A 57,671-nucleotide genomic window follows, 5' to 3' on the forward strand; every position below is an offset into this window, starting at 1 on the left:
CGAGATGCGTCAGATGAACTATGACGTGAACGTAGATGGAGCGAATCCTGAGCAGGTGGCAGCAGAATACCTTAAACAGGCTGGTTTGCTGTAACGTCGTGTATCCCTACAATAGATGTACCAAGAGGAAGAGGAGGAACCATGATGACACAAGAAACTTATGACTTGATTGCGATTGGAACAGGAAGCGCGGCAAGTTCTGTAATCACCCGTTGCGCTGAAGCTGGATGGAAAATCGCTGTAATTGATGAACGTGAGTTCGGCGGAACGTGTGCACTGCGCGGCTGTGATCCCAAGAAAGTGCTGGCTGGAGCGGCTGAGCTGATCGACTGGAATGAACGGATGCAAGGCAAAGGAATTCAGGGACAGGCGACCATTAACTGGTCTGAACTTATGGCATTTAAGCGTACCTTTACCGAGAGCATACCCAGAGCAAGCGAGGATAAATTCAAACAGGCCGGAATGGATACGTTTCATGGTAAAGCCTCATTCGTCGATGAAGACCATATTCAAGTTGGAGAAGAAGTGCTTCATGGCAAACACATTCTGATTGCTACAGGTGCAAGACCTGCACCACTTCAGATTGAGGGTTCAGAGCATCTCATATACAGTGATGACTTTCTGGATCTGGAACAGCTGCCGGATCGATTAGTTCTGGTAGGCGGTGGCTACATTGCATTTGAGTTTGCTCATATTGCCGCCAGAGCCGGGACGGAAGTTCACATACTACATCGGAGTGAACAGCCGTTGAAATCATTTGACGCGGAGCTGGTGGAAGCTTTGTTGCAAAAATCGAAAGAGATCGGCATTCATGTTCACTTGAACGCGGAGGTGAAATCCATACGGCAAGAGGGGAACGCCTATGTCGTACATGGTACACGCAATGGTGCAGATCACCAGTGGCAGTGCGGACTAGTCGTGCACGGAGCCGGGCGCATTCCCAATGTCGATGGCCTGGAATTGGAGAATGGCAACGTCAGCTACAGCAAAAAGGGGATTACGGTGAACGAGTATTTGCAAAGTGAAAGCAATCCACGAGTGTATGCTGCTGGCGATGTGACCGACACAAAAGGACTGCCTTTGACCCCGCTAGCTGGACAGGAATCCCGCGCGGTATCGTTTAATTTGTTGGAGGGAAATCAACACAAACCATATTATAAAGTCATGCCTACCATTGTGTTTACTGTCCCTGCACTTGGATCTGTAGGCATGAGTACGGAACAAGCCGAGAAAGAAGGCTACGAGGTACAGAACAATGATACGTCGAAATGGTATACTTACAAGCGAACGCATGAAAAAGTTGCCATGGCCAAAGTGGTGATCGATAAATCAACCGGCCGTATTCTGGGTGCGCATGTGCTCGGTAGCAAAACAGAAGAATTGATTAACCTTTTTGCAATGGCGATTCAATTCAATCTAACGACTGATCAGCTAAACACCATGAATTTTGCATATCCTACTGCTGCATCGGACTTGGGTTCGCTATTGTAGAAGTGATGATGTCCCCTCTTTGGGACGGAAGGAAGGATGAGAATAGCGATGTCAACGGATTTTATAGGGCTGCATGAAGGCAAGTGGACCACGGAACCTGTTGCTGCGCGGATGGATAGGGATCGTTTCGTCGTGGAAGCTCAGGAAGGTAGTGACTTCTGGGAAAAAACATTCTATGGGTTCTGTCATCGGAATGGACACGCCATGCTTGCACCATGGGATGGAACGGAAGCCATTGAAGTATCTTTCGATCTGAGTTCATTTACCGAATTGTATGATCAGGCGGGATTAATGTTATGGTACGGAGAAGATCAATGGATCAAGGCTGGGGTTGAAGTCAATGATGGTGTCGCTCATGTTGGAGCCGTTGTGACGGATACGTATTCCGATTGGTCACTGTCTCCTGTGCCAGAGTGGGGCGGACGAATCGTAACGATTAGAGCCTCCTACAGTAACGAGGCCGTTGTCATACGTGCTCGGACAGATGAGCATGCCTGGCGAACGATTCGAGTTGCGCGGTTTGCCCATCCGATGAACAAAAAAGCCGGTCCGTTTCTATGTTCACCGAAGCGTGCAGGGTTCGAGGTAGCTTTTACGAAGTGGAGATCCACGGCACCGGATGAAGACTTGCATACAGATCCGCCAATTACGGATTAAAACAAGTTAAGCCAAGCATATCTAACTTAAAAAGTAATAGAACACGAATAGGCAAGTCTTCCATCAACGGAGGACTTGCCTATTCGTGTTTAAACATCGGACTATGGAGAGTACTTGAGAGAGTACTCCAGGTACTCGTATCATACTACACCGTGTGCATCGAGCTCTTTTGCTTCCTACAACGAAGATCTTTGCGAACCTTGGTGAATTTAATGTTTATTTACTCGTATCCGTATCCAGGGACTGGGTTTCGGTCTCTTTTTCATCCTCATCACCATTGGACTTATTGAATTCCAGCATACGCTCCTCGTAATCGTCCAGGAACCATAGTGGATCCATACTGTCTTCCTCACCGTTGTAATTGATCACGATTTCTTCGCCAGCCTTGATATCTGTATACGCGTAGAAGTCAAAGGTGTGGTTATCAAAATTGATATCATAAGTAGCGTTAGGTTCATAAGAGTGGTTGATCAGACTGCCGTAGCCGAGCAGAATGGCGGTATGATTCGCCCCATATTCGAACACGTAATCTTCCAAAATCGTTTTTTCGACATGCTCATGATCTTCATTCGAGTAAGGCACGACGGGTGCCTGATGGATAAGCGTTCCTTTGGCAATATCAACGGTAGCAAATACCCCGCGGTTAAATTCACCACCATCACCTAACTTGGATTGTTTCACTTCAATCATAATCTTCACCTGATGCTCTTCGAAGAGCTCCGTTCTGTATAGTAGTAAATCATTAAGGCAAAATTTTAACCTATACTTTCATATAAGGCAAATTTCCGCCAAAAAGGTGGAATAATTTTTAATATGGCGTTGAGTTGTGCAGGATATAACGCTTATAATATACAAAGGAGCTTTTTGCATAAATCCCCTGAACGTCTTCCAATCAGCAAGATATAGATCGAAATGATTTTATTCGTCTATATCTTGTACCCGTGAGCGGTAGGATTCGAATTTATGCAAAATGCTGAAGAATTAAGTCTATATAGAAAAGGTGTCATGAATGAGCATATTAAATGTAGAAAAATTAAGTCACGGTTTTGGTGACCGTGCTATCTTTAACGACGTTTCATTCCGCCTCTTGAAGGGCGAACATATTGGTCTGATCGGGGCCAATGGTGAAGGTAAATCCACCTTCATGAACATTATTACAGGCAAGCTTCAGCCGGATGAAGGCAAGGTAGAGTGGTCCAAACGGATGCGTGTTGGTTATCTGGACCAGCATGCTGTATTGAACAAAGGCCAATCGATCCGTGACGTACTTCGCGGCGCGTTCCAGTATTTGTTCGACATGGAACAGGAAATGAATGATATGTATGGCAAAATGGGCGATGTGACTCCAGGGGAGCTTGAACAACTTCTTGAAGACGTAGGTACGATTCAGGATACACTGACGAACCAGGACTTTTACATGATCGACGCGAAAGTGGATGAAACCGCACGTGGTCTGGGTCTGACAGATATCGGTCTGGATAAAGACGTCAATGACCTGAGTGGTGGACAGCGTACCAAAGTACTGCTTGCCAAGCTGCTGCTTGAAAAACCGGATATTTTGCTCCTGGATGAGCCTACGAACTATCTGGATGAATTGCATATCGAATGGTTGAAACGTTATTTGCAGGAATATGAGAATGCTTTTATTCTGATCTCTCACGATATTCCGTTCCTGAACAGTGTTATCAACTTGATCTATCACATGGAGAACCAGAATCTAACTCGCTATGTGGGCGATTATGATCATTTCCAGGAAGTGCATGAGATGAGAAAACAGCAGCTGGAGTCGGCGTACAAGCGCCAACAACAAGAGATTGCTGACCTCAAGGATTTTGTAGCGCGTAACAAAGCAAGCGTAGCTACACGCAATATGGCGATGTCCAGACAGAAGAAGCTTGATAAGATGGATGTCATCGAGATCGCCAAGGAGAAACCGAAACCGCAGTTCAACTTCCGTGATGCAAGAACATCCGGCAAGCTCATTTTCGAAACCAAAGGTCTTGTGATTGGTTACAACGAACCGTTGTCCAGACCACTGGATCTGCGTATGGAGCGCGGACAGAAGATTGCCCTCGTTGGTGCGAACGGAATCGGTAAAACAACCCTGATGCGCAGTATTTTGGGTGAAATTCAAGCTCTGGAAGGAACCGTTCAACGCGGTGAACATCTGGAGATTGGTTACTTCCAGCAAGAGATGAAGGATGCCAACTACAATACGTGTATTGAAGAGATCTGGCAGGAGTTCCCTTCGTATACCCAGTTCGAGGTGCGTGCTGCACTTGCGAAATGTGGTTTGACTACAAAACACATTGAGAGCAAGGTAGCTGTACTAAGTGGTGGGGAGAAAGCCAAAGTGCGTCTCTGTAAGCTGATCAATAACGAAACCAACCTGCTTGTGCTCGATGAGCCGACGAACCATCTGGACGTTGATGCCAAGGAAGAGTTGAAACGTGCGCTCAAGGCTTACAAAGGCAGCATTCTGTTGATTTCCCACGAACCGGAATTCTATCGTGATGTGGTTACGGAGACTTGGAACTGTGAGTCGTGGACGACGAAAGTATTTTAAGGTCATACTAGCGAGCTTGCGAACAAGCTCGAAGGGTGAAAAAAGGCGCGAATTTTGCTTGCAAAACAGGCAGAACTCGCGCCTTTTTTGCATGGTTTTAACGAAAAATGTTTGAGTCGAATTCATAGTTGACAGCTTGAATAAGGCAATAATATAATTCAGGAAAGCGATTACATTTATATATTAGAAACCTGTTTCACTGCATAGGGGCAAGGAAGATACGGTATTCCAAATGGGTATCATTGCACTTAGAAGGGAAGACGGGTCTTTTTTTGCTCTTTAATGAAACCGGTTTCATTGAAATAAGGAGGTGGACCTAGCTCGTTACTGACCGCTGGCTGCTGAGGACAGGCCGGACAACAACACCGCGCCTTCAAGAACCATGCTTTCATCTTCCAAGCCAAAGGAGAGAATGAACATTGGATAAACTCAGGAAACCCATGATATTCATGTTATCTGCTACACTTGCGCTATCCTCCGGACCGCTGATGCTGCCGAGTAAGGCATATGCTGATCTGAACAGTATACCCGCCACGTTGTTGCAGGACGATTTTTCGGATGGGGATTTCACGGCATCACCAGCATGGAACGTAAGCTCAGGCAATTGGGAAGTGATTGCGGACCCGACAGATGCATCCAACTCGACGCTTTTCCAGAGCGATACCAATGAAGGCATTATCTCTACTGGAGACTCCATGTCGGACATGACCGTGTCCATGCGCTTTTTCACGGGAGCCGGTCAGGGGTATCCGGGAATATTGCCGCGGTTTCAGGATAAGAGCAACTTTTACTATTTTCAAATGCAAGTTCCTAACAATAAACTCGTTTTCTCGAAAAGGGTAAACGGGACAGATTCACCACTGAAAACAGTGGACTATGCGTTTGTCAAAAATACGTGGTACACGCTCAAAGTGGTGCTTTCGGGTACCTCCATTCGAGGGTATATCTCGGAAAACGGCTCCGATCGGTTGGTATTCGATCTGGTCGATCCTACATACGGGTCAGGTACCGTTGGCATTCGAAATAAGTGGCAGTCGGTACATATCGATGACGTCACAATCGCGGAGCAGCCGCCAGGGAACGATATTCAGCTATCCATTGCAGAGCAGACGGCATCTTCGGTTTCCCTGCAATGGTCTGAAATCTCAGGTGCATCAACCTACCGCCTCTATCGTTCCTCCACGCCTGAAGGCGGCTATTCCCTGGTAACCAACACCGGAACTTTGGGACACACAGATGAAGGATTAAGCGGGGATACGGTGTATTATTACAAGCTCGCTTATGAATACGGAGGCCTAACCGAGTCATTATGGACTGCTCCGCTGGAAGTTCGGACGACAGCGGCGGCACCACAGGCTCCTGGCGAATTAAAAGCGGTAGCACTCAATGCCACGAGCGTGAAGCTATCTTGGCCCGCCGTGGACAAATCAACTGGCTATCGTGTGGTTCGATCTGAAGCTGGCAGTGACCAATATGAGCAGGTTTACGAAGGGAAGGGGCTTGTTTTCACAGATGAGGGACTTGAGCCCGGCAACAGCTACAGCTATCGCGTGACGGCCTACAACGCAGCTGGGGAGTCAACGTTCACTGTTGCAGAAGCCACGACGTATTCCATTGACTCTCCTGCAGAGTTTGCTGCAACAGCTGTGACGGATACATCAATCTCTCTCGGATGGAATGTCCTGCCTGGATCTGATGTAACGTATACAGTGTCCCGTGCAACCAGTACTACGGGAACGTATCAGCAGGTCTATAGTGGTAATGAAAGCACGTTTACAGATAGTGGTCTGACGATGGGCACAGGATATTTTTACATCCTCCAGGCGACCGTAGACGGCGTATCTTCTCCCGCATCCGCACCGTTGGGTGTTGCCACAGTTCGCACAAGCATTACTCCGGGGCAATTGTGGCCAGATCTGGACGGGAAGCCGATCGATGCGCATGGAGCTGGTTTTTTCTATGATGAACAGACAGAGACCTATTACTGGTATGGCGAATATCATAAGGGCGGCTGGCCAGCGGTTGGTGTGCGTGTGTATTCTTCCAAGGATCTGATGAACTGGACGGATGGAGGCATGGCTTTAACGACGCTCCAATCGATGGATGATTTTGACAATGACCCGTTGATCTCTGAATTGTATGCGGGGCGTGAGGACCGCGTGGATATCTGGGCAGATATTCGCAAAGGACGGATTATTGAACGACCAAAGGTCATCTACAACGACAAAACGAAGAAATACGTAATGTGGGCCCACATGGACGGCGACAAGGACCCTTATAACGATAATGCAAACTACGGTAAAGCGCGGGCTGGTTACGCGATCAGCGACTCTCCGACAGGGCCTTTCGTGTATCAGAAGAGTTACCGAATGGACAGAACCCCCGAAGGAGAGAAAGATTACTTCCCAAGTGATGTGGGGATGGCTCGTGATATGACACTATTTAAGGACGATGACGGCACTGGCTATCTGATCTACTCCAGTGAGGAAAACCTGACGCTGTATATCTCCAAACTGACTGAAGACTACAGTGACGTAACAGGGTGGCATAAGGAAGGACGAACGGATGACAAAGGCAATCCGGTACGTGATTCCACCTATCAGGCGGAATACGGCGTCGATTACGTGCGTGTGTTCCCTGGAGGGCAACGCGAAGCGCCAGCGATGTTCAAGTATCAGGGTAAATACTATATATTAACCTCCGGAGCTTCCGGATGGGCCCCTAACGAAAATAAAGTGACGGTGGCGGACAATATTTTCGGGCCTTGGTCAACGCAGACCAATCCGTTTGTACGTACGTTGCAAAGTGATCCCGATCCAGGCAAAGCATTTGGCACCCAGACCACATCCGTCATTCCGGTTGATCCGGAAAAAGGCAAATTCATTTACGTAGGGGATACGTGGAACGGTGGCAATTTCTCGAATGACGCTGCAAAATACGTGTTCTTGCCAATTGAGTTTGGAATAGGCTCCGACATCGCGATTAAGTGGTATAACAGCTGGACGCCTGACCTGCTGAATTCGATGGGCAAGGTCGATATCGCTGATCCGCTGCCAGAAGCTGTGGCGCTTGGCAAAGTACCCTCCTTGCCTACGACATTGAATGTGCGCGACGGGGATGAACTGGTGTCAACGCCAGCAGTATGGACGATTGATAATCGGGCCATGACGGCGGAAGATTTTGCTAGACCTGGACCGCTCACGTTACAGGTAACGACACCGGAATATAACAACAAAAAACAGGCGGTTCGTGTAAACGTCATTCCAGAGAATACACTATATTTTGTGAATAGCGGAGGTTATGAAACGGCTGATTATAGTCTCATGGGTGCTTATATGAAAGGGACGCTTGCCAATCCGGGAACAGCGGATCAGATGTACGCTCCGGCAGAGGGACGTAATTGGGGGTATGTCAGCCCAGATGCACTGGCATCCGGTTCGAATGGCGGGGATATATTCTCGACCGTACGTTATCTGAACGGTGGCAATGTCAGCAATTCTCCTAAAGGCACGGATTTAACCTATACATTTGATGTGCCGAATGGGACATACGACGTGTACGCCGGATTCAACGATCCGTGGACCAATGCATCACGCAGAGCGAATTTCATCATCAATGGCACCAATACCGGTGCAGTTACTTTTACACCTGCCAGTGTGAGAGCGCACAAAGGCATTAGTGTATCGGACAACAAGCTTGAACTGACCGTGCGCAACACGGCATCGCAGGACCCGATGATTAGTTGGATTATGATCGTTAAACCAGATGCGGCACCACCTGCCAATGACAGTGCTGGCCTCAATGCTGAGGCGCTTGATTCAACGAGCGCAACGCTTCATTGGGATGCACGTCTTGGTGCAGCAAGCTACAAGCTCTACCGCTCAGATCGTGAGCAAGGTGAGTATAGAGTGGTCTATAACGGAAATTTGAGAGAATACAAGGACAGTGAGTTGAACCCCGGCACAGATTACTATTACAAAGTGGAAGCTTTTGATGCGTCTGGGCAATCCGTGAGTGGTTTATCTTCCGCATATCAGGTACTTACGGTCCAGCAGACCGCTGCCGATGTAGCTACAGGCATTACGGAACTGGAACAGCCTTCTACAGGTGCAAAGAAACTGAAGTTACCGGTAGTGCCGCAAGGTTTCACGGTGACGATCGCTTCCAGTTCGGTACCGTCTGTCATTCAAACCGATGGAACGATTGTCCCGCCATCAAAGGAAACAACGGTACTACTTGCGTTGGAAATAACTCGAACTTCTGACGACAGTAAAGCTCTGACTGTGCCTTTGACGGTGAAGGTACCCGCGTATGTTCCTTCCCCCGGAGGTAACCCTGGTTCGGGCGGTAGTCCAGGCGGCAATTCCGGTGGTAGTCCAGGAAATAATTCTGGTTCAGACAACAATGGCGGACAGTCAGGAAGTGGTAGCCCAGGTGAAGAGAATTCTTCACCACAACCTGAGCCACAGAAAGACCGTACTGTTCTGGAGTTGCAGGGACAGTCCGACCAGAAGGGTGTAGTGCAGTTCAAAGTGGATGATTCCACCATCAAAGAGGCTTTCAAATTTGCGCCTAGAACAGAAGCGGGTCAACGCTTGGTTGAACTTCGACTGAAGCCGGTCTCGGGAGCAACTGCATATGAAGTGTCTCTGCCTGCCTCTGCGTTGTTGGATCAAGGTGAATCACATGTGTTCAACATCGTAACTGAGCTGGGGACGTTGGAGCTTCCTGCGACACTGTTAACGAAGGATGCGGTTAGTGACGGTATTGCGTTAATCCGATGGGTCAGAACGGAGCTACCGAAAACAGTCGCAGATCAGCTTGGCACGAAGCATGGGGTTCAACTTGAACTCCAACTGGATGGTCAGGCTTGGCCATCAGGAAGTGAGTTGGTGCTTCGTTTGCCTTATCAATCATCGCCAAATGCTCAGCAGGATCGAATTGTAGCGTTTGCCATTGACAGGAACGGTGTGGCAACCCCGTTGCCGCAAAGTCACTATAATTCTAATAGCGGGCAGATTGTATTTTCCGTAACACCACTTACAGGAAATTATGCTGTTGTCTCTGTAGAGCAGACATTCGCAGATCTTGCAGAAGTGCAGTGGGCCAAGAAAGCGATGGAGGCATTGGCTGTCCGAGGCGTGATTGATGCTGAGGCAAGCGGAGATTCCACTCAGTTGCATCCAAAACAGGAGATGACCCGCGGCCAATACGTACAGTGGCTGATGACAGCACTGGGCTTGAATACGGCTTCCGGAAATGCGTTCTCTGATGTAAACGAAAAGGCTTCTTACTACGAAGCAGTTACAGCTGCGCGTTCGCTCGGCATTACCGGGGGGACTGGTGACGGGCGTTTCTTGCCAGAGTCCACGATCACCCGTCAGGAAATGATGACGTTGACAGTGCGAGCTCTTGCAGCGGCTGGACTGGTTGACTCCGAGATGCCTGCAACAGATAGTCTCACTCGTTTCCGCGACGCTTCCAAGATTCGCTCTTATGCTCGGGATAGTGTGGCATTACTTGTGAATTTGGGCATCGCCAACGGGTACAAAGGTGAGGTGAAACCTCTTGCCGAAGCGACCCGAGCCGAATCGGCTACGTTGCTATATGCGATGATGAGCAAACTCGTATGGAATAAGTGATGATACACCAGAATCGGAGCGTGTGAAAAAAGGCTTACTTTGACCTGAAACCCAGGTTGGAGTAAGTCTTTTTGCGTTACCCTAACAGAGGTGGATTCGCACATATTGTTCCTTTATCAGCGAAACTGATAAATGTCATAAAATCATTGAAATTGACCCTAAACACCCGGTGTGTTAGGTTTTAGATAGAAGAAATTTAATTAATGTGATCATTTTAGTCGGAATTAAAATCGAAGCAATGCGCGAGGTGGCAAACAGTGGAACTTCAAGTGACAAACAGCCCTTTTAATCAAGAACAAGTTGAACTGCTTAATCGTCTTATTCCTACGTTGACCGATGGACAACGGACTTGGTTGAGTGGATATATTGCAGCAATCCAGGCAAGCGCAACAATAGCGGCTCCAGCTAACCTGGTACAGGCTCCGCCAACTACAGGTATTGCGCCTGTCAGTGCTCCGCCAGTGTCTAGGGAAGTGACCGTGCTCTTCGGTTCACAAACCGGGAATTCCAGTGGCCTATCCAAGAAGCTGGCCAAGAAACTTGAAGAGCAAGGTCTTCAGGTAACGTTATCATCGATGGGCGATTTCAAACCGAACGGACTCAAGAAAATTGAAAACCTCCTTATCATCGTTAGTACCCACGGCGAGGGTGAACCACCGGATAATGCGATTCCGCTGCATGAATTCCTGAACAGCAAACGAGCTCCGAAGCTCGAAGGACTCCGTTACTCGGTGTTGGCTCTCGGAGATACCTCCTATGAGTTCTTTTGTCAGACAGGTAAGGACTTCGATAATCGATTGCAGGAATTGGGTGGTACAGCTCTTGTACCGCGCGTGGACTGTGATGTTGATTTTGATGAAGCAGCTGCGGAGTGGATGAATGAAGTACTGGCATCATTAAGCAGCACATCTGGTGCTGCGGGCACAGTAACCACTGAAGCTGTTACAGCTGCGGTGAGCGGCGGGGAATCCGAATATGATCGCACGAATCCATTCAAGAGTGAAGTTTTGGAAAATCTCAATCTGAATGGCAGAGGCTCGGACCGTGAAACACGTCACATTGAGTTGTCTTTGGAAGGGTCCAATCTGGATTACGAGCCTGGTGACAGCCTTGGGGTATTTCCTGAGAATCACCCACGTCTTGTGGATGAATTGATTGCAGCCATGGGATGGAATGCCAATGAGCGCGTGACTGTGAATAAAAACGGGGATCAGGCATCTGTGCATGAAGCGTTGCTGCGTTATTTCGAAATTACAGCCGTAACGAAACCAGTCGTGGAACAACTGGCGAAGCTGAATCCGGGAAGCGGGCTGACAGCGTTGCTCGCAGATGATTCCGAATTCCGTACAGTCATGAATAGCTGTGATCTGCTGGATCTGGTTCAGGATTATAATCTGAAAGGTATTCCTGCTGCAGAATTCGTAGCTGTTCTTCGCAAAATTCCGGCACGTCTGTATTCGATAGCGAGCAGCTCGAAGTCTTTCCCGGACGAGGTTCATCTTACGGTTCGTACGGTACGTTATGAAGCACGTGGCAGAGAGCGTTACGGTGTATGCTCGGTTCATCTGGCTGAACGAATCGAAGCTGGCGACACCCTGCCTGTATATATACAGCATAACCCGAATTTCAAGCTGCCTGAGAACCCGGATACACCGATCATCATGGTTGGCCCAGGTACAGGTGTAGCGCCGTTCAGATCTTTCCTTGGTGAACGTGAAGAAACAGGAGCAGAAGGCAAGACATGGCTGTTTTACGGGGATCAGCATTTCGCCACCGACTTCCTATACCAGACCGAATGGCAGCGCTGGCTCAAAGATGGTGTGCTCACGAAGATGGATGTAGCCTTCTCACGTGATACGGAACAGAAAGTGTATGTACAACATCGCATGCTGGAACACAGCAAAGAGTTGTACCAGTGGCTTCAGGAAGGTGCAAGTGTATATATCTGTGGTGACGAGAAAAAAATGGCACATGATGTGCATGCTGCGCTTACCACGATTCTCGAACAAGAAGGCGGCTTATCGCCTGAGCAGGCATCGGAATATCTAACACGGTTGCAACAGGATAAACGTTATCAGCGGGACGTCTATTAATTACCGGCCCAGCCGGATTGCATTATCCCGCAGAGACGAGAGGAGAAAGCAGCATGGCTTATAATAACTTACTTAACCCACAGCGCACGAATAGCGATGTGGAAGATATAAAGATCAAAAGTGATTACTTGCGCGGAAGTCTGACCGAAACGTTGGCTGATCGTATCACGGGTGCGATTCCCGAGGATGACAACCGTCTGATGAAACACCACGGCAGCTACATGCAGGATGACCGTGACCTGCGTAATGAGCGTCACAAATCCAAACTGGAGCCTGCATACCAATTTATGTTGCGTGTGCGCGCTTCCGGGGGTATTGTAACACCAGAGCAATGGTTAATGATGGACAGTGTTGCACATAAATATGCGAACGAGACGATTCGTCTGACCACACGTCAGTCTTTTCAACTGCATGGCGTACTGAAGTGGGATCTCAAGAACACCATTCGCGAGGTGAACGATTCGTTGCTAAGCACACTTGCTGCATGTGGTGACGTGAACCGTAACGTGATGTGTAACCCGAATCCGAATCAGTCCGATGTTCATGCTGAAGTGTATGAGTGGGCATGTCAGGTGAGCAATCATCTGGATCCTCGCACGCGGGCCTACCATGAACTGTGGCTGGACGGAGAGAAAGTGATTGATTCCCAGGATTCCGACGAAGAAGTTGAACCGATCTATGGCAAAGTATATTTGCCACGTAAGTTCAAAATCGGTATTGCTGTACCGCCATCCAATGATGTAGACGTCTTTTCACAGGATCTTGGCTTTATTGCTATTGTGGAGAACGGCAAGCTGCAAGGCTTCAACGTTTCCGTTGGCGGTGGCATGGGGATGTCTCATGGTGACGCCAAAACCTATCCTCAGGTGTCCAAAGTCATTGGGTTCTGTACGCCAGAGCAAATGATTGATGTTGCAGAGAAAACAGTCATGATTCAGCGTGATCACGGTGATCGTGCGGTTCGTAAACATGCTCGTTTCAAATATACGCTGGATGACCGTGGTGTGGAGTGGTTTATCGAAGAGTTGACTACCCGTCTGGGATGGAAATTGGATGTGGCACGTCCATATCATTTTGAGACGAACGGAGATCGATATGGTTGGGTAAAAGGCAATAATGGCAGATGGCACTACACGCTTTTCATTCAGAATGGTCGTGTAAAGGATGTTGACGGCTATCCGCTCATGACGGGTCTGCGTGAAATTGCCAAAGTGCATACGGGTGATTTCCGTCTGACAGCGAACCAGAATCTGATTATCGGTAATATCAGCAGCCAGAAGAAGAAAAAGATTGAAGCACTCATTCAGCAGTACAACCTGACCGATGGTGCGCATTACTCTGCGCTGCGCAGAAGTTCGATGGCTTGTGTTGCACTTCCGACCTGTGGTCTGGCAATGGCTGAGTCCGAACGTTACTTGCCATCTTTGATCGACAAACTGGAGCCAGTACTGGACGAAGCAGGGCTGAGAGACAAAGAGATAGTCATTCGCATGACGGGCTGCCCGAACGGATGCGCAAGACCGATGCTGGCGGAGATTTCGTTTATTGGTAAAGCACCAGGTAAATACAACATGTATCTCGGAGGCAGCTTCACCGGACATCGCTTGAACAAGCTATACAAAGAAAACATTGGCGAAACCGAGATTCTGGACACGTTGACTCCAATGGTTAATCAATATGCCAAAGAGCGCAATGAAGGTGAACATTTCGGAGACTTTGTCATTCGTGCGGGATATGTTCCAGAAGTGCTGGATGGTCGACAATTTCACGCTTAAATGAGTGGGTAATATGAACGAAAGTTAAGACTGATTTAGCGCGGAAGCATTCCTTATGGAGTGCTTCTTGTTTGTTATATATGATGGGAATAGAGATAACGGTAGTTGTTGCAGAGAGATTTATGAGAGGATAAACTGTGGCTAAACTTTAAACGGAGATGGATAATCACCGGAGTTATTCCCATTTTTTCGTGTGTATTAACTTGTTGAAGTACGCTCAACAAGATATAATGGCATAGTAGAAAGCAGATTACATGTTGAAAGTGAGCGGAAACGATATGGGTCGTAAGTGGAATAATATTAAGGAAAAAAAAGCTTCAAAAGATGCAAACACGAGCCGGGTCTACGCTAAATTCGGCGTTGAGATCTATGTAGCTGCCAAGAAGGGCGAACCAGACCCGGAAGCGAACCGTGCACTGAAAGTCGTGCTGGAGCGTGCCAAAACGTATAATGTACCCAAAGCCATTATTGACCGTGCGATGGAAAAAGCAAAAGGCAGCGGGGATGAGAACTATGAAGAGCTGCGTTATGAAGGCTTCGGACCGAATGGTGCGATGGTCATCGTTGATGCACTCACCAACAACGTAAATCGTACAGCGCCGGAAGTGCGCTCTGCGTTTAACAAAAACGCTGGTAACATGGGCGTCAGTGGTTCTGTTGCTTACATGTTTGATCCAACAGCGGTTATCGGTGTAGAAGGCAAGAATTCCGAAGAAGTACTTGAACTTCTGCTCGAAGCAGATGTGGATGTACGTGATATCGTGGACGAAGACGATGCTGTGATTGTATATGCAGAACCGGATCAATTCCATGCTGTACAAGAAGCATTCAAAGCTGCGGGTATTACTGAGTTCACAGTAGCTGAGCTGACGATGCTTGCGCAAAATCATATTGAACTTCCAGAGGATGCACAAGCTCAGTTCGAGAAACTGATCGATGCGCTTGAAGATCTTGAAGATGTTCAACAGGTTTACCATAACGTAGAGTTCATTTAAGAGAACTAGGCGATATGTGATTTGATTGCATAAAAAAAGAGTGTCTGTCCAATCTCCCGGATTGGACAGACACTCTTTTTTGTTCGTTTATGAGTCAGACTGAAGTGTTCCAGGGGACTGCTCTGATTTTTCCGATTTCCCCCCACCGAACTTGAACAACACAATTCCGCCTACAATGACAAGTACACCGAGCAGTTGATTCCACGAAAAAGGAATTTGCTCCAGACCGAGCCATCCCATGGAATCAAACAATAGAGCAAAGCTCAGTTGGGACGTCAGTACGATTGAGATCGCATATGTGGGGCCAAGCAACTTCATCCCTTGAACGAGACAGAAGACTACACCAACGCCGATGGCTCCACTGAGCCAGTACCAAGGTTGCATATGCTGAAAGCTGAATGTATTTTTGCCTTCCACTAGCAGAGAAATGAGGAATGAAGCAATGAATCCGGTGAAGAGGACCATCGTTGTAGTGGACCATGAACCGGTACGTTCATTGACTTTGCTATTAAAAATCGTTTGCAGACTGACAAGTGCACCTGCCAGTAATGCAAGCGAAATACCTGTGATTAACATGGTTGTCGAACTCCTTATTCATAAATGTTGTGACCTGCTATCTCACGTAGACCCGCCCGATCCTTGATCATAATCAATCCTTGATGTCGTTCAATTAATCCGTCTGCACAGAGCTTCTGGATGACCCGGTTCAGATGTCGGTAACTGGTGCCGATCAGATTCGCGATGTCAGTTAGATTGAACGCGTCCAGCTCTTCGTGAACGACGTTGCCGGCTTCTTCTGTCGAGATGGAGAGCAGGTAGCTGACTAGACGAACCTCAACGGGATACATCAGGTTGAAATTGGAGAAGTTTGAGTCGATGTAGAATTTGTGTGAGATGATTTTGAGCAAAAATTTAAGTAAAGGTGCATAATCGCTGGCAAGCTCAGCGAGCCATTGATAATGAATGCGAAGCATCACCACAGGCGATACGGCCTGAACCGTGTTGACAATATCGCTTTCGCGGACATACTCTATGTCGCCAACGACTTCAAGCGGTGTTTTGAAACAAAGCACCAGCGTTTTATCCTGAGCAGAGGTTGTGAAAATCTTGATTTTGCCCTCGACCAGTACGTATAAATATTCGGAAGCTTCTCCTTCACGACAGATCAGTTCACACTTCTCGAAGTGGCATAATGTCATATGTGGACGCAGGGGCTCGTGAAATACCGTTTCGAGTTGATATTGTTTCAGATAGTGCATTAATTGGTGCTCGTTATGGATCTCTTCCACGCTGTTACTCACCCCCGACTATATTCTCGAAAAGCTACAGTTTCATAATGATAACGCCCGTGATCATCAAGGCAATGCCCAGAAATTGCGGCAGTTTCATCTTTTGTTTCACCACGCCAAACCATCCGTTACTATCCACCAGAAAAGTCAGGAACAGCTGCGCAATCAACAGGGCCGAGATCGTGAATGTAACCCCAATTTGCTGAATGGCCGTTACTTCGCTGAAAATAATGACGGCGCCAAAAGCACCTCCAGCCAGGTACATGGGTTTTACTTGTTTGAGTCCTTGAAGGTTGGTGTCACGAACGAACAACAGGATCAGCGCCGCTAATATGAATCCTGTTAGTTGTGTAATCGTAGCGGCCTGCCATGTGCCCATATCCGTGCTAATCCGAGTATTGGCAACCCCTTGCAGCGTGATACACGCACCACCCAGTAATGCAAAAATAATTCCTCTCATATGTACTCTCCTTATTCAATCACTTCGACTTCTATTTAATGATAAACTCATCCCAAACGCCAAGGACAAATGTCCTAAGCTCTGAAGTCACAGCATTTAGAGTACAATAAAGAACCCCGAAAATCCAGATGGGGCATGAAGAGATGCGAGGCATATGGGCTTAGTAGTCATTTTTCATAATCTCTAATTAACCTGTTGGACCTATGTCAAAAAAGAGTCTGCCGACTCGACCCTGGAGCGTAGAAAGTATGTAAAGCTCCGAGGTACGCTGGGCAATGAGATTAGAAACAATCAGCTAGATACTCTCCGTGCACATTAATCTAGTATTAAATCACAGTATACAAAGGCTTCTCGCCTACAAAACGAACACACAATCCAGGAAAACGTTCTGCCAAACTGTCTGCCAAAAGCTTCATCCCTGAAGCCTCGCTCTCGGCATGTCCCATCATGATCAGTGCCTTGGACTTGCCTTGTTGCACGGCATCACGGATATATTCCGGTGTCTCCCATTCGAATCCTTCTCCAGCGATAATGAGATCCAATTGCTCGTTCTGAATCAAGGGAATCGTTACAGGGCCATTGCCACGAAAACCTACCAATACCGCTGCGCGTCTACAGACTAAATCCGCATTGCCTGCAACGCGTACATACTCGATCCCAAGGCAACTTTTCACATGGTGAGCAATAGCTTCAACGGTTTGTCCTTCGGGAAAAGAAAGGACGTCTGCTTCCGGTAGTCGTTGCTCCACATCAGAGGACCACCCCAAGGCTTTAATCAATCCTTCGGTAATGCCATCCGGTTGAAACCGATGGATGATATCATGACATCGATAGATGGAAATGCCTGCTTCGTCGATCAACATTCTTTTGTCCACATAAACTGAATCATTTGCAAGCCAATCCGTATGGCTGTGATGGCTATAAAACGGAGATTCATGCGCAATGATCAAGTTAGCACCGTGCTGTATGGCTTGTTCAATAACATAATGTGTGGGCATAAAAGCAATGATAATACCTGTGACCTCTCGATCAAGTGATCCCGTAATGAGCTGATCCACCGTGTTTTCCGGCAATTCAATGTTTTCTGTGAGATGAAGTACAATGTCTTGAACAGTAAGGTCCATAGGATGCATTCCTCCAATGACAGGATATAAAGGTAGTGTACCATTTTGACATGTGAAATCTACTGTCTTCCAGATTATAGGGGTCATTTTTACTGTTTGCGGTTAATACTTAAATATACAGTTTATAGTCAGTTACGATAACAACGGAGGAATGTATGGGATGTGTACCGATGTTGGATTCATATAGTTTTCTCTAACAAGAATAAGTATACTTACATAGAGTCTTTGTCTTCATTAATGGAGCTGATTGCAGCGCAAGTAGTTCTACTTTAAGGCCAATAAGATTCAATTGAGGATAAGCATGAATTTGCATATACAGAACAGATTGTGAAAGGGGATAACTACGATGACATCAACAAATATTATGGAACGTCTGAAGAACGAGACAGCTCATTATCACAGACAAGTAGAACAGAACCCTTATGCGAAAGCCATTATGAATCAAACTGTGACTATAGAAGAATATAGAACATATTTAGAGAAATTTTATGGATTCCTGAAACCGCTGGAAGATCAGGCTGTACAGCAGCCTTTCTGGGGAAGCACGGGATTGGATATCGAGATTAGAGGCAAGGCTGGACTGTTGGAAAAAGATTTACGAAATCTGGGTGCAAGTGAAGAGGAGATCAGCCAAATTCCGCTCTGTGAAGAACTGCCGGATATTTCAACACCTGCGCGTTTGTTCGGATATCTGTATGTCATTGAAGGGTCCACGAACGGTGGACAGATTATGACCAAGCGTTTGTCGCAGTTTCTGCCGATTGAAGCTGATCGCGGTTTGGAATATTTCAATGCCTATGGTACAGAGACAAGAACAAGATGGAGCGAGTTTATGGGTTTGCTGCAGCAGTCCATCAGTACTCCAGAAGATCATGACAATATGGTGCACAGTGCATCAGAGACTTTCCGACTGCTGGATCAATGGATTAATACGTAGGGCGGACTTTTTTTTCATATTTTAAAAGGTATCTATATAAGTTGAACTAATCATTTCAACTTATATAACATCATGAGAGGGGATTTTCCTGGCCATGGCCGAACCGAAGTCCAAGAAAGAACAAAATTTGTTAAACCGCACATTGCTTCAACAGGGAACATACACGAATGATCCAATTGATCTGAATAACTGTGATAAAGAACCGATTCATATCCCCGGTTTTATTCAACCTCATGGTGTGCTTTTGGCCATCAATACCAGTCATATGCCAACGATTGTTCAGTGTAGCCAAAATACGGAGGACCATCTGGGTATTGCCTATGAGAACGTTCTGGGCATGCCTTTGGAAAATCTGATCGGCGAGCAAGCTGTACGCAAACTGTTGGGCAGCAGCTTCAATGCAGCTGTAACCTCTGATTTGCATTACATGGATCTGACCATTAACGTATCCGGTGAAGACCGGATATTCTCTTCTGTTCTTCATGAAAGTGAAGGGCTGCTTATTCTGGAGATCGAGCCTTTTTATGATAAAGAGGACATGGAGACCACTGACTTTGAATGGATATCCCGATTCTTCGGTCGGATCAAAAGTACAGATAGTCGCGTGGAAGCAAGTCAAATTGCGGCTGAACAGGTGAAGGAAATGCTCGGTTATGACCGAGTGATGATCTATGAGTTTGACGAGCAATGGAACGGTAAAGTTATTGCTGAAGCGCGTGAACAAGAACTCGAACCCTTCCTGGGACATCACTATCCGGCTTCAGATATTCCAAAACAGGCCCGGGAATTGTATCTTCGCAATTGGTTGCGAACCATTGTGAATGTGAATTATAAACCCGTGGAGATTGTGCCTACGCTACAACCGCTCACAGGCAAACCGCTGAATTTGAGTCTTTCGGTCCTGCGTAGCGTTTCTCCTCTTCACATCGAATATTTGCATAATATGGGTGTAGGTGCGACGGTTACGATCTCGCTCATTCATAATAATCAGCTGTGGGGACTCATTACATGCCATCATTATTCGGCTAGATATGTGCCCCATCGCGTACGGAATCTGTGCAATTTCCTGGGCGCGTTCTTCTCGAATGAATTGTTTCAGCGGCAGCAACTCGATAATTATCAATCGGAGATTCAATCACGTGAAGCCGCTTCACGAATTGCCAACATTTTTATCGGTAACACAAGTCCTGCCCGAGTACTTGAGGAATTACAGGGAGAAGAAGAGACGGTGCTGAATCTGATGGGTGCTGCCGGAGCAGCAATCTGTTACCAGGACAAGTTGTTGTTGTATGGTGAAACGCCAAACAGTGGACAGATTCGTGAACTGGCAGGTTGGCTTGCAGGAAAGTCCGAGGATTATAGTTATCATACGTCGAAACTGAGTGCAGAGTATGAAACATCCAAAGCTTATCAGGATAAGGCTTCCGGGGTTATTTATGTTGCCATTTCCCCTGGACAGCACAACTATATGATCTGGTTCCGACCTGAGGTCGTTCAGGTTGTCGATTGGGCGGGTGACCCCGCGAAGGCAGTGCTAAAGACAGATGATGGCATGCGGTTATCTCCGCGTAAATCATTCGAGAAATGGCGTGAGGTTGTAAAATCAACTTCGTATCCTTGGACATCCAAAGAGCTTAGCGTGTTACCTTTACTCAAAACCATTGTACGTCGGCAGACAGAGAACCAGTTGGTTCAGGCCGAAGAACAGGCGCTTCAGAATGCTCGTATTTTGCGACAAAATGAACAGCGTTATTTGCAGTTGATGGATTACTCGCCTGTGGCATTCTTTACTTTGACTGACGGCCAGATCATCTACTGCAACACGAAGGCTGCTGAGCTGCTCGGATTCGAGAGTTCCAAGAACCTGACAGGTAAGGACTTCAGAGAATTTGTACCTGACAAAACGAGAGTCACGTTGCAACAGAATTTTGAAGAATTACAACACAATAACACAAGTTTGATTACCAGCCAGTCGTATTTTACTACAGCTGCAGGTACCTCATTGTTGCTTGAAATTACACTTGCTTCTGTTACGCATGCGGGCAAGCCATCTGTAATGGTATTACTGCACAGTGGAGCGTCCCACCATGAACAGGACAGCTACTCGGAAACGACAAGCCAGCTGCAGAATTATCTAACGACAGATCCATTAACGGATATGCCGATCCAGACGGTGTTCAGGTCACAGCTTCAGGATGACTGGGATGACTGTTTACAGGAAAAATGCAGTCTGGGACTGCTCATTATAGATATTGATGATTTCCGCTCATATAATGCAGCTTATGGTCTTCAGGGAGGCGACCTGTGTCTGCAATGGATCGGTGAGGTGCTTACGGTCGTTAGCGAACAGCACAATGCTCTGATCTCTCGCCTTCGCGGAGGTACATTTATGTTGAAATTGAAGAGCACAACATCTGAGCATTCAGCGCAACTTGCAGAAGAGATCAGACAACATGTGCTGGCTCTGCAGATTCAGAGGGAATCATCCGGTCCAAGTGGCGTAGTAACGGTCAGTGTGGGCGGTGCAGTTCTGGTGCCTGATGAGCAATCAAATGTAGCCGATCTGATTGAAAATGCGAGTCAGGCGCTGGTGCAAGCCAAAAGTGAAGGTAAAAATCGCGCAATTGTCGTGTGAATACGCCTCTGCAACGTTCGTTTGGCAACCATATAATCATGTTTTGGAAAAGTGAAGTAGACTTGTTGAAAAGAGGGCAGAGATGCCTTCTTTTTTTGATTCAAGGAATGTCTTAATTTCGTCACCGCAGACACAGGACAAGTGTTATAATGATCCCTATGGATACACTTGTTCGTATTCTGTCTTGGAGGAGGGTGAGATAACGTTCTATGAAAGACAATTCAAGACAATTGGAATTTATGGAAATAGATCTGAGCGAAGAGCCTGAAACAGCAGCTGTTCCGGTTCCTGATCGTTCAACCATTGTGCAGCAGTCTGCACATGATACGATGCAGCATCGTGGAGGCATATTGTCCTCGGAGAAACGTTTTGTAGAAGAAGCTACGCAGTGGGCAGAGATGGAGGGGGATGCATCCCCGTGGGTTCCCTTCATGAGTTACTGGCCAACGTATGGCGTGATGAACGAAGCCCAGCGCAAGTGGTATTTGTATTGGAGGAAGGAAGTTCGTCAGGGGAGTTACCCGGATACCGATCTATCCTATCTATTTGTTCATATCTACGAGCTAATTAACGGCATTGGCTGGCAGAATCCTGAGGATGGTTATGATCAATTAAAACAGTTATGGGTGAACTACCGTGAACGGCTCCCTCAATTAAATATATATATGCAAGAATGGATGGTCGATTATGTGCTGGTCCATCAGATGGAGACGTCTTTATCCGAAGTGATGGACCTTTCAGGCGGATACCTGCCAGCAGAGATGCTGGATATGGAGTTGCAACGTATTTTACAGGATAAGGTATCGGATATCTCGCTGAATATGCTGCAAAGATACTATGATTACGATATTACACTTAGCAAGTTCTACAGAGATGGCGGCAAAGAGGTGATGGAGCAGTACATCCCACGGGTCATGGTTTTGGTTGATTCGTACCTGGAACGTACGCGACAAGTTGGACTATTACCTGAGTTTGAACCCAACGATGAACACACGGTGGAGCGCATCCTGTTCCGCAAAGCAGTCTATGATGATTCGATCTATGGAAGATCGGTATCGTTCAGATATATGCCCATAGGTGAGCAAGCTGATTTTGTGCAGATGGTTACGCGGATCTACCGATGTACTGAAAATAAACTTCGTGAACTGCTCGGATTCAGAGGCCGATTGCGAGGGCAGACGCTTGAACCCGAACTTGCAAATCTGATTGAACGTTACTTGGACAAAGCATATACGACCGAGCAGGCTGAGGCTGTGGAGCAACCGGTGATTCGGATTGATACGGAGAAATTGGCATCGTTACAGCAGGAAAGTGAGTACGTACGATTGGCACTTACAATTGAGGAGGATCACCCTTCTGAAGTGAATGATGAAGAGGTTAACCACGCAAATGTTGCAAGTAATTCAGTAGATGCGCTAGAAGCAAGGGATGAGATCACTCCAACTGAAGGTTCTATGGAGTCGGAGCCATGCGCAGTAGAGATTGCAACAGGAGCGCAAGTAGAATTAATTGGGTTGCAGTGGGACGAGTCTGCTGAGACGGATCTGGATGAAGAATGGCTGCTTTTTGCCAATGAACTATCCCCTCAGCAGGTGCAAGCGATTCATGTTCTACTTGGCGAAAGCCCGGATATCGAACTGATGCGTCTGGCTGAGCAATATGGAACGATGCCTACGCTTCTGCTGGATGAAATTAATGATGTGGCTATGGAAACGATCGGTGATCTTCTGATTGATGGTGATCGGATTGTTCCTGATTATATTGATGTGTTCGAACATGTGAAGAGGTGATACGCAGTGACAGAACTTAAAATACCGAAGCGGTTGACCACCGCACTTGTAAATTCATTAACAGCGGGTGTTGTCCCGCGCATAGGACTGGAGCAGATTGCTGTTGGCCGGAAACCGGAAGTGGAAGCCATCTTGCGGGATATGGACAATATTGCCGAAGGCGGCGCTGCGTTTAAACTCATTACGGGCCGTTACGGCAGTGGTAAAAGCTTTCTTTTGCAGATGATTCGTAACTATGCCATGGATCGTGATTTCGTTGTGGCAGATGCGGATCTGTCACCGGAGCGACGATTGGTGGGTACCAAAGGTCAGGGACTTGCGACATACCGCGAACTGATGACTCGTCTGTCTACACGCACACGCCCGGATGGGGGAGCGTTGGAGCCGATTTTGCAAAAATGGATCGCAGGGCTGCAACAATCGACGATGCAGAGTCAGAACCTGCGCCCGGATGATCCCGCTTTGCCGCTGGAGGTAGAGAAGCAGATCTATGCGGTGACGGGTGAGATGCAGAATCTGGTTCACGGCTTTGATTTTGCCAAGGTGCTGGCGTCCTACTGGAATGGGTACAAGCTGGCTGATGATGATCGCAAACAGGCGGCACTTCGCTGGCTACGAGGAGAATTTGCAACCAAAACGGAAGCGAAAAAAGAACTGGCTGTTGGCGTCATTATCGACGATGACAACTGGTACGACTACTTCAAATTGTGGTCTGAATTTACCGCGCGCATTGGTTACAAAGGATTGTTGTTGTTCATTGATGAAGCGGTGAATCTGTATAAAATTACAAATAGCGTCTCACGTCAAAGCAACTATGAAAAATTGCTGACCATGTTCAACGATACAATGCAGGGCAAAGCGGAGCACCTGGGCATATTTGTAGGCGGTACACCGCAATTTGTGGAGGATGAACGACGCGGACTATACAGCTATGAAGCGCTTCGCTCCAGGCTTATTGATGGTCGTTATGCGACCAAAGCTTACGCGAATTATACAGGCCCGATCCTGAAGCTTGCGATGTTATCGCATGAAGAGATTCTGATTTTGCTCCAGAAGCTGCGGCAGATTCATGCCCTTCATTTTGGATACAGTGCGAGTCTGACGGATGAACAATTGGTTGATTTTATGCAAACGGCTGTGAACCGACTGGGTGCGGATGAATTGCTGACCACACGTGAAGTGGTACGAGACTTTATGGATGTTCTGCATACGTTACACCAGAATCCCGAAGTGACGTATACTCAATTACTTGGCGAGCGAGCCGTCAAACCTCAGGAAACGGGTAAAGGCGCAGATGCTTCAGCAAATACGGATGATCTGGACGATTTCCTGGCGGAGTTTGAATTATGAGTGATAATCCGTTCTATCGACTGGCGCCGTTTGTTCAGGAATTTATTTATAAAAAAAGATGGGAATCGCTTCGGCCTGCCCAGATTGAGGCCTGCAATATCTGCTTCCATACCCCGCATCATATGCTGATCGCGGCAGGTACAGCCTCCGGCAAGACGGAGGCGGCTTTTTTTCCTGCATTGACCGAGCTGTATGAACGGCCTTCCAAGTCGGTTGGTATTCTCTATATTGGACCTCTGAAAGCCCTGATTAATGACCAATTTGAACGTCTTAAGGATCTGCTATCCGAAGGGAATATTCCGGTGTGGCATTGGCATGGGGACGTACCTCAGGCCGAGAAAACAAAACTGATGAAGAATCCGTCTGGTGTGCTCCAGATTACGCCAGAATCGCTAGAAGGTCTGCTCATGAATCGACCGAATGCGATCCCGGCGCTGTTTCATGACCTGCGTTATGTCATCATCGATGAGGTACATGCCTTTATGGGAGCAGATCGGGGCATTCAGGTGCTCAGCGAACTTGCGAGAATCGAGCGTATGGCTGGCTGTACACCGCGAAGAGTTGGCTTATCCGCTACACTTAGTGACTATGATGCGGCTACATCTTGGCTGGCTGCGGGAACGAAGCAGGGTGTCGATGTAGTCTCTTCCCCAGGTGGTCGCAAGCTGCGATTGCGGGTGGAACATTTCTCTTTTCCTGACGCACAGGACGAGGAGCAGGCGGAGCAGCTTCATAACGCACGCAAAGCCTACTACGACTTCATCTATGAGAGTACACATCGTAAAAAAGCGCTGATCTTCACCAACAGCCGTACCGATGCAGAAGTTACTATTCTTGAGATGCGGCGAGTCGCGGCTCGCAGGCAAGAGCGTGATGTGTTCCATGTGCATCATGGAAGCATCTCGGCTATGCTGAGGGAAGAGACGGAAGCTGCTCTACGCACCGGATCGGGACCCGCGGTTGCTGCGGCAACGGTCACGCTTGAACTGGGCATCGATCTGGGCGAGCTGGAACGTGTGGTTCAGCTCGGTGCACCGTATAGTGCGTCCAGCTTTGTACAACGTCTGGGGCGTTCGGGGAGACGAGAAGATATGGCATCGGAGATGCTTTTTGTATGTCCGGAGGAAGAGGATGAGGAAGCCCAATTGCCAGCACGTATGCCGTGGACGTTGATGCGTGCGATTGCTGTTATCGAACTATATGTAAAAACGAAGTGGGTCGAGCCGCTTGAAGCACGCAAAATGCCCATAGGTGTGCTCTACCATCAGACGATGAGCATGTTGAAAAGCATGGGGGAGGCGGAGCCGAGAGATCTTGCAGGAGCCATCCTTTCGCTGGCTCCATTTGCGTTGATTAGACCTGATCAATATCAGGTATTCCTGAATTACCTTATTGAGACGGATCATCTGCAATGGACAGAGGAGCGAACGTTGATCATCGGTCTGACTGGTGAGAAAATCGTGAATAATTATCGCTTCTACGCAGTGTTTAAGGACGATGAGGAACATAAGGTGCTGAACGGATCTGAAGAAATTGGATCGATTACAACCGTACCCCCTCCTGGCTATTGCTTCTCGCTCGCAGGCAAACTGTGGAAAGTGGAAGAGGTCGATCACAAGCACAAGGCTGTGTATGTGAAGTCTGCGAAAGGTAAAGTAGATACGTTATGGCTTGGTGCGGGAGGAGATATTCATACGTCGGTGGTACAGAAAATGCGTGAAGTGTTGTCCGACTCCACCATCTATCCCTACCTGTCACCACAAGCCGTCAATCGACTTGAACGGGCACGCCGCTTAGCTCGTGAAAGTGGACTGTTGAAGCAGGTCGTGATTCCGGCAGGGGGAGATTCGATGTACGTTCTTCCTTGGGTTGGAAGCAAATCGTTCCGTACATTGGAGCGCTTGATGAAGCATAATCTGTCCAAGAAACTTGCCTTGCGTTCGGTTGTGCCCATGGAGCCCTATTATTTTGTGGTGTCTGGCAAAGTCGATGAACGAACATTGTTAGCCGAGATTATGAGTGAGTGTCGGACGGCTGAAGACGCATCTGCGTTACTGGCTGAAGATGAAGCACCTTATCTGGGCAAGTATGATGAATTTGTCGCACCGCCTTTGATCCGTGAGGCTTTTGCCGTGGATGGGCTGGATCTGGATGGATTGAAGGCAGGTTTACAACAAACATTGGAGTGGGATTCCTCGAGTACCAAGCGGACATGACGTTTTTACGTAATAAAATTTTTATACGGAATAGGGTTGACACCATCTCACCTCCCATGTAATATATGAAAAGTCGTCACACACGAATTACATCAAATTGCATATATCATTTCGTATAACCTCGCAGGCCGAAAGTGTACACAGGGCGAGGGTCTCTACGGGAAGCCTATACTTCCTAACTACGATGCCAAGGAATCAATGTATTCCTTGCTCGTAGTTAGGATTTTTTGCATTTAGATGGTGTCTGTGACCTTGGCATGAACCAAACATGCGGGCGTATTTTTCTTATCATCAGGAGGTTTATTCACAATGAAATATTATCTGTCCGTTCTCGCGGGAGCGATGAGCTATGGCATATTATCCACGATTGTGGTTCTGGCGTACGGCGAAGGATATAAACTTGGAGAGGTTGTGGGAACACAGCTGATTACGGGTTTTCTTCTATCCTGGATGCTGGCGCTGTACACACGGTTTAGAACCAAACGCAAGTCACAGGCAAACGGCAAAGCATCAGGAGCCGTGGCACAGGTATTCAAGCGGTTGACGTGGAAACAACGTCTGCTATTGATGGCTGCTGGAACACCAACGGTAATTACAGGGCTCGTCTATTATCAGTCTTTACGTTATATCCCGGCATCACTTGCAATCATCCTGTTATTCCAGTTCACATGGATTAGCGTATTGATTCAGGCGATAAGCAAACGTCAACGTCCTGACAAAGTCACGTTCCTGACCTTGATCATTTTGTTCGGCGGAACTTTGCTGGCAGCTGGTTTCCTGGAACAGGGACTGGGTGAGTTCAACGGTCTGGGTATTGCACTTGGACTAATGGCAGCCGTAAGTTATTCCCTGTTTGTATTGTTCAGCGGCAAAGCAGTTCCTTCAGCGCATCCAGCTTTCCGTAGTGCGTGGATGGTTACAGGCGGATTGATCCTGCTGTGCATTTTGTTCCCACCGACATTCCTCTTTAACGGATTGATCTGGAGTCAGTTGCTTGTATTTGGATTGCTGCTCGGATTCTTCGGGGCTTTCATTCCACCTGTATTGTTCGCTATCGGCGTTCCACATATTGGTGGTGACATGGCCGGAATCCTGGGTGCAGTGGAGCTTCCAATTGCAGTACTGTTATCCTCTATCGTGCTTCATGAGCATGTCAGCGGATTGCAATGGTTCGGGGTTATCATTGTGCTCATTGGTGTAGCCCTGCCAGAGTTGTATAAATTACGCATGAGACGAAGTCGAAGTACCCCGATATATTCCTGAGTTATACGAAAAGGGATATGGCGAAGCATGAACGGGAATAACCGTAGATAAGCCTGAGAAATCAGGCTTTTTTTAATGAAATATTTTTGCTCAAACACAATAGCCCAGAGGGGTCATTTTCATTATCCTGCGAATCAGGTATGCTTAAAGAATATATCCGTCTGTGGATTGATTATTGATGGGACATCGAATGAGGAGTGTTTATATGAAAAGCTGGTTTGGAAAAACGTGGCCTTGGTTAACGCTGGGTCTGACCGTTGTTGTACTGCTCGGATCATTTTTGGTTTATTTTATGGGCAAAGACGTATCCCCCGGATCGGGAAGTGCGGTAACTGCACAAGCCGAGACAGCGGAGGATTTGAAGGGATATGAAGTCATTGATGTGGACGTAAGTAACGATGGTTTTGGACCAGACGTTATCGAGGTGAAAGCTGGCGTACCGACCAAAATCAACTTTATTCTGACCCGGTCGGTGACACATGTCAAATCGGTGGGATCACAAAAGCTTGGCATGGATCTATACATGCAAAAAGGACCTAATTATTATACGGTCGACAAAGATCTGCCAAAGGGAGAATACGAGATTCATTGCGGTATGTACATGATATATGCAACGATTAAGGTCGTATAAGCAGAAGGAGCATAGTTTCGGGTCACCGAGCTTTGCTCCTTTTTTTGGTGCGTGATATCATGGACAAGTGGGTAAAATCGATCAGGAGGTGGCGAAAATGAAAGCGCTATTTATTGGAGGGACAGGCACCATCAGTACGGCCATTACGGAGATGCTTGCACAGCAAGGCTGTGAGCTTTATTTGATTAATCGAGGCAATCGTAATAACGATTTGCCTGCAGGAGTTAACGTACTTCAAGCCGATATTAATGACGAGGCGCGTGTAGCGGAGTTGATTGCTGATCTGGAATTCGATGTTGTGGCAGACTTTATCGCTTTTGTACCGTCTCAATTGGAGCGAGATTACCGTTTGTTCAAGGATAAAACGAAGCAGTTTATTTTTATAAGTTCAGCATCGGCGTATCAGACACCTTTGGCTGATTACCGGATCACGGAAGGGACGCCATTATCGAATCCATATTGGGAGTATTCGCGTAACAAGATTGCGTGTGAAGACTATCTGATGAAACAATATCGTGAGCAAGGATTCCCCGTGACCATCGTGCGTCCGAGCCATACGTATGGGAACCAATCCGTACCTCTCGGTGTTCATGGTGCACAAGGCAGCTGGCAGGTTCTTAAACGCATACGTGAAGGTAAACCTATTATCATCCATGGAGATGGCACATCACTGTGGACCATTACGCACAATACTGATTTTGCCAAAGGGTTTATCGGGCTTATGGGAAATATCCATGCCATTGGTGAATCGGTACATATCACCTCAGATGAATCCGTCACGTGGAATCAAATTCATGAGATTATTGCTGGCGTGTTGGGCGTTAAGCTTCATGCGGTACATGTTCCGTCCGAGTTCTTGGCAGCATGCAGTGACCAGGATCTACGCGGCGGTTTGCTAGGGGACAAAGCCAATACCGTTGTGTTCGATAACAGTAAACTGAAACGGCTTGTTCCGGAATTTGTAGCAACGACAAGAGCCGATCAGGGCATTCGATGTACAATTGAGCACATTCTGGCGCATCCTGAATTACAGACCGAAGATCCGGAATTTGATGTGTGGTGTGACAAGGTTATTGGCGCATTGGACGAGGCGTTATTGAAGATCAGAGATGAGAAGTAAGAAGGAAGGCGTTCATCATCAACTGTTTACATCCATGCGCTGAATCGTTATAATCAAGAAAAAATGACACTTGTTAGGGGAGGCACCCCAACTTAGGACATCGTTCCTTTGTTGGGGTGCCTCCCTTTTTTGGTGTGCCAAAAAGGAGAGCAGACGTTGAAGAAATCAGGAAAACGTGTGAAGAAACAAGCGGAACAGTTAACCAAAGTGGTGCTGGCATTTGCGTTATTATCACCTCAAGCCCTGTTGCTTGAATGGGGTGCAGCCACGGTAATGGCTGAAACGGTTGAAACGATCGAGATTGTATCCGATACGTCCAGCATGAAGGCTGTACAGTCCTCTAAGGTGAAAGTAGAGATGAACAGTGATGGTAAATACAGAATTGTGTTACTACCGAACACGAATGTATTTTACGGTGGTGATACAGGGAATGTATCTACGATTATCGACCACAATGGATCACCCGTGAACTTCAAAACATTGCCGCTTAATTATTACCGAATTAACAATAATGTAATTGAAATGTCCCGGCAAAAGGATAATGTTGAATATATTTTACGTGTATCTATCGTCAATGCCACGTCACAAGGTGGTTACATGAAGGTTGAACTGGAAGCCATCAACCGCAGCGGATCGGCACTGAATTTGGGTGGAACATTTTATTGGGATACGATGGTGAATGGCAACGATGCTTCTCCGTTTGAAGTCATCGAGAATGGATGGCGCAATTACAGCGGCGGTGTTCAGGTCACGGCTTTTTATGCGAATACGTACAATGTTGTGAATGCGGATCGTATATATATGGGCCAGTACAGCAGTCCAGACAGCGCGCAACTTACAGGGGGTTCTTCACCTTCGGCATTTGCTCCAGGCCAGACCGTAACGGCGAGTGATACAGCTGCACAGTTCTGGTGGAATGCCAAGGCAACAGCGAATCAGGCTTCACGCAAATTTTCGACCATTGTGGGGATTGGCCCCAAAAATGTTCCGCCTTCATTTACACTAACAGCACCCTCTTCGGGTCAAACCTATTACAAAGGCGAGCAACTGCAGATCTCCGGTACAACGCGAGACACGGATGTAGGCGACCTGTTGACCGTGAAATGGTCCATTGATGGTGGGTCCGAGAACATTCTGACCCAGATGACTGCAACGGGTTCGAATCAGTCTTTCAACACCAATTATACGTTGCCTGATACCCTGCCAGATGGCACGCACACATTGCAAGTATGGGTCATGGACGACAAAGGTGGGGTATCCTCGGCAGGAACCGTTAACTTTACGGTAAGGAGTTTTGTTGTGCCTGGAACGCCGACGTATACACTGGTTAACCCTAATAACTTGACGGTGAACTGGGATAAGAAGGCCAATGATGCATCCGTTACGTATGAACTGAAGAATATGACAACCAATCAGATCATGGATACAGGTGCGTCAAACAGTCGGCAGGTGACAGGGCTCGCTCCGAATACGAGTTATTCTTTTGCTGTACGTGCCAAAAATTCAAGTGGTTCCTTCACGGGGTACTCCAGTCCATCCACCAAATATACATTGGCCAATCCACCCGCTGCTGCGGCTGTGACACAATCAGGCAACTCTGTTACTGCGAGTTGGAATAATAATAGCAACCCTGCGGGCACCCAATACAAAACGGAAATACGCAGTCCAGCCGGGCAGGTCCTTGCATCAGGAACAACAACTTCCACACGTACAGCGTTTGGCCTGACCGGACTCGCGGACGGAAAATATGAAGTATTCGTGGCGGCCCTGAATGGCGAAGGGATACAGACCCCGTATATATCCGCTGGAGAGATGATTAAAGATACGACGGGTCCAACTGCTCCTTCCGTTACAGTCACTCCATCCACATGGACAAAGGAAGATGTTCTGGTCACGGTTGAAGAAGGAAAAGATGCCTTGAGCGGAACTCAAAAGACTGAAGTGAAAGTCGCTCCTGCAGGAGAATGGCGTGAATACAGTGCTCCGTTTACCGTAAACAGTGAAGGCAACACAACTGTTATGGCACGCAGTATTGATGCGTTTGGTAATACAGGACAGGAAACCGCTGTGACAGCCAGGGTAGATCGGACGGCACCAACGCCACCTGTTATCTCGTTGAATCCGCCCGAATGGACAAAAGCGGCAGTAATTGTGACATTAACGGAGGGTATGGACGAAGCAAGTGGCATTGGTCTGACACAGTATAAGCTGGGAAACGAGGGAGAATGGATCGACTACAGGACCCCTTTTACAATCAGTGAAGAAGGAGTAACCGAGATTTATGCACGAAGTGTAGATCGGGCCGCCAATGTTAGTGCTTCCACTTCGGCAACAGCCAGAATCGACAAGACTGGGCCTGAGCAACCAGCGATTACGTTAAGTGAAGAGCATTGGACGAATCAGGATGTAACTTTTGCAGTAAACAGTGGTGAAGATACAGGCAGCGGGCTTGCCAAGAGCCAATATCGACTTAACAAAGAAGGTCCCTGGATCGATTACACGGGCGAAGTGACAGTTACCGATGAGGGAGAAACGATTGTATATGCACGCTCACTTGACCGTGTAGGCAATGTTAGCACGCCCGCTCAGGCTACGATTCGAATCGACAAGACAGCTCCAACCGATCCGGTGATTAGTATAAGTCCATCCGGATGGAGTAAAGAACATGTGCAATTCAACATCGCTGGAAGTGTGGATGAACAAGCGATTTCCTATGAATACAGCCTGAACGATGCTCCTTATATCGCAGGCAATACAGGTACAGTTAGTACAAACGGTGCTACCACAATTCGGGCGCGAGCAAGGGATACTGTTGGTAATGTGAGCAAGGAAGTCAGTCGAATCGCCTATGTAGATCAGATCGCTCCAACGATTACATTTGCACCGAACGGAAATGGCTGGACGGACATGGACATATCCACTACGATTCAGTATGCTGACGCACACTCAGGCATTCAGGAGCTGGAACGATTCTATCAAGTTACGAACAGTGCAGAATCACCGGAACATTGGCTTGAAGCTCGCTCTGACGAGCATAAAATATCCATTGAATCGGAAGGCATCTGGTACATCCATGCCAAGACCATGGACAGAGCTGGTAATACATATGAGACAACATCTTTACCTTACCAAATTCAACGCAAGCCCCAGCAACCGAGTCATGTGAGAATGACACAGATCGCTGAGACTTCAGCTGAACTTACAGTGGATTTGCCGACAGGGGAGAGGTATACCGACGGATATCAGTATGAGATAACGAATAAAACGACAGGACAGTCATGGACACTGGATTATCCTAACCACAGTATAATTGATCACTCCCTAAGCGGTGGTCAGGTCTATGAATATGAAGTTAGAGTGAGAAACCATACCGGAGTAAGTGATGCAGTAAGCGCTCAAGTATTAACTACCCCGGCAGCTCCAGGAACGTTGCATGTTCGAAAAGTAGATTCCCAGCCCAATTTGGCCGAAATTCAATTTGATTCAGTACGGGGAGCAGATGCTTACCGCATCATCGCAGCGACTTCGGACGGAACCACCGTGTTTGATCAGACGGTATCTGATCCGAGTAGCCTTCCCTATGTCAGCAACCTCGTTCCAGGAACCATTCATCACATTTCGGTAACGGCAATGAATGAAAGTGGAACAGGGGGTAGCAGTAGAACCGGATTCCTCACACTGCCGGCAATGCCCGGGGAATTTATGGCCGTTCAAATTCAGGAGTATGATATTTTATTAGAATGGGAGACAGTGACTTCTGCAACGTATTATGGTCTTTCACGCGATGGAACAGCCATATATGAAGGAGAGCAGACAGAGTTTCTGGACTCGGGTCTGGATAGCGGAACGGAGTACAGCTATACGTTAATTGCCGGAAATGAGACAGGACCAGGGCCGTTGGCAGGATTACCTTTGCTGAAGACGTTACCGGGGCAGGTATCCGGCTTACAGATATCAGATGCTTCCACAGCGAGCCTTCGTCTGAATTGGGAAACAGTACGAGGAGCCGATCGTTATGAGTTATGGTTGAATGGAGAGAAGTCGGGAACGGTTCCTGCCGGAACCCAAGAATGGGTCTTTGCGGGACTTAGTTCAGGAACATCTTATCAACTGGATGTACAAGCAGTGAACGGAAGTGGACAGGGGATGCGCAGTTCGGTATCAGGAACAACGCTACCAGAGAGCCCGTCGGGACTTCACGTTGTTCAAGTAACTGAACAGGCAGTGATCTTGAGCTGGGAGCCTGTCGTTGGAGCAACGAAATATCGGGTGGTCATTGATGGACAGAGCCATGAGATATCAGATACACAACTCGCAGTTCACCATCTGTCAAGCAGTCGTAAATATACCTATGAAGTACAGGCAGGCAATGCTGCCGGGTACGGTGCATCCACCAGTAGTACATTTCTTACGCTACCTAGCAGGCCAGAAGGAATGAATGTCACTTGGACTGGTGAAACAAGTATGGGACTTGCATGGCAAGCTGTAGATACAGCAAATCTATATATTGTGAGAATCAATGGAACAGAAGTAGGCAGAACATCAGAACTGACCTACACGGCTGAGGGATTGTTGCCAGGTACAGAGTACGTTTTGGAAGTTCAGGCTGCGAATACTTCTGGTTCCGGTGAGAGAGCGCAGCTCATCCGATTGTCCAAACCGGTGTCGCCTGCCGAGGTACTTGTTGATCCAGGAGTACATCGGGCAAAAGTTTCCTGGAATGTTGTGGAAGGTGCTGCTGAGTATGTGATTGAGCAGAATGGCAAGGAGATCTATAGGGGCATCGAGAATGAAGCAACGATTACCGGTCTACAGGACGGGACGTGGCATCACTATCAACTATGGGCGATCAACAGTCAGGAGACTCGTTCTGAAGCGACGGAAGTATCCCTGCTGACTTTGCCTGAGAAACCCGTTGAGATTGAGGTATATGATGTGGCAAAAAACAGTCTTGTTCTGGATTTCAGCAACACAGGTGTTCAAGGTGCAGATCATTACATCATTGAAAGGGATGGACGAGAAATCGCTCAGATGGATTCGAGTGAGACCCTGTTTGTAGACAAAGATCTGTCCCCAGGAACGAAATACATGTACGTGATTCGGGCAGTCAATGCGAGTGGAGCGGGGGCACCGCTTACTTTCAGTGTAATGACTCAAACGTTGCCATTAGTTACAGAAAGTATCACGGTGAAAGCTGGAACACACACGCTTGATCTGACTTGGGATGTTGTAAAAGGAGCAGTTGCATATGAAATTCGCAATCGGGTAACGGGAGAGCTTCAGAGCGTGTCTAAACCATCTGTACATCTCAACAGTATGCTGGATGGCACAGTGTATGAATTCGAACTCGTTGCGATTAATGAAGATGGTCATCGTTCAGAGTCTATTCAGATTCAGGTTTTAACGAAACCCATAGCGCCTCAGACGGCAGGTATAACACACATCACAGATCAGACCGCGACACTGGACCTGAATGGCAGCTCCACACGGGGAGCAGAGCAATTCATCATGATGAGAGATGGCGTGGAAATCGCGAGGGTTCCAACAGATCAAGGTGCATTTGAAGATCATGGATTGACACCAGGAGAGTATTACACGTATACCATCCAAACATCCAATGCTGCGGGGGTGAGTGATTCCGGTTTTGAAGTTCAATTGCGGACATTGCCTGCGACTATTATTGAACCTTTACATCCAAGCATGATTGGGGAAAAGGAGGGATTGATCTCTTGGCCAAAGGTACAAGGCGCGGAGGGATATACCATACGTATCGGAGATCAGATCATCACCACAATTGAAGAAGGGGATATCACAGAGATGAGATTAACGCATCTGGCGAGTGCAACCCGATATGATCAGGTGCAGGTTATTCCTTATAATACGGCTGGTTCAGGCAGCCCACTGACTGTGACCGCTTTTTACACCTTACCTCATGTTGATTCACTGGAAATGAAGATATATCCGGAGACAGATCATGCCAAACTGGAATGGGACTTTCCTTATGTAAACGAAACATTTGTTGTATTGCTGGATGGCACTGATGTATATCGGGGCAAACAAAAAGAGTTTATTGTAGATCAACTGGATGCAGGCGAGCAGTACGAGATTGAGATCTACACAGAGAATGATCAGGGAGATGCATCGAAGAAGCTGGCGTATTCTGTCCTGACCAAGCCAGCAGCTCCTGTCAAAGTGGAGTATCATTCGGCGAAGGACCGCATTCGTCTTCTATTGGAACAGAGCCGGGTTGTAGGTGCCGATCAGTTTATCATTGAGAGGCATGGTGTAGAGATTGCTCGTGTTCCTGCTGATGAACTGTTCTATGATGATGAGGGACTCGAACCAGGCGTGAACTATATTTATACGGTCAAGACTATGAATGCCTCGGGCAGTAGTGACGGTGGTTACTATCTTCCTGCTATGACCCTGCCCGGTAGCGTTACTTCCCCTCCTGTAGTAGAAGACCGTTCAATGTATGGTGCAGACATTGTGTGGGAGCTGATTCCTGGTGCTGCGGGTTATCGAATCTATCGAAATGAAGAGCTTATGGGTACAACAACGGAGACATCCTTTCATGTGTCTGATTTAAACAGTGCAGAGCATTATACTGACTTTGCAATCATTCCATTCAATGAGGCAGGAGAGGGTGAGGCGCTTCAAGTACCGGAATTCGAGACGCTACCTTCCGAGGAACTGACAGTAGCAGCCATAGCGCAAGGTACGAATACGATTAAGCTAACTTGGGAACTGGGTTCAATGAATGAGGTGATTGTGATCACCCATAAAGATCGTGAGATATATCGTGGCACAGACCGAAGTTATGTATGGACAGGACTGAATGCAGAGCAGAATTATGGGGTGGACGTATGGACGGAGAATTCAGCGGGTGAAAGAAGTGAAAGCAAACGGGCAACAGCCATGACTTTTCCGTATCCACCATCCGTCTGGAGCGGTAGTGGTGCAGCTTCAAATCCAGCAGATACTTCGGTAAAAGCCGATGAGGTGAGTTCACAACCTGAACCCTCTAAACAAACTGATGTACTTGTGAAAAAAAATATCAAATTTATTGATATCAGCCAAACTTTCAATAAGGACCAGATTACCTGGCTGGCGGAACAGAATATCATTCAAGGTGTAAGCGAAACCCGCTTCGAGCCACGCCGTCCGATCACGCGTGCAGAGTTTACCGCACTGATCGTACGATTGATGAGTGTGGACACGACGGCCAACGTGCAGCATGGCTTTCAGGATGTAAACGACGATGATTGGTTCGCTCCTGAGATCAAGGCAGCAGTTCATCATGAGATGGTTCAAGGCATGGGGAATGGGAGATTCGCTCCGCATGCGCTGGTGACACGAGAACAGGCATCCAAGATTATAGCGAACGTTGTTCGTAAAATCAGACCGGAACGGCTGACTTCTCCAAAAGCATTTATCGACCAGACGGATGTATCCGATTGGGCCAAAGAAGAAGTGGAAGAGCTTGCAGGTTTGTACATGATTACCGGATATGAAGACGGCAGTTTCCGCCCGATGCAGCACTTGAGCCGATCCGAAGCCGCAGCGCTGATCTTCCGATTAAATAAGCTGATGCAAGTCATTACCGCTTGATTGGTTTTTAATGCTATAATAGGTTGCCAATATGATAAAAAAAGGGTAATGAACAATGGTGATGAATAATGAATAATAAATTTATCCGGATATATGAAGATATTGCAGATCGTATTCGGACTGGAGAGATTGAGGCAGGTACGTTACTTCAATCGGAACTGGATCTATCGGAAAGTTATCAAACGTCCCGAGAGACCATTCGCAAAGCGCTGAAAATGTTGTACGAAGAAGGTTATATTCAGAAAATTCAAGGCAAGGGCTCGATTGTACTGGATATTCGCAAGATCGATTTTCCCATCTCAGGTCTGGTTAGTTTCAAGGAATTAGCCAAAAAAATGGGGCATCGGGCTCAAACGTATGTGAAGGTTTTCGAGGAGCAACAGGTCGATCAGGCATTGTACAAGAAAATTAACTTTGGTCTGAATGAACAGGTCTGGGAGATCAGACGTGTGCGCAAAGTGGATGGAGAGCACGTCATTCTGGACAAAGATTACATCAGCCAGCGGCTTGTTCCTGGGCTCAGCAAAGAAATCTGTAATGATTCCATCTATCAGTACATTGAGCAAGAGCTGGGGCTTTCCATTTCGTTTGCCAAGAAAGAGATTTTGGTGGAAGAACCCACCGCTGAGGACAGGGAATTACTTGACCTTGAAGGTTTCCACAATGTGGTTGTGGTAAGGAGCCAGGTTTACCTGGAGGATGCTAGTCAATTTCAGTATACGGAGTCGAGGCATCGACCGGACAAGTTCAGATTTGTGGATTTTGCACGCCGTAGATAAGTTAATCAAGATCGATCAGAGAGTACCTTTCACTGCATTATTTGGGTGGATCGGTACTCTCTTTGGTTATGCGGGAAATCCGAAGATCGTCCATCAAGAACCGCTTAATGTCAATGTTCTTCCTTCATGCTGGAGCGTATGATCACGATATACACGAGGCCAAGGAGTGAGGGAATTGAATCACGTGACAGCGAAATCAAACGTCCGCATATGGGAAGAAACCAGAGATATTCCAACCTATGGTACAGGTAAACCGGACAAAAATCCGATGTTTCTTGAAAAGCGAATCTATCAGGGCAGTTCGGGTAAGGTGTACCCGCATCCTGTGATCGACAGCATTGAAGATGAGGCCAAAATGAAGTCGTATCGACTAATTATTCTCGAAAATGAATATGTACGTATCGAGATGATGCCCGAACTTGGCGGACGTATCTATCGTGCGCTGGATCGGACCAACGACTACGATTTTGTATATTATAACCGGGTGATTAAACCTGCACTTGTGGGTCTGGCAGGGCCATGGATTTCCGGTGGAATTGAATTCAACTGGCCACAGCATCATCGGCCCAACACGTTTGGCCCAGTGGATTATACATTTGGCAGTAACGAAGATGGAAGCGCTACCGTCTGGGTGGGTGAGATTGATCGTATGTATGGTACCAAAATGACCGCGGGCTTCACATTACATCCTGGCAAAGCCTATCTTGAAATCCATGCCGAGGTATATAATCGTACCAACACACCTCAAACCTTTCTATGGTGGGCCAATCCAGCTGTAGCCGTCAATGATCACACGCAATCTGTGTTTCCGCCTGATGTAACGGCTGTATTGGATCACGGTAAACGGGATGTATCCCGGTTTCCGATCGCAACCGGAACCTATTACAAGATGGACTATTCCGAAGGTGTGGATATCTCGCGATACAAAAACATACCGGTTCCAACATCCTACATGGCGTATAAGTCGGATTATAATTTCGTAGGGGGCTATGACCACGGAGTGCAGGCAGGTTTGTTGCATGTAGCCAATCACCATGTCTCACCCGGCAAGAAACAATGGACCTGGGGGAACGGTGCATTCGGGCAAGCCTGGGATCGCCAGTTAACGGACGAGGATGGACCTTATATTGAATTAATGACCGGGATCTACACCGATAATCAGCCTGATTTTACATGGTTACAGCCCTATGAAGCCAAATCATTTTCGCAGTATTTTATGCCGTATAAAGGAATTGGCATGGTCAAAAATGCAACGATTGATGCAGCGGTTAATCTGGAAATGGACGAAACGACTGGAATGGTAACTGTGATGGTATATGCGACGTCGGTTTTTGAACAAGTGACCGTTGAAGTGATAGGACCAACCGCGGTATATCTCCATGAGAGATGTAATATCTCACCTACGGAACTATATAAATCTTCATTCCCGTGGAGCGGACAAGATGAATGGCATCAATTGAAGTTAGCTGTTCGAACTGCGGAAGGAAAAGTACTTGTGTCCTATCAGCCTGAACGTTCTGAGATTCAGGAAGTTCCAGATCCGGCCACACCACTTCCGCTACCATCCGAGATTCGTACGAATGAACAACTATATCTGGCTGGTCTTCATCTGGAGCAATATCGGCATGCGACGTATGAACCGGAACCTTATTATCTGGAAGGCCTGAAGCGTGATGCAACGGATATACGTCTAAACCTTGCGTATGGTACATTGCTGCTGCGTAGAGGGCTGTTTCAAGATGCAGAGAAGCATTTCAGACAGGCCGTACAATCGCTGACGTGGAAAAATACGAATCCATATGATAGTGAAGCATTTTACCAGCTCGGTCTGAGTTTGAAACTACAAGGGAAACAGGAAGAAGCCTATGCAGCACTGTATAAAGCCGTATGGTCTGCACAGTATCAGGATACGGGTTATTACATGCTTGCTCAGATCGATACGGGTCAACATCGGTACATGGAAGCGTTGGATCACATCGAACGTTCGCTGATTCGTAACACCAGAAATTATAAGGCTCGGCATCTGAAGGTGGCTCTGCTGCGTAGATTGGGTCAGGATAAACAGGCGATCCAATATGCGCGTGAGACATTGGCATTGGACCCGGTTGAATTTGGAGCTGCACATGAATTAGTCCTGATCTATAGCGAAGCGACTACACCTTCAGAGAAAGTACAAGCGGAGCAAGCACGTGAGCATTTCCTTCGTCTGATGCGAGGAAACGTTCATAATTATCTGAATGTCGTCGCAGATTACGCGGATTGTGGATTGTGGGAAGAAGCACTGAAGGTACTCTCTTATGTTGAATCCGAAGTTGCACAGCCTTATCCCATGGTTGGCTATGCGCAGGCTTACTTGTATCGTCAGTTGGGGGATAAAGAACAGGCCCGAGAATATCAAAAGCAGGGGAAAGCTGCTCCAACCGATTATTGTTTTCCTAACACACTATTTGAATTCCTGGTACTTCAGGATGTATTGGTAGTGGATTCGAATGATGCGCGTGCTCACTATTACCTGGGAAATTGGCTATATGATCATAAACGCTACGAGGAAGCGATTACTCATTGGGAAACTTCGCGTGAGGCGGATGCTGCATATTCAACTGTGCATCGGAATCTGGGACTGGCTTATTATAACAAGTTGAATCGGCCCGATCTTGCACTGGCATCCTTAGAGCAAGCTTTCCGGTTGGATTCACAGGATGCTCGAACCTTCTACGAGTTGGATCAATTGCGCAAGAAGATGGGGTATTCTTGTGAGCGTCGAATCAAACAGCTGGAAGATCACATGGAGTTGGTTCATCACCGTGATGATCTGTATATCGAGTGGGTGACTCTATTAAATATGCAGGGTAGTCATCAGGAAGCATGGGATGCTCTTCAGGCACGGCGGTTTCATCCCTGGGAGGGTGGAGAAGGCAAGGTAACTGGACAATATGTTACGGCACTGACAGAACTGGCGAAGCAACATCTGGAGAAACAACAACCTGAACTCGCATTGGAGCTGTTGCAGAAGGCTTTGGTTTACCCTGAGAACTTGGGTGAAGGTAAGCTAGAGGGAGCTGGAGACAATCCAGTTTACTTTTATCTGGGCTGTACCTACCAGCAATTGAAGAATAATCAGGCTGCAGAGGAAAGTTTCCTAAGAGCGTCAATCGGTCTGAACGAACCGGCAAGCGCGATGTTCTATAATGATCAACCGCCTGAATCGATCTATTATCAGGGACTGGCCTGGCAGAAGCTTGGCAATACGAAGGAAGCAAACAGACGCTTTAACAAACTGATTGATTATGCCGAAAGACATATGCAAGATCACATCCGAATGGATTACTTTGCGGTCTCTCTGCCCGATTTTCTGGTATTCGACGATGATCTCGATCAGCGCAATGTAGAACATTGCCGTTACATGCGGGCATTGGGTCTCCTGGGACTGGGTCGGACGAACGAAGCAAAGGATGAGTTGGAGCGAGTACTGGAGAAGAACCCGAATCATCAAGGGGCAATCGTCCATGTATAATTGATAATCTACATCATCAACCATATCCCATTTATATCGAAGGAGTTATATAATCCATGAACGATAGTGTAGCAGGTAGCCATATTCGCTTTGTATTGGACGCAGAAGATAAGGACATTCGTGCGGGTCGCATGACTGGCAGCAGTGGCAAGAATCCACGAGGGGAGTCGTATGACTTTACCAATTATTATATGGTCCGCAACGATAAGCCCTACATTCCTGTGGTTGGTGAATTTCATTTCTCCAGATTCGCTTACCTGCAGTGGGAGGAAGAGTTACTGAAGATGAAGGCAGGCGGGGTGAACATCGTCGCTTCCTATGTCTTCTGGAATTTTCACGAGGAGCAGGAAGGCGAGTTTAATTGGTCGGGAAATCTGAACTTGCGGCACTTTGTGGATCTGTGTGGCAAACATCAGCTGCCTCTGATCGTGCGGATTGGTCCATTCTGTCACGGGGAAGTTCGCAATGGAGGGATGCCGGATTGGTTATTCAGTTATGCATTTGAAGTCAGATCGAATGATGAAGGGTATCTGTATTACGCCAAGCGACTATATCGCGAGATTGCCCGTCAGCTCAATGGCTGTTTTCACCAGGAGGGTGGGCCCGTTATAGCCGTACAGTTGGAAAATGAGTACATGCACGCTGGCGCACCCATGGATGCCTGGGGGTACACCCGCGAAAAATACATTACCTCCGGCCGGGATGGACGAGAACATCTGAAGATGCTTCGCCATATTGCCGAAGAAGTCGGCATGAAACCCTTGTTCTATACTGCCACGGCTTGGGGGAATGCTGCGGTGCCTGAAGAAGGCACGTTGCCGATGCTCGCGGGGTATGCGTACACACCATGGATTCCGAATCAGCCTCCAAGCCGCGAGTATTTATTCCGGGATCTGCATATGAATCCTGTGGAAGAAGTGGATTTTGACAGTCTGGAGTATCCTGCGGCGTATTGCGAGCTTGCTGGCGGCATGCAGGTCAGTTATCACGCTCGGCCAGTTGTTGATGCGGACAGTGTTGAGGCGATGACCATTGTGAAGCTGGCAAACGGCAGTAATCTCGTCGGATATTATATGTATCATGGCGGTACCAATCCGGTAGGGCAAAAATCTTATATGAACGAACAGGCATTGCCAAAAATGACTTATGATTATCAAGCCCCACTCGGAGAATTCGGACGTATTGGTGAATCGTATGACCGTATTCGTACCTTGTCCATGTTCCTGGAAGCATACGGTGAGCTGCTTGCGCCAATGGGAAGTGTTGTACCGGATGGTCAACATGCGATAACACCGGAGAACACGATGGATATGCGTTGGTCTGTTCGCCAACAAAATGGCTCGGGATTCCTGTTTTTGAATAATTATCAGGATCATGTGGCGTTGCCTGATCGTGATATTCAATTGGCGTTGCATACCAGCAATGGGGCTGCTTCTTATCCCAGAGAAGGAACGATGCAGCTGAAATCCGGCATGGCTGTCATTCTGCCATTCCATATGAATCTGAGTGGAATGAAGATCATTAGTGCTACCGTTCAGCCACTGACCCGATTTATGGTAAATCAGGAGCTTACGGCTGTCTTTTATGCTCATGAAGGTATGGAGCCTGAGTATGTTATGGATACATCATCTGTTACAAATGTGGATATGCCTGAAGGCACAGTATCTGAGCAGGGAAATGAAGTTGTGATTCACCCGATTGCCGGCAAGGACCATCATCTGAGAGTCACAACATCCGACGGAATAGTCATACGTATCATTACGTTGACCCGTGAAGAAGCATTGCATGCCTACCGTTTCCATGTGGGCGGAGCAGAAAGGCTTGTGATTAGCAGCAGTCATTTGTATATACAGAATGAAATGCTCATATGCACATCTGTGGAGGAACCGGAGATGGAGGTATCCTTTTATCCGGCACCAGAACAGATTACCGCTTCTGAATATACCGTCTCATCCCAGTCTAAGCAAGGAGTATTCGATACGTACACAATCCAAGTTTCGCCTTACAAACCTGCTGTAGAGGTTGATTATCCGAAAGAGTATGCAGCAACACTGAGATTGGACACAAAATGGCCGGAACAGGTAGATGACGTGTGGGTTGAGATTGATTATGAAGGGGACGTAGCAGCAGCACATATTCATCATCAGATGTTAACCGACCATATTCACTATGGGCATAGCTGGATGCTTGGTTTGAAGCAATCCCGTCATTTGCTGGCTGATCATGCGTTACGACTGTCCATAACGCCAATTCGAAGAGGTACGACTGAGAGTTATGTGAATCAAGCTTATGTTGAGCGCTTTGAGGGTGTGGAGATCGGGAAGTTCAATCAGATTCGAGTGATACCTCAGTACCGGGTGGGGTTGGTGCTGGCGGGAGTTAGGGAAGACGCTTAGTCTAGATTAGGGATTAAACAACAGATAAACAAAAGTTAACTGACATTAATAATACAGAGGGTTCTTTCTCCGAATGATTGTGAGGAGAGAGAGCCTTTTTTGCTGTGTGATGTAAAAACAAATGATTCCTAATCATGGTAAAAACATCTTGACTAGTAAGCGTTTTCATTTTATTATAACTCCATAACCTTATCGATAAAGTTTATTTAAGTTAAATCATATAAATAAATAAGGTTATTATTGTTTTTGTTAACTACCATAAGAACTTCGATTATCAACGATTTTAGTTAACTTATTGCCTGGAGCAGGGTTAATTGAAATAAATAAAAAAATACAGGAGGTTCCAAACGAATGGTTAATCTGAAAAAGTGTACAATCTTCACGGTTATTGCTGCTCTCATGTTCATGGTACTGGGGAGTGCAGCCCCCAAAGCATCTGCTGCCACAGGTTTTTATGTGAGCGGTAACAAGTTGTATGATTCCACTGGCAAGCCTTTTGTCATGAGAGGTGTTAATCACGGACATTCCTGGTTCAAAAATGATTTGAATACCGCTATTCCTGCAATTGCCAAAACAGGTGCCAATACAGTACGCATTGTTCTTTCGAATGGTAGCCTGTACACCAAAGATGATCTGAACGCTGTTAAAAATATAATTAACGTGGTTAACCAAAATAAAATGATAGCTGTACTCGAAGTCCATGACGCCACAGGGAAAGATGACTATAATTCGTTGGATGCCGCGGTGAACTACTGGATTAGCATTAAGGAAGCTTTGATTGGCAAAGAAGATCGGGTAATCGTCAACATCGCCAATGAATGGTATGGAACGTGGAATGGAAGTGCGTGGGCTGATGGTTACAAAAAAGCCATTCCGAAACTAAGAAACGCGGGAATCAAAAATACGCTAATTGTGGATGCAGCAGGATGGGGACAATTCCCTCAATCCATCGTCGATTATGGACAAAGTGTATTTGCAGCCGATACTCTAAAAAATACCGTCTTCTCCATTCATATGTATGAGTATGCTGGCAAAGATGCTGCAACGGTCAAAGCCAATATGGAGAATGTGCTGAACAAAGGATTGGCGCTGATCATTGGTGAGTTCGGGGGATACCACACAAATGGTGATGTGGATGAGTATGCTATTATGAGATATGGTCAGGAAAAAGGCGTAGGCTGGCTTGCCTGGTCCTGGTATGGAAACAGTTCTGGTCTGAACTATTTGGACATGGCTACAGGTCCGAACGGAAGCTTAACCAGCTTTGGCAACACCGTAGTGAATGATACCTATGGTATTAAAAACACTTCCCAAAAAGCGGGGATTTTCTAATCCGCCGATGAAAAAGGAACACTCTGACGTTCACGTCAGGGTGTTTTTTTAATAAAAGTGCTTAATCCATATTGGTTTTTGAATTTTTCCGTTTATATTTAAAATCTTTTGTTTTCAAAACAAAACAAAGATGATAAACTCGGATTAGGAATAAAACAAACATTATCGGAGGGAAACGAATGGTACAGAGTTTATGGAATGCATCGCAGGCATCTGAGAAAACAACAGGACTGGAGCAATTGGTTTACCGATCCAACCTGATTGGAACCGATCGCAGTGTATGTAACATTTTCGGTGGAAATACGTCTACCAAAACGACAGTGAAGGATTTTCGTGGTCGTGATGTAGAAGTAATGTATGTGAAAGGTAGCGGCTCCGATCTGGGTTCCATGGAAGCGAAGCATTTTACCGGACTTGGGCTAGAGGACATTCGACCATTAATTGAACGTGAATCCATGTCAGATGAAGAGATGGTTGAATATCTGGGACATTGCATGATTGATGCCAAGCACCCGCGTGCCTCCATCGAGACTCTTCTGCATGCGTTCCTTCCATATAAGCATGTGGATCATACGCACCCGGATGCGATTATCAGCCTGTGTTGTGCGCATAACGGCAAGGAATTGGCGAGAGAGATCTACGGTGATCGTTTTGTATGGGTGCCTTATGTACGTCCTGGGTTTACGTTATCTAAAATGATTGCTGAAAGCGTATTCTCGAATCCCAATGCCGAACTCGTACTGATGGAAAAACACGGACTCGTGACTTGGGGAGAAACATCCGAGGAATGTTACGCTCAAACGATCAAGATTATCAATGAAGCGGAAGCATTCATTGAAGGACGGGTGGACGAAGGAAGCTTGTTTGGTGGTGTGAAGCACCCGGCACTAGCGGCAGATGTTCGTCGTCAGATCGTATCACGCGTGATGCCAACGATTCGTGGAGCAGTATCGGATAGCAAAAAAATGATTCTGTCCTTTGACGATCAGGAGGATGTGCTTGCTTTTGTGGGAGGAGCGGATTCTCCGCAATTGTCTCAGGTGGGTGCGGCTTGCCCGGATCATCTGGTACATACCAAAGTGGTACCTCTGTTTATTGATTGGACGCCAGATGCGGATGACATCGAAGGCTTAAAAGCGAAACTGGTGGAAGGCGTGGCAGCCTACAAAGAGCAATATCAGCAGTATTTTGAAAGCAACAAAAACGAAGGTGACGTCATGTTCGAAGCGGCTCCTCGCGTTATCCTGATTCCTGGTGTGGGCATGATCAATACAGGCAAGAGCTGGGCACTTTCCCAAGTAAGCGGTGCATTGTATCACAGAGCCATTGCCGTTATGCGTGGAGCCACTAGCCTGGGTCAATTCGTATCACTCAGTGCAAACGAATCTTACAATGTGGAGTACTGGCCGCTGGAATTGTACAAATTATCTCTGGCTCCCGCAGAAACCGAATTCTCCCGCAAAGTGGCATTTATCACAGGTGGAGCAGGCGGTATCGGAAGTGAAACAGCACGTAGATTGGTATCTGAAGGCGCTCATGTCGTGCTCGCTGATCTCAATCTGGAGGGCGCACAGAAGGTAGCGCAGGAGATCAATGATCAATACGGTGCAAATCGTGCTTATGCGCTGAAAATGGACGTGACCGATGAAGAAGCCGTTCAATCTGCGTATGCAGATGTTGCGGTGCAATATGGCGGAGTGGACATCATCGTGAACAATGCCGGATTGGCGACATCCAGCCCATTTGATGAAACGTCCCTGAAAGAATGGAACCTGAACATGAATGTACTGGGTACAGGGTATTTCCTTGTGGCTCGTGAAGCCTTCAAGCTGATGAAACAGCAGGGTATTGGTGGAAGCATGGTATTTATCGGGTCCAAAAACTCGGTGTATGCGGGTAAAAGTGCCTCTGCTTACAGCTCGGCTAAAGCACTGGAAGCTCATCTCGCACGCTGTATTGCAGCAGAAGGCGGGGAGTATGGCATTCGTGTAAATACGATTCTTCCTGATGCTATTCTACAAGGGTCAGCGATCTGGAACGGTTCCTGGAGAAACGAACGAGCAGCGGCATACGGTATCGAGCCGGATCAATTGGAAGAGTATTACCGCAAACGGACGACATTGCTCGTAAATATCTATCCAAGAGATATTGCGGAAGGGATCGCATTCTTTGCTTCTTCGAAATCCGAAAAAACAACCGGTTGCATGATGACCATTGATGGCGGTGTACCGGCAGCATTTACACGTTAAATAGGAGGGTTCTTGCGATGGATAACCAAGTCAAGCAAGCGTATGAAGCAGCCAAGGCATTGTATGCCCAGCACGGAATTGATACGGACGAGGTGCTGAACAAACTTGCGGATATCAAAGTATCCGTACACTGTTGGCAAGGCGATGATGTTAAAGGCTTTCTGAATAAAGATGGAGAGTTAACAGGTGGTATTTCCGTGACAGGTCAGTATCCGGGGGCTGCGACCACACCTGCTGAACTTCGCAACGATTTGGAGCAAGCTTTCGCTCTGATTCCCGGCAAACATAAGGTCAATCTGCATGCGATCTACACGGATACAGACGAAAAGGTTGAACTGGATCGGATTGAGCCGAAGCATTATGAGAACTGGGTGAAATGGGCCAAAGAACAAGGACTCGGTCTGGACTTTAACCCAACGTGTTTTTCCCATGAAAAATCAAGTGACGGATTCACGCTCAGTCATCCGGACCCTGAGATTCGCAAGTTCTGGATTGATCACTGCAAGGCGTCTCGCCGGATTGGCGCTTACTTCGGCGAACAGCTTGGTCAGACCTGTGTAACCAATGTATGGGTGCCGGACGGATTCAAGGATAATCCGGTGGATCGGCTGACACCACGCAAACGTCTCAAGGAATCGCTGGATGAAGTATTCGGCGAACCACTTAACCCGGAGCACAACCTGGACGCGGTAGAGAGTAAGCTGTTTGGTCTCGGTTCGGAAGCGTATGTGGTGGGCTCTCATGAATTCTATATGGGTTACGGTTTGCAAAATGATACGTTGATCTGTCTTGATGCGGGTCATTTCCATCCAACAGAGGTTATTTCCAATAAACTGTCGTCCCTATCTTTGTTTACTAGCGGCATTCTGCTTCACGTAAGCCGCCCGATGCGCTGGGACAGTGACCATGTGGTAATTATGGACGATGAGTTGCTGGAAATTGCCCGTGAACTGGTTCGACATGATCTGCTTGCGACCACACATATTGGATTGGATTTCTTTGATGCAAGTATTAACCGTGTTGCTGCTTGGGTTGTAGGAACACGTAATACGATCAAAGCCCTTCTGCGTGCGATGCTGGAACCGGTGGATGCCTTGAAACAAGCCGAGTTGGACGGAGATTACACCCTGCGTCTCGCGTTGACGGAAGAGTTCAAATCCTATCCGTTTGGCGCAATCTGGGACTACTATTGTGCTCAGCAAGGCGTTCCAGTTCGTGAAAAGTGGATCACCGATATCAAAACCTATGAACAAGACGTATTGCTACAGCGTGATAAATCATTGGTGTAACCGCATTTATTTTTTGTATAAACCACTACGGAATGAAATTTCCGTGGTGGTTTTTTTGGCATAATCGCGCTGAAATGCATAACTAAGGCGATTGCTTCCATACTAGGAATATAGATCCGTATCGCATACGTATGTCACGCAGAGGAGGATTACTAGAGTTGAATCTAGCCCACAACAAACTGTATATTGCTGCACTTGGCGGCGTGAATGAAATAGGGAAGAATATGTATTTCATCCAGTACAATCAGGACATCATTGTGATTGACTGTGGTTCGAAGTTCCCCGATGAGACCTTGCCGGGTATTGATCTGATCATTCCGGATGTAGCGTATCTGCTGGAGAATCTGGATAAAGTAAGGGGTCTGGTGGTCACCCACGGACACGAGGATCATATCGGTGGCATTCCCTATCTGTTAAAACAAATGAACATCCCGGTGTATGCATCCAGGCTTACGCGCGGGCTGATCGAACTTAAACTGAAAGAGCATGGGCTGCTGCGCCAGGCGGACCTGCACACCATCGATGCTCATTCCAGCATTACGCTGGGAGGGATCGAAGTTTCCTTTTTCGCAACCAGTCATAGTATTCCAGATTGTTTGGGTATCTTTTTTAAGACTCAAGCAGGCAATGTCGTGCATACCGGAGATTTCAAATTTGATATGTCGCCTGTACATGGACCTTTCCCTGATCTGCACCGCATGGCCGAGATAGGTAAGCAGGGGGTTCATATATTGCTCTCCGAGAGTACTAATGCAGAAAGACCCGGATTTACACCTTCCGAGCGTATTGTGGGAGACCACATTCTGGATGCCTTTATCCGTGCAAAACAAAAAGTATTTATCTCCACCTTTGCGTCAAATGTCAGCAGGGTACAGCAGATTGTGAATGCAGCATTCGAGACGGGGCGCAAACTGGCACTGTTGGGCAGAAGTATGGTTAATGTGGTATCGGTGGCCAGTGAATTGGGGTATTTGCAAGTTCCTGACGGATTGTTGATTGAAGCTATCGATTCGGATCAGTTTCCACCTGAACAAGTCGTTGTATTATGTACCGGTAGCCAGGGAGAAGCGATGGCAGCATTATCACGTTTGGCATCAGGTAAGCATCCTCACGTAAGAATTAATGCCGGGGATACGGTCATTATTGCCGCCGGAGCCATTCCGGGTAATGAACGGAATCTTGCACATGTGATTGATAATCTGTATGTACTCGGAGCGCGTGTCATATATGGTTCCAGCGGTGCAGCCGGGATGCATGTATCCGGACACGGCAGTCAGGAAGAACTCAAATTGATGCTGACCCTGATGAAGCCGGATTATCTCATTCCGATCCACGGTGAGTTCCGCATGTTGTATCAACACAGACTGCTTGCCGAGTCCGTAGGAATAGAGCGTGATCATGTGTTCATCGTGAATAATGGGGATATGGTCCAATACAAAGACGGCACTGCTTCTCTGGGCCCCAAAATTGCGTCAGGCAACAGTCTTGTAGACGGTCTGATTATGGGCGATGTCGGCAATATTGTACTACGTGATCGCAGGCAACTATCATCCGATGGCATGCTGGTTATTGTGACTACACTGAGCAAAACGGAGAAACAGATGGTCACGTCACCCGAAATTATCTCCAGAGGTTTTGTGTTCGTCAAGGACTCGGAAGAATTCATGCATGAGATTCATGAGCTGGTTCTGAACCGGATGGGTGAGTTGACCGGGGCTGGTGTGAATCAGTGGAATGTGATCAAAAGAAAGCTGAAAGACGAGATCGGTCACTACATTTACGCTCAAACCAAAAGAAGACCTATGATCTTGCCTATCATTATTGAAGTCTGAGGCCGTACGGAATAGGGAGCATTCTTGTGCTAGTGGCCTGTGCAAACGTGTATATGGAAGCTTAACAGCCTGATGAATGTCGGATCATACTTCTGTATGAACGTCACATTGCCATCGGGCTTTTGCTGTTTATTCGGAGTTGTACCACGTGATGTGTATTAAATTGAGTATGAATCAAATTCGCCATAGGTTTGCGATTCGAAGTATAATAAAAGGTAAACAAGTTAATGAAAATAAGAGGAGTCTTTATGAATAAAACGATTTCTGATATCGCTCAGATGGCAGGTGTGGCGAAGAGCACGGTCTCTCGCTTCCTGAACGGCGGATCTGTTAGTGAAGATACACGCCAGAAGATTGAGCGTATTATCAAACAATACAATTATGTTCCCAACACATTTGCACAGAGCCTAAAGGCGAAGAAGACCAGTATTATCGGTACGGTTGTGCCACGTCTTGATTCTTTTGCAACATCCCAGACATTGATTGGAATTGATGAAGAACTGCGGAGTAATCAGTATCAGATGCTGATCGCGAATACAAGCCAGGATATGCAGCGCGAGATAGACGCCATATATGATTTTGCAAGACAAAAGGTGTCGGGTATTATTCTGCTGGCTGCTGAAGTAACTGAAGCACACTTGAAAGCAGTTGAGGATATAGGCATTCCGGTGTTATTGGTGGGTCAGCAGCATGAGCAACTACATAGTCTGGTTCACAATGATGATCAGGCCGGTTATGAGATGGGTAGATATGTTGTAGGACAGGGTCACCGCAAGATTGTGTATATGGGGGTTAGCGAGAAGGATCAGGCAGTAGGTATCCATCGCAAACAGGGTTTCCAACGAGCAATCGCCGAGTGTGGTGATTGTGAAGTGAAGTATTATGAGACGAGCTTCAAGATGTCAGAAGCCATCATTACCGCTGAGGCTATACTGAAAGAGATCACACCAACGATCATTGTAGGGGCTACAGATAATATCGCACTGGGTGTGATGAAGATTGCATTTTCCAATAAAATTCGCATACCGCAAGAATTATCTGTTACCGGATTTGGCGGATATGATATTACGGAGATGATTCATCCCACGCTGACGACGGTGAAATATCATTATTTGCAGGCAGGCAAAGTAGCCGCGAATCATATTATTCGTCTGGTAAAAGGTGAGTCGGTGGAAGAACGAACAACACTTGATGTAGAACTAATTCCTCGAGAAAGCGTTGACAAATTATAAAAACATCCTTTATGATAATTCCATCGAACCGGTTCCATCGTAAATATCCAATGCGGATATGCGAACACGGGCAGGCACTAATGCCATATGGAATTATTTTTTTTGCATCTAACGGAACCGGTTCCTATATTTTGAATGGAGAACAGCTATGAAAATGACTAGAGAGCAGCGCTACAGACGAATTGAGCAAGCGGAGCCTGGAGAGATTGCGAAGCTTGAAGCACGGATATCCGAATGTCCATGGAGACAGCGTTATCACATTCAGCCGATAACAGGTCTGCTTAATGATCCTAACGGCTTTGCATATTATCAAGGCTATTATCATCTGTTCTATCAGTGGTTTCCACTTGGAACAGAACACGGCATGAAATACTGGTATCATACCCGCTCGAAGAATCTGGTGAACTGGGAAAATGTCGGCATTGCAATCGAACCGGGTGATCCATATGACTCGCACGGAGCTTATTCCGGAAGCGCGATTGAAAAAGACGGCAAACTGCACTTGCTGTACACAGGCAATACGAGGGATGAGGCTTGGGTCAGACATCCGTATCAATGCTTGGCAGTCATGGATGAAAGCGGTTCAGTAAGCAAGCTGAATCATCCGGTCATCTCTTCGGTTCCAAAGGGATACACGGAACACTTCAGAGATCCCAAAGTGTGGCAAGAAGGAGACACGTATTATTGTGTAATCGGAGCGCAGCGAACAGATGAGACGGGATGTACGGTGCTGTATCGCTCAATGGATCTGACAAACTGGGAGTTTCTTGGTGAAATTCGTACGCAGTTAACCTCCTTTGGTTACATGTGGGAGTGTCCCGATTATATGGAGATGGACGGGAAAGGTGTGCTTGTCTTTTCCCCACAAGGCTTAGATGCCATGGGAGATCATTATCAGAATATTTTTCAATCCGGTTATCTGATTGGTGACCCGCTGAATCTACAGACGAGAGAGTTCAATCATGGTGAATTTCAGGAACTGGATCGTGGATTCGACTTCTATGCTCCGCAGACGATGCAAGGCCCGGACGGAAGACGCATTCTGGTTGGATGGATGGGACTTCCCGATCTGGAATATCCGACAGATGATAGTGGTTGGGCTCATTGTCTGACCATTCCTCGGCAGCTGTCATTCCGAGACGGCAAGTTAATCCAACAACCTGTTGCAGAGATGGTGCAATTACGTCTGCAAGAGGAAGGGACTCATATTAACGCAACGATTGACAATGAGAGCCGATCCTTCGCTGGTTTTGAGGGGATTGCCTATGAGCTGAAATGTGAGATAAGCCATGTAGATGCAGAGGTTGTAGGCATCGAATTCCGGGCAAATGGAACTGAAAAAACGGTTCTTCTGTATGACCGAATTCAGCAGAAAGTTGTCCTGGATCGGACGAAGTCTGGTACCAAATTGGCAGAGCAGAATGGCGTTGTACGACGGTGCACGTTTACTGCGGACGTGGTTAAGTTCCATCTGTTCGTAGATTCTTCTTCGGTCGAGATTTTTGTGAATGATGGGGAAGAGGTCTTTACCAGCCGGATTTTCCCAAGCCGGGATAGCGTGGACATTCGTTTCTTTGCACACGGCGGTAAGGCTGATTTGGAAGCAACCCAATGGGATTATTAAGGATTACGTGAGAGGAATGAGATAACATGTCGGAGAATCAACGCATTGCCCAGGAAGTCATACATGCCATCGGGGGCAAAGAGAATATCGCATCTTTTGCACATTGTGCAACCCGTCTTCGGATCATGGTGAAGGATAAAGAGAAGATTGATCAGAAAACGGTCGAGAATATCGAGAAGGTGAAAGGTGCTTTTTTCAACTCAGGTCAATATCAGATTATCTTCGGTACGGGAACGGTGAATCGAATCTTTGAAGAGGTCGAGAAGCTGGGAATCGAAGGATCGTCCAAGGATGATGTGAAGAGTCAGGGGAAAAAGGAAGGAAACGCTTTTCAGCGGGCTGTCCGTACGTTTGGTGACGTATTTGTACCCATTATTCCGGTGCTGGTTGCCACAGGTTTGTTCATGGGCTTGCGCGGATTACTTACTCAGAATGAGATTCTGGCGTTGTTCGGTGCAACACCTGATGATATCTCGCCTAATTTCCTGTTATTCACTCAGATTCTGACGGATACGGCCTTTGCATTCTTACCTGCACTTGTGGCATGGTCCGCGTTCCGTGTATTCGGCGGAAGTCCTGTACTCGGTATCGTACTGGGGCTAATGCTGGTCAATCCGGCATTACCGAATGCTTACGCGGTGGCAGATGGATCAGCACAGCCGCTGCATATGTTCGGCTTCATACCTGTCGTGGGGTATCAGGGATCCGTTCTACCTGCATTCTTCGTTGGTTTGATTGGAGCTAAGTTCGAGAAGGTTCTAAGAAGACGAGTGCCCGAGGCATTGGATTTAATTTTGACTCCTTTTATTACGTTAACCGTCATGATTACGCTTGGACTATTCGCGATTGGTCCTGTGTTCCATTCCCTAGAAGAGTGGGTGCTGCATGGAACAACTGCCGTATTGGATCTTCCGTTTGGCATCGCAGGTATCATCATTGGTTTCTTCCATCAGATTATTGTCGTTACCGGTGTGCATCACATCTTTAATTTCCTGGAGATTCAATTGCTGGAGAAAACGGGATTCAATCCGTTCAACGCCATCATTACCTGTGCCATGGCAGCACAAGGAGCAGCTTGTCTCGCAGTCGGTCTGAAGACCAAAAATATGAAACTCAAAGCACTCGCGTTACCTTCGTCTTTGTCCGCATTTCTGGGCATTACCGAGCCAGCTATTTTCGGTGTTAACTTGCGTTATATGAAACCATTTATTATGGGACTGGTTGGTGGTGGTGTAGGTGGTTTCATCGCTTCCCTGTTCCATCTGCAGGGTACAGGTATGGCTGTAACGGTTATTCCCGGTACATTGCTCTATCTGAATAGCCAACTGCCATTGTACATCTTGTCCAACGTGGTTGCCATGGCCATTGCTTTTGCACTTACTTGGTTCTTCGGATATAAGGATCAACCGGTTGCAGAGGAATCGGTGAGCCATGACAACAGTGGAACGTCATCAGCTGAAGTTAATAGTGTGGATTCTAATTCACAAGTCGATTCAACTAAAAATGTGATTACAAGCAATCGTCCTAGGGTAGATTTACTCGAAATCGCTTCGCCAATGAACGGTACCCTTGTTGCTCTGGAGCAGGTTCCTGACCCTGCATTTTCGGAAAAACACATGGGTGAGGGCATTGCCATTGAGCCATCAGAAGGTAAAGTGTATGCACCATTTGACGGTGTCATCGCACATGTCATGAACAAGAGTAAACATGCGGTGATTCTGGAGCATGAGACAGGTGTACAGATGCTGGTTCATATCGGAATTAATACGGTTGGACTGAAAGGACACGGTTTTACCGCACATGTGAATAGCGGAGATCGTGTAACTGCAGGACAATTGTTGATTGAATTCGACATGGATGTCATTCAGGCTGCGGGTCTGCCGGTGATAACACCTGTGCTGATTCCAAGCGGAAATGAAACCATAGCGACCGTTACAGCAACGTCAACAGGTCATGTTCAAGCGAATGGGGAAGCAGTACTGGTCGTAAAATTTACTGAACCACAATAATGGCACGTTATAAGGGAAATGGTAGAGATTCATCTCTCCCGTTTCCCTTTTTTTGTGTACACTCGTATGAAATCAAAGAAACAGCTCATTGGTAATCTAACCAATCCAAGTGAGTTAGCGCGCAAGGTAGCATCATTATTTTAAAGTTATCCAATCCACGCCTATGAAGAAACAAACGTCAATCTTGGGCCTACAGACCAGCATGCCGTTTCAATCGTTCTGCAATCTGCATCAGATCTTCCGCGGATATCCCTGGCGCAAATTCTTCCGGCAGATCCGGCAACTCAGGTACTGGCCCTCCATAACCCGGCAAGCCGGCAAAAGCCTCCAGTTTTCCACCATCGGTTGGATGTACTCCTTTCCAGATCTGGGCAATGCCCTGATAATCCTTGTCACTAAACGTGTACAGCCTGCGGTGCTCGCCCATCGCTTCCCATTTTCGTGTCGTTTCAAAAGCTTTGTTATCCAGTCGCGGAATAGGGAACATCTTCGTTACATCCACACCCGTTGCAATCTCCAATGCCTTGGCATAGGCCAGAACATGCACACCTCCACGAACAAGCAGATAACCTGTCATTTCACGGGCTGTCTTGTTGTCCGTCATTTCGTAGACTCTCATTTTGTGCGTCCTGGCTCCGCATTCAAGAAAGAAATTATGCAGCAAGTCGAAGATCAGATTGCCACTGCTCACGACGTACGAGCCATTCCAGGGTCTTCCCATGGAGTCATAAGGCAGCGCTGTCTGGGCCGATTCGATAAAATGTGAAGTCATACGTGCATCTTTGCCTACACGCAGCGGGGTGGAGTCCGGGGCGCCTGGTGAAGTGGAACCCTCAAGCATCAGGTTAATCGTATTGGCAACAAGTTCGACATGGCCGAATTCTTCGGCGGTTATACTGGCGACGATATCGTAGAAGGGACGTAGCTTGGACCCGCCTCTGAAATTGAAAGATTGAAACATATAATTATTCAACGTTGACATTTCCCCGAACTTTCCACCCAGTAACTCCTGAACCGCACTAGCTCCATTGGGGTCTGGATTATTCGATATGGGCAGTTCGATGGCAAGACGGTCTACACGCTTAAACATGACATTTCCCCCTCAATCCTAGTTACTGTAAAAGTATGAAGGGTTACTTGTACGTTATTCGATCATTTGTGAAACAAAAAACGTTCTGCCAGAGCTTTAGGCTCTGAGCAGAACGTTAGATGAGTTCTTATTTGGAAGCTACGCCAACAACGCTGGTTCCATTTTTCGTGATTTTGTACGTAACAACATCTCCGTTCCAGAAGTGGAACTTAAGGGTGACTTCGCCATCATTGGTTTCATTGAAGAAGTTTGGTTTCAGCTCAATCACATTACGATCGTAATCTGGGCTAAATGTATAGGAGAACTCTTTGAACGAAGTCCAGTTCTGTGGACCGGCGTTTTCTCCGTTTGCATATGTCGCTTCCATGGTAGCGAGTTGATTGCCGTTAAACGTAGTCGGAATGGCAAATGCACTGGTCGTACCAGTCCCATCGCTCAACGTAGGCGTGTCATATTTAATGATATTGAAGTTCCAGTCGGCACCTTGGTTGAATCCTGCTGTGAGTGTGGCATTTACACCTAAATCACCAGCGGCTGTCAATTTGGTTAACAGGTTGGATTTTAACGTAAGTACATCTTTTCTGATCGTATAGTCTTTACCTCTGACAAGAGGCGTATTGCCATTCTTCAAAGAATTGAATTTGTTGCCATTCAGATTAAGTTTTACTTTTTTATCTTGG

General features: G+C 47.0%; 34 protein-coding genes and 1 riboswitch (2 of these 35 only partly in view). Of the genes, 27 read left to right on the forward strand and 7 right to left on the reverse strand.

Annotation, left to right across the window (positions count from 1 at the left end):
* The 3 genes in view from opuFB to NYE45_RS12815 are tightly spaced (at most 50 nt apart) and all read left to right on the forward strand, a layout consistent with a single transcriptional unit that may run on beyond the window.
* Nucleotides 1-94 carry the 3' portion of an osmoprotectant update ABC transporter permease/substrate-binding subunit OpuFB gene (gene opuFB / locus NYE45_RS12805; RefSeq protein ID WP_340016911.1) on the forward strand. 1,421 nt of this gene lie to the left of the window's left edge, so 94 of the gene's 1,515 nt are visible here — the last part of the coding sequence; its start codon lies off the left edge, out of view; the stop codon is at nucleotides 92-94.
* 50 nt (nucleotides 95-144) lie between these two features.
* Nucleotides 145-1,491: an NAD(P)/FAD-dependent oxidoreductase gene (locus NYE45_RS12810; protein ID WP_340016912.1), complete on the forward strand. Its 1,347-nt coding sequence runs from the start codon at nucleotides 145-147 to the stop codon at nucleotides 1,489-1,491.
* 48 nt (nucleotides 1,492-1,539) lie between these two features.
* Complete coding sequence (locus NYE45_RS12815) at nucleotides 1,540-2,148, forward strand: DUF1349 domain-containing protein (RefSeq protein WP_340016913.1); 609 nt, start codon at nucleotides 1,540-1,542, stop codon at nucleotides 2,146-2,148.
* 216 nt (nucleotides 2,149-2,364) lie between these two features.
* Here the strand turns inward: NYE45_RS12815 and NYE45_RS12820 are convergent, their stop codons facing one another.
* Entirely contained in the window at nucleotides 2,365-2,838 is a 474-nt protein-coding gene (locus NYE45_RS12820) for an SET domain-containing protein (RefSeq protein WP_340016914.1), read from the reverse strand.
* A 319-nt stretch (nucleotides 2,839-3,157) separates the two neighbouring features.
* Between NYE45_RS12820 and NYE45_RS12825 the strand changes: the two genes are divergently transcribed.
* The 5 genes from NYE45_RS12825 to NYE45_RS12845 all read left to right on the forward strand — a co-directional run bounded on the left by NYE45_RS12825 (nucleotide 3,158) and on the right by NYE45_RS12845 (nucleotide 15,219).
* Entirely contained in the window at nucleotides 3,158-4,714 is a 1,557-nt protein-coding gene (locus NYE45_RS12825) for an ABC-F family ATP-binding cassette domain-containing protein (protein WP_340016915.1), read from the forward strand.
* A 419-nt stretch (nucleotides 4,715-5,133) separates the two neighbouring features.
* Nucleotides 5,134-10,356 carry an S-layer homology domain-containing protein gene (locus tag NYE45_RS12830; RefSeq protein ID WP_340016916.1) on the forward strand — a complete coding sequence of 1,741 codons (5,223 nt, stop codon included), beginning with the start codon at nucleotides 5,134-5,136 and terminating at the stop codon, nucleotides 10,354-10,356.
* A 257-nt stretch (nucleotides 10,357-10,613) separates the two neighbouring features.
* The gene (locus tag NYE45_RS12835) at nucleotides 10,614-12,449 is read left to right on the forward strand and encodes an assimilatory sulfite reductase (NADPH) flavoprotein subunit (protein ID WP_340016917.1); all 1,836 of its coding nucleotides are present in this window, start codon (nucleotides 10,614-10,616) and stop codon (nucleotides 12,447-12,449) included.
* 53 nt (nucleotides 12,450-12,502) lie between these two features.
* Nucleotides 12,503-14,224 carry an assimilatory sulfite reductase (NADPH) hemoprotein subunit gene (gene cysI, locus NYE45_RS12840; RefSeq protein ID WP_340016918.1) on the forward strand — a complete coding sequence of 574 codons (1,722 nt, stop codon included), beginning with the start codon at nucleotides 12,503-12,505 and terminating at the stop codon, nucleotides 14,222-14,224.
* 278 nt (nucleotides 14,225-14,502) lie between these two features.
* Nucleotides 14,503-15,219: a YebC/PmpR family DNA-binding transcriptional regulator gene (locus tag NYE45_RS12845; RefSeq protein WP_340017363.1), complete on the forward strand. Its 717-nt coding sequence runs from the start codon at nucleotides 14,503-14,505 to the stop codon at nucleotides 15,217-15,219.
* 87 nt (nucleotides 15,220-15,306) lie between these two features.
* On the opposite strand, the gene NYE45_RS12850 is transcribed toward NYE45_RS12845, so the two are convergent.
* The 4 genes from NYE45_RS12850 to NYE45_RS12865 all read right to left on the reverse strand — a co-directional run bounded on the left by NYE45_RS12850 (nucleotide 15,307) and on the right by NYE45_RS12865 (nucleotide 18,092).
* Nucleotides 15,307-15,795, reverse strand: coding sequence for a DMT family transporter (locus NYE45_RS12850; RefSeq protein ID WP_062834134.1), 489 nt, complete (start codon nucleotides 15,793-15,795; stop codon nucleotides 15,307-15,309).
* A gap of 14 nt (nucleotides 15,796-15,809) precedes the next feature.
* A complete protein-coding gene (locus tag NYE45_RS12855) occupies nucleotides 15,810-16,508 on the reverse strand; it encodes a cyclic nucleotide-binding domain-containing protein (protein WP_340016920.1) in 699 nt (232 codons plus the stop codon).
* 34 nt (nucleotides 16,509-16,542) lie between these two features.
* Nucleotides 16,543-16,968, reverse strand: coding sequence for a DMT family transporter (locus tag NYE45_RS12860; protein ID WP_062834136.1), 426 nt, complete (start codon nucleotides 16,966-16,968; stop codon nucleotides 16,543-16,545).
* Between the two features lie 326 nt (nucleotides 16,969-17,294).
* Nucleotides 17,295-18,092, reverse strand: coding sequence for a Nif3-like dinuclear metal center hexameric protein (locus tag NYE45_RS12865; RefSeq protein WP_340016921.1), 798 nt, complete (start codon nucleotides 18,090-18,092; stop codon nucleotides 17,295-17,297).
* Nucleotides 18,093-18,438: 346 nt separating this feature from the next.
* On the opposite strand from NYE45_RS12865, the gene NYE45_RS12870 reads away from it, so the two are divergent.
* The 19 genes from NYE45_RS12870 to NYE45_RS12960 all read left to right on the forward strand — a co-directional run bounded on the left by NYE45_RS12870 (nucleotide 18,439) and on the right by NYE45_RS12960 (nucleotide 55,901).
* Nucleotides 18,439-19,029 carry a biliverdin-producing heme oxygenase gene (locus NYE45_RS12870; protein WP_340016922.1) on the forward strand — a complete coding sequence of 197 codons (591 nt, stop codon included), beginning with the start codon at nucleotides 18,439-18,441 and terminating at the stop codon, nucleotides 19,027-19,029.
* A gap of 94 nt (nucleotides 19,030-19,123) precedes the next feature.
* Nucleotides 19,124-21,664, forward strand: coding sequence for a diguanylate cyclase (locus tag NYE45_RS12875; protein ID WP_340016923.1), 2,541 nt, complete (start codon nucleotides 19,124-19,126; stop codon nucleotides 21,662-21,664).
* A 209-nt stretch (nucleotides 21,665-21,873) separates the two neighbouring features.
* Nucleotides 21,874-23,454, forward strand: coding sequence for a TerB N-terminal domain-containing protein (locus NYE45_RS12880; RefSeq protein WP_340016924.1), 1,581 nt, complete (start codon nucleotides 21,874-21,876; stop codon nucleotides 23,452-23,454).
* A 6-nt stretch (nucleotides 23,455-23,460) separates the two neighbouring features.
* Nucleotides 23,461-24,804 carry an ATP-binding protein gene (locus NYE45_RS12885; protein ID WP_340016925.1) on the forward strand — a complete coding sequence of 448 codons (1,344 nt, stop codon included), beginning with the start codon at nucleotides 23,461-23,463 and terminating at the stop codon, nucleotides 24,802-24,804.
* Nucleotides 24,801-27,020, forward strand: a complete 2,220-nt coding sequence (locus tag NYE45_RS12890; protein ID WP_340016926.1) for a DEAD/DEAH box helicase — start codon at nucleotides 24,801-24,803, stop codon at nucleotides 27,018-27,020. Before NYE45_RS12885 ends, NYE45_RS12890 begins: the two co-directional genes overlap by 4 nt.
* Before the next feature lie 91 nt (nucleotides 27,021-27,111).
* Nucleotides 27,112-27,222, forward strand: a riboswitch (purine riboswitch).
* Between the two features lie 107 nt (nucleotides 27,223-27,329).
* Nucleotides 27,330-28,283, forward strand: coding sequence for a DMT family transporter (locus NYE45_RS12895; RefSeq protein WP_340016927.1), 954 nt, complete (start codon nucleotides 27,330-27,332; stop codon nucleotides 28,281-28,283).
* A 205-nt stretch (nucleotides 28,284-28,488) separates the two neighbouring features.
* Nucleotides 28,489-28,914, forward strand: a complete 426-nt coding sequence (locus NYE45_RS12900; protein ID WP_074094860.1) for a cupredoxin domain-containing protein — start codon at nucleotides 28,489-28,491, stop codon at nucleotides 28,912-28,914.
* A 97-nt stretch (nucleotides 28,915-29,011) separates the two neighbouring features.
* Nucleotides 29,012-30,034, forward strand: coding sequence for an SDR family oxidoreductase (locus tag NYE45_RS12905; RefSeq protein WP_340016928.1), 1,023 nt, complete (start codon nucleotides 29,012-29,014; stop codon nucleotides 30,032-30,034).
* A 156-nt stretch (nucleotides 30,035-30,190) separates the two neighbouring features.
* Entirely contained in the window at nucleotides 30,191-37,645 is a 7,455-nt protein-coding gene (locus tag NYE45_RS12910; protein ID WP_340016929.1) for a fibronectin type III domain-containing protein, read from the forward strand.
* Between the two features lie 68 nt (nucleotides 37,646-37,713).
* Nucleotides 37,714-38,424 carry a trehalose operon repressor gene (gene treR / locus NYE45_RS12915; RefSeq protein ID WP_076330934.1) on the forward strand — a complete coding sequence of 237 codons (711 nt, stop codon included), beginning with the start codon at nucleotides 37,714-37,716 and terminating at the stop codon, nucleotides 38,422-38,424.
* A gap of 175 nt (nucleotides 38,425-38,599) precedes the next feature.
* Nucleotides 38,600-41,938, forward strand: coding sequence for a DUF5107 domain-containing protein (locus tag NYE45_RS12920; protein WP_340016930.1), 3,339 nt, complete (start codon nucleotides 38,600-38,602; stop codon nucleotides 41,936-41,938).
* Between the two features lie 56 nt (nucleotides 41,939-41,994).
* Nucleotides 41,995-44,334 (forward strand): beta-galactosidase, encoded by a 2,340-nt coding sequence (locus tag NYE45_RS12925; protein WP_340016931.1) that lies wholly within the window; start codon nucleotides 41,995-41,997, stop codon nucleotides 44,332-44,334.
* A gap of 351 nt (nucleotides 44,335-44,685) precedes the next feature.
* A complete protein-coding gene (locus tag NYE45_RS12930) occupies nucleotides 44,686-45,666 on the forward strand; it encodes a glycoside hydrolase family 5 protein (RefSeq protein WP_340016932.1) in 981 nt (326 codons plus the stop codon).
* A gap of 179 nt (nucleotides 45,667-45,845) precedes the next feature.
* On the forward strand, nucleotides 45,846-47,915 hold the full coding sequence (locus NYE45_RS12935; RefSeq protein WP_076330938.1) for a bifunctional aldolase/short-chain dehydrogenase: 2,070 nt from the start codon (nucleotides 45,846-45,848) through the stop codon (nucleotides 47,913-47,915).
* Nucleotides 47,916-47,932: 17 nt separating this feature from the next.
* Nucleotides 47,933-49,204, forward strand: coding sequence for an L-rhamnose isomerase (rhaA, locus tag NYE45_RS12940; RefSeq protein ID WP_076330939.1), 1,272 nt, complete (start codon nucleotides 47,933-47,935; stop codon nucleotides 49,202-49,204).
* 131 nt (nucleotides 49,205-49,335) lie between these two features.
* On the forward strand, nucleotides 49,336-51,036 hold the full coding sequence (locus tag NYE45_RS12945) for a ribonuclease J (RefSeq protein WP_340016933.1): 1,701 nt from the start codon (nucleotides 49,336-49,338) through the stop codon (nucleotides 51,034-51,036).
* A 248-nt stretch (nucleotides 51,037-51,284) separates the two neighbouring features.
* Nucleotides 51,285-52,268, forward strand: a complete 984-nt coding sequence (locus tag NYE45_RS12950) for a LacI family DNA-binding transcriptional regulator (protein WP_340016934.1) — start codon at nucleotides 51,285-51,287, stop codon at nucleotides 52,266-52,268.
* Between the two features lie 148 nt (nucleotides 52,269-52,416).
* Nucleotides 52,417-53,892: a sucrose-6-phosphate hydrolase gene (locus NYE45_RS12955; RefSeq protein ID WP_340016935.1), complete on the forward strand. Its 1,476-nt coding sequence runs from the start codon at nucleotides 52,417-52,419 to the stop codon at nucleotides 53,890-53,892.
* Nucleotides 53,893-53,918: 26 nt separating this feature from the next.
* Nucleotides 53,919-55,901 (forward strand): sucrose-specific PTS transporter subunit IIBC, encoded by a 1,983-nt coding sequence (locus NYE45_RS12960; protein WP_340016936.1) that lies wholly within the window; start codon nucleotides 53,919-53,921, stop codon nucleotides 55,899-55,901.
* Nucleotides 55,902-56,091: 190 nt separating this feature from the next.
* Here NYE45_RS12960 and NYE45_RS12965 read toward each other — a convergent pair whose 3' ends face one another.
* Nucleotides 56,092-56,991, reverse strand: a complete 900-nt coding sequence (locus tag NYE45_RS12965) for a manganese catalase family protein (RefSeq protein WP_340016937.1) — start codon at nucleotides 56,989-56,991, stop codon at nucleotides 56,092-56,094.
* Nucleotides 56,992-57,118: 127 nt separating this feature from the next.
* On the reverse strand, nucleotides 57,119-57,671 hold the 3' end of the coding sequence (locus NYE45_RS12970) for a cellulase family glycosylhydrolase (RefSeq protein ID WP_340016938.1). 1,178 nt of this gene lie beyond the right edge of the window; 553 of the gene's 1,731 nt are visible here — the last part of the coding sequence; the start codon falls outside the window, past its right edge; the stop codon is at nucleotides 57,119-57,121.

The organism is Paenibacillus sp. FSL K6-1318, assembly GCF_037976905.1.
Taxonomy (GTDB): Bacteria; Bacillota; Bacilli; order Paenibacillales; family Paenibacillaceae; genus Paenibacillus; species Paenibacillus amylolyticus_A.

Bases quoted from the DNA above. Each gene is read 5' to 3' on its own strand.
- NYE45_RS12810 (WP_340016912.1), top strand. From the start codon at position 145: ATGACACAAGAAACTTATGACTTGATTGCGATTGGAACAGGAAGCGCG.
- NYE45_RS12815 (WP_340016913.1), top strand. From the start codon at position 1,540: ATGTCAACGGATTTTATAGGGCTGCATGAAGGCAAGTGGACCACGGAA.
- NYE45_RS12820 (WP_340016914.1), bottom strand. From the start codon at position 2,838: ATGATTGAAGTGAAACAATCCAAGTTAGGTGATGGTGGTGAATTTAAC.
- NYE45_RS12825 (WP_340016915.1), top strand. From the start codon at position 3,158: ATGAGCATATTAAATGTAGAAAAATTAAGTCACGGTTTTGGTGACCGT.
- cysI (WP_340016918.1), top strand. From the start codon at position 12,503: ATGGCTTATAATAACTTACTTAACCCACAGCGCACGAATAGCGATGTG.
- NYE45_RS12845 (WP_340017363.1), top strand. From the start codon at position 14,503: ATGGGTCGTAAGTGGAATAATATTAAGGAAAAAAAAGCTTCAAAAGAT.
- NYE45_RS12850 (WP_062834134.1), bottom strand. From the start codon at position 15,795: ATGTTAATCACAGGTATTTCGCTTGCATTACTGGCAGGTGCACTTGTC.
- NYE45_RS12860 (WP_062834136.1), bottom strand. From the start codon at position 16,968: ATGAGAGGAATTATTTTTGCATTACTGGGTGGTGCGTGTATCACGCTG.
- NYE45_RS12865 (WP_340016921.1), bottom strand. From the start codon at position 18,092: ATGGACCTTACTGTTCAAGACATTGTACTTCATCTCACAGAAAACATT.
- NYE45_RS12870 (WP_340016922.1), top strand. From the start codon at position 18,439: ATGACATCAACAAATATTATGGAACGTCTGAAGAACGAGACAGCTCAT.
- NYE45_RS12875 (WP_340016923.1), top strand. From the start codon at position 19,124: ATGGCCGAACCGAAGTCCAAGAAAGAACAAAATTTGTTAAACCGCACA.
- NYE45_RS12880 (WP_340016924.1), top strand. From the start codon at position 21,874: ATGAAAGACAATTCAAGACAATTGGAATTTATGGAAATAGATCTGAGC.
- NYE45_RS12890 (WP_340016926.1), top strand. From the start codon at position 24,801: ATGAGTGATAATCCGTTCTATCGACTGGCGCCGTTTGTTCAGGAATTT.
- NYE45_RS12895 (WP_340016927.1), top strand. From the start codon at position 27,330: ATGAAATATTATCTGTCCGTTCTCGCGGGAGCGATGAGCTATGGCATA.
- NYE45_RS12900 (WP_074094860.1), top strand. From the start codon at position 28,489: ATGAAAAGCTGGTTTGGAAAAACGTGGCCTTGGTTAACGCTGGGTCTG.
- NYE45_RS12905 (WP_340016928.1), top strand. From the start codon at position 29,012: ATGAAAGCGCTATTTATTGGAGGGACAGGCACCATCAGTACGGCCATT.
- treR (WP_076330934.1), top strand. From the start codon at position 37,714: ATGAATAATAAATTTATCCGGATATATGAAGATATTGCAGATCGTATT.
- NYE45_RS12925 (WP_340016931.1), top strand. From the start codon at position 41,995: ATGAACGATAGTGTAGCAGGTAGCCATATTCGCTTTGTATTGGACGCA.
- NYE45_RS12930 (WP_340016932.1), top strand. From the start codon at position 44,686: ATGGTTAATCTGAAAAAGTGTACAATCTTCACGGTTATTGCTGCTCTC.
- NYE45_RS12935 (WP_076330938.1), top strand. From the start codon at position 45,846: ATGGTACAGAGTTTATGGAATGCATCGCAGGCATCTGAGAAAACAACA.
- rhaA (WP_076330939.1), top strand. From the start codon at position 47,933: ATGGATAACCAAGTCAAGCAAGCGTATGAAGCAGCCAAGGCATTGTAT.
- NYE45_RS12945 (WP_340016933.1), top strand. From the start codon at position 49,336: ATGTCACGCAGAGGAGGATTACTAGAGTTGAATCTAGCCCACAACAAA.
- NYE45_RS12950 (WP_340016934.1), top strand. From the start codon at position 51,285: ATGAATAAAACGATTTCTGATATCGCTCAGATGGCAGGTGTGGCGAAG.
- NYE45_RS12955 (WP_340016935.1), top strand. From the start codon at position 52,417: ATGAAAATGACTAGAGAGCAGCGCTACAGACGAATTGAGCAAGCGGAG.
- NYE45_RS12960 (WP_340016936.1), top strand. From the start codon at position 53,919: ATGTCGGAGAATCAACGCATTGCCCAGGAAGTCATACATGCCATCGGG.
- NYE45_RS12965 (WP_340016937.1), bottom strand. From the start codon at position 56,991: ATGTTTAAGCGTGTAGACCGTCTTGCCATCGAACTGCCCATATCGAAT.